Here is a 47,924-nt window from a genome sequence, read left to right as displayed (position 1 = left end):
ATCTTTTAAAACTGTATATCTTGATTAAAGAAAATCTTTTAAATTCGGGCGAACCCCATTCCAAATATAAAATGCTTCTATGGCTTGCCCAACCAACATCCCGAAGCCTTCTGAGCTTGGAATCTGGCGCGCTTTGGCTTGATCGATAAAGCTTGAAGGTTTGCCATAGGCCATTTCATAAGCATGGTGAAAGGTTAAAGTTTCAGGAAGAATCAGTGTATCACCCGTTAAGCTTGCCGAAGTCGCATTGATAACAAGATCAAATTGCCCATCTAATTCATCTAGGCTACAAGCGGAAAGTTCTGCTTCAGGAACAGCGCTTTGTAAATCTGCCACCAATTGTTCCGCACGTGAACGGGTACGGTTGGCAATCACAATCTTTTTAGCTCCCGCTTTTACCAGAGGGTAAACCACACCGCGAGTTGCACCGCCTGCACCAATAATCAAAATATCTGCGTTGTCTAAAGTCCAGTCTAGCGCTTTAATCGCATCGACTAAACCTTGTCCATCCGTATTGTCACCATGCAATACCCCGTTTTCCATCCAAAGCGTATTGACTGCCTTGGCGATTTTTGCACGTTCTGTCAGTTGTTGGCATAAGGCAAAAGCTTGTTCTTTAAATGGCACAGTAACATTCATACCTACACCATTGTGAGCAAAGAATTCAGTTACACTTGTGGTAAAGCCATCGAGTGGAGCAAGACGTTTTACATAGTTGAGATCAATACCAGTCTTTTCTGCAAAGGCATGGTGTAGTTCAGGTGAACGAGAGTGTTCAATCGGATTTCCAATGACTGCGAAAAGTTTACTCATGCCAAATGTCCAAGTATTGATTGTGTTGATTTTTAGAGAATGTCGACAATATACGTGAAAATGGATGACACAACCAAATTATATGCGGTTTAGCTTATGCTAAAATTTGAATAAATTGATGATTTAGAGCGTTTTTTTAATCGCGCTAAAGCTTGTTTTTAAGAGGAAGGTTTTGAGGGAAATGTTGTGCTTCAAAAATGATGCTTTATGGATTGCAAACTGACTCTAAGAAATCAAGAAAAATCATAGCAAAAACAACGAGAAAACCAGCAGATAAAACAACACTAGAAGTAATTGAGATACTGTCAGAAAGAAGGTCTTTGGAAATGATGGTGGTTGAAATGGAGCATGCTAATAAAAATAAAATACTGAATGAAAGACTAACCTTGTGATTTTCTAATAAATTCCTCATACCTACCTCTGGTTTCTACTGCTATAATATTCTTTAAACGCTAAGACTTTTTTCAAAAAAATTAAGGAAATTTTAAGGTTGGTATCTTAGCTCAAGTTTGAGCATATATTAAATTAAAAAAGTATTCTTATCGTGAATTATTCTCATTTTAATTGTGAGTAAATCTTTCAAGCGTTATTTTCTCAGAAGTATTCAGCGGTTTAAGTGAAAAAGCTATCTTGAATGAAAGATAGCTTTTTAAACGATGAAGCATAAATGGCGGGAGATTATTTTAATATCGACAACCAGTCTTTAGGCTTTAAATAATGATCAGTGAGGCATTTTTCTGGGCTATTTTCATCCCATTCTGGGCGATAAGACCAAGCTGCAAGCGGTGGCATGCTGACCAGAATAGATTCAATTCGACCACCAGTTTGTAAGCCAAATAAAGTCCCGCGATCATAAACCAAATTATATTCAACATAGCGACCACGACGATACAGTTGGAAGTCTCGTTGGGCTTGTGTAAATGATTTATCCTGATTTCTTTGGAAAATAGGCAAAATAGCATTTAAATAACCATTAGCGACCGCTTGGATATATTCAAAGCATTTTTCAAAATCCCATTGATTTAAATCATCAAAAAACAAACCCCCAATACCACGTTGTTCATCACGATGTTTTAAATAGAAATAATCATCACACCATTGTTTATGTTCCGCATAAATTTCTTCACCAAACGGTGCGCACAGATCAAATGCTGTTTGGTGCCAAGATAAAACGTCTTCATCATTTGGGTAAAAAGGCGTGAGGTCAAAACCACCACCAAACCACCAAATTGGTGCTTGTCCTTCAGGTTCTGCAACAAATAGCCGTACATTGGCGTGAGATGTTGGAACATTGGGATTTGTTGGATGAATGACCAAAGAAACACCCAAGGCTTGTGCTTTGGCTCCAGCAATTGCTGGATGTCGTTCTGTTGCTGAAGCTGGCAGTTTGGAAATGTTGATGTGAGAAAACATCACCCCGCCTTTTTCGATCACAGTACCATTCTGTAGAACACGTGAACGACCACCACCGCCTTCAGGGCGTTGCCAGTCATCAATTTCAAATGTTGCAGTGCCGTGGCCTAATTTTTCTTGTTGCTCTAGGGCAGAGCAGATTCGAGCTTGTAAATCTGTTAGGAAATCACGAACACGTTGAATATCTGCAGAAGTCGGGTTTTGCATGATCATCCTCAAAGGAGAATTGAAAAATTTTCTACATCAAAACATAAAACGCTAAAAAAACAAAACCAAGTCATCATAAAGGCATGTTTTGAACTTGGTGTGAATGAATCGAATGAGCCTAAAAAATCTTTGGATATCGCGGATACACGCTAGGCAATCCCGAGCAATTCGCTAGGTTGAAATCTATCTTTAAGCTCAGCACAATGTATTGAGGATAAATTCAATTTTTGGGTTTATTTCATTTTGAATGTTAATTGCGTATCGAGCAGTGAATATGAGTTGTTCCTTGATTCAAAAATACAATGTTGCTGGACCCCGTTATACCAGTTATCCAACGGTTCCATATTGGGAGGAGGCATCATTTTCGCTGCAACAATGGAAACAGACCTTAAAGCGCTCTTTTGATGAGTCTAATCACGTTGAAGGCATCAGTCTTTATATTCATTTACCATTTTGTGAAAGTCTATGTACATTTTGCGGATGCCATAAAAAAGTCACGAAACGGCATGATGTTGAACAACCCTATATTCAAGCCGTTTTAAAAGAATGGGATTTATATTGTCAGTTGTTAGCAGACAGACCCATCATTAAAGAAATCCATTTGGGTGGTGGAACACCAACATTTTTTTCAGTTAAGCATTTACAACAATTAATTCAGGGTATTTTAGCCAAAGCCAATATTGCGGCTGGTTATGAATTTAGTTTTGAAGGGCATCCTAATAATACCACGCGAGAACACTTACAAGCCTTGTATGAGCTCGGTTTTCGCCGTGTCAGCTATGGGGTGCAAGACTATAATGAGACTGTTCAGAAGGCCATTCATCGTGTCCAGCCCTTTGAAAATGTAGAAAGAGTGACGCAATGGGCACGTGACATTGGCTATACATCGATTTCCCATGATCTGGTTTTTGGTTTGCCATTTCAAAATTTAGCAGATGTGTTGCATACCATTGATTTGACTAATACGTTAATGCCAGATCGCTTGGCTTTTTATAGTTATGCGCATGTGCCTTGGATTAAGGGCAATGGACAGCGTGGGTTTAAAGATCATGATGTGCCCAAAGATGGAATGAAGCGAACCCTGTATGAAGAAGGGAAAAAGCAACTTTTAGCCCATGGTTATCATGAGATTGGAATGGATCATTTTGCTTTAGATCGAGATGAGATGTATCAAGCATTTCATGCAGGTACTTTGCATCGTAATTTTATGGGCTATACCTCATCAAAAACACAAGTCATGATCGGATTGGGCCTATCTTCAATCAGTGATAGTTGGTATAGCTTTGCACAGAATGAGAAAAATTTAGAAGCCTATTACAGCTCTCTTGAAAATGATGAAATTCCTGTGGTGAAAGGGCATGTGTTAAGTGTCGAAGATTTAAAGATTCGTCAGCATATTTTGAATTTGATGTGTACCTTTCAAACCTCTTGGTCAGATCAAACGATGGATTTTGCTGAGCGTGGTGATGTGATTCAACAGCTTGTTGAAATGCAGCATGATGGTTTATTGAACATTGAAGCGGATCGGATTGTGATCACGGAGCAAGGGAAGCCTTTTGTCCGTAATATTTGTATGGCGTTTGATTTGCATTTAAAGCGTAGAAAGCCTGAAACGCAAATTTTCTCGATGACGATTTGATATCAATTAATTAAGCTGATTTTGTATCAACTTGAGTCATACATGTTGGTTCTATCGAGGGGCGACAGGGATGTCGCCCCATTGTGTGTTGAACTAGGACTGAGCTCTCACTTCACCGAAGATCTGATCACTTGTATCTAAGCAAGACGTCTATGATTAAAAATCATCTTTCTCATACATATGTGACATACGATCATGTTTGGTTTTTAAATAATCTTCATTGAACTTATTTAAGCCCACTGTCAACGGTACACGGTCTAATACATCAATACCTAAATCTGTTAAAGCTTTTAATTTTAATGGATTGTTGGTAATTAGCCTGACTTGTTTAACCTGTAAATGATCGAGCATGATGCTACACATATCATATTTACGTGCATCAGCAGGTAGGTTTAACAATAAATTTGCATCAACGGTATCATGCCCTTGATCTTGCAAAGCATAAGCACGGATTTTATTGGTCAAACCAATACCACGACCTTCTTGGCGCAAATATAAAATCACACCTTGGCCTGCATCATTCATCATTTTCATGGTGTTGTGCAATTGAGGGCCACAGTCACATTTTAATGAACCAAAGGCATCGCCAGTTAAACATTCTGAATGAATACGAACTAAAACGGGGTTTGTAGGCGCGATTTCTAAACCCTTAGAAAGAGCAACATGCTCTTCACCTGTTTGTGGATCTTGAAATACAGAAATTTTAAAATCACCATAAGCAGTGGGTAATTTTGAAGTGGCAACAAACTCTATTGACACAGAATCTTCCATCTATTTGTTTAGAAATTGGCTAAAGTATAGCGTAATGCTTGGACATTGGTAGGTTTGTAAAGCATGTTTTTATAGATAACATTGCTATAAAAATTTCTTTTTTGTATAAAGCACACGATAATAGTTGATATATAGATAGATTATTCATGATAATTGACACCAAGAGCACACTTGCTGACTTGGAAGTTCCAATGACGCATCATTATAAATGTGGCTGATTGAATGTGATATCATTGGTTCTCACAATCATGCTAACCCGTTTACCTAGCTAGATTTGCCAGGCTTTAGAAGGCTTTGCCACATATGTTGTATACCGAAATACCTAGTCATCGTCCTGTTACGCCTTTGTTGAATGAAATTAATCATCCTCAACAATTACGTCAGTTTGAGCAAAGCCAATTGCCGCAGGTCGCAGACGAATTGCGTCAATTTATTTTGTATGCTGCTGGACAAAGTGGCGGGCATTTTGGTGCAAACCTTGGCGTTATAGAATTAACAGTCGCCTTACACTATTGTTTTGAAACTCCACGAGATCGTTTAGTTTGGGATGTGGGCCATCAGGCGTATCCACATAAAGTCCTTACAGGACGCCGTGAGCAATTGATGACCATCCGTTCTAAAGATGGATTGGCGGCTTTTCCAGCACGGGATGAATCTGAATTTGACACTTTTGGTGTAGGACATTCATCGACTGCAATTTCTGCTGGCTTGGGTATGGCTTTGGCACGTCGTTATCAAAAAGACCCTTGTGAAGTTGTTGCCATCGTTGGTGATGGTGCGATGACTGCTGGAATGGCATTTGAAGCCATGAATGATGCAGTGGCGCATAATGCTGATTTGATGGTGGTGCTCAATGACAATGATATGTCGATTTCATGTAGCACGGGTGGTTTTGCAAAGCATTTAGCTGCAATTTGGGAACAAGGGCAATTCATCAATATTGATGAAGAAGGGCAAGCTTTTGTACAGGATTGCCCTGAATGGAACTACAACTCTCGTTTACATCAATCTGCGACTGATGCTGCGGATAATCTATTTAAAGCGATTGGTTTTGATTATTTTGGCCCATTTGATGGTCATGATGTGGAGCAACTGGTACAAGTCTTTAATGCGCTGAAAAAGCGTAAAGGGCCACGCCTGATCCATGTCTATACCGTGAAAGGTAAGGGTTTTGCACCTGCTGAAGCGGATCAAATTAAGTATCATGCGATTGGCAAAATTAATGCATCAGCAATTAAAAATGTAGCGCCAAAATATTCAGATGTATTTGGGCAATGGCTTTGTGATGAAGCTGCACAAGACGACAGATTACTCGCAATTACGCCTGCCATGTGTGAAGGCTCAGGCATGGTACAGTTTGCTAAACAATTTCCAGAGCGCTACTTCGATGTTGCTATTGCAGAACAGCATGCAGTGACATTAGCTGCGGGTATGGCGTGTGAAGGATTGAAGCCAGTTGTGGCAATTTATTCAACCTTCTTACAACGCGGTTATGACCAGCTGATTCATGATGTTGCTTTACAAAATCTTGATGTGACCTTTGGTATTGATCGTGCAGGCTTAGTCGGCGAAGATGGTCCTACGCATGCTGGTGCGTATGACTATGCTTATATGCGTACTGTACCCAATATGGTGATCATGGCGCCAAAAGACGAAAACGAATGTCGCCAAATGTTGCATACAGCATATCTATACAAAGGCCCAACTGCAGTACGTTATCCACGCGGTAACGGTTTAGGTGTGGAAATTCAACAACAGTTGATTGAGCTGGAAATTGGTAAGGCTGAAGTATTGTTAGAACTCAATACTGAACACGAAGAAGGTATCACGATTTTGGCCTTTGGTAGTCGAGTTCAACCTGCGCTTGAATCAGCCAAACAACTGGCACCAAAGTTGGATATTGCAATTCGTGTGATCAATATGCGTTTTGTGAAACCATTGGATGAACAAATTATTCGTGATTTAGCAGACAAAACTCACTTATTTGTAACTGTTGAAGAACATGCTGTAATGGCGGGTGCAGGTAGTGCGGTCAATGAGTTCTTGGCACAGGCGCAAATTGTGAAGCCAATTTTAAACCTAGGTTTACCTGATGAATTCCTCGCACAAGCAAGCCATTCTGAAATGCTCCAAGACTGTGGTTTAGATGTAAAAGGTATTCAAAACTCGATTGAACAGGCTTGGTTAAAGCTGGTACAACACGTTTAACCTCATGTAAAAGTTAAAGTTGTAAAATTTTAGCAACAAAATTTCCCAAAAAGCGCCGATATTTGCTAAAATGTCGGCGCTTTTATGCATTATTCTTTATCAGTATCTTCAAATTTGTAGTGGGTGTTCAATGGAACCTATGGTGGTGATGGCTGCGCGTGCGGCTCAGTTAGTTGGTCAAGAGCTTTTAAAAGCGCATCAAAATCGTCATAAACTCGATCTACAAGTCGAAGAAAAAGGTATTGATGGTCCAGTAACTCGTGTAGATCGTTATATCGAGCAGTTGACTATTGATACGCTTCGTAAAAGTTATAAAAATCACAGCTTCCTTGGTGAAGAGTTTGGGCTACAAGAAGGTAAAGGTCACGATGCTGATTGGTGTTGGGTGATTGATCCTCTTGATGGTACTTTAAACTTTATCAATGCTTTCCCACATTTCTGTGTATCTATTGCAGTTCAACATAAAGGTGTAACTCAACACGGTGTTATCTATGACCCTGTGAAAGATGAGCTATTCTCTGCAAGCCGTGGTCGTGGCGCAATGTTGAATCAACGTCGTATTCGTGTGAATGTTAAAGACAGCCTTGAAAATACCTTTATGGGTGTAGGTCATGCTTACCGCGCTAAACGTAATGGTGAGATTGTTTCTTATGCGAAAAACCATTTTGAATCATTATTAAATGTAACTGAAGCTGGCGCACAATATCGTCGTGCAGGTTCTGCTGCATTGGACTTGGCTTATGTTGCGGCTGGTCGTTTAGATGGTTATTTTGAACTCGGTTTAAAACCTTGGGATATCGCAGCAGGCGAGCTTATGGTGAAAGAAGCGGGTGGTACAGTCGTTGATGCTCGTGGTGGTTCAGATTCTATGGAAAATGGTCAAGTGATTGCGTGTTCTATGAAAATGTTAAAACCATTGATGCAAGCTGTTGTTCCTGCTTGGGGTGAAGCTGCGAAGTAATTTATACTTGTGTAGATTGAGTTTTAAAAAGCCTTCATCTTTATGAGGGCTTTTTTATGGGTTGCGATTTAATGCGATACTATCAATAGTGAATGTCGTTGTTTAAACTTTCGTGATTGCAAGACTTAGCGAATAGTACTTATATAAAAATAATACAACTTATTGGGGGACGCTAAGAGTGCATATCATTGGCAATCCAATACGATTATTCTAGGCGAGTTTACCGTGGAGTGTTTAGCGGTAGCTGTAGCAGATATTTTTGAGGATGAAAGTTTAGCTGTAGATCAAGTTTTTTATTTAATTCCTGATGATAATGAATGACTTAATACAATACAGGAAAAAACAATAAAACTTCGTGACATTATTATAAATTCTGCTATACTCTGCGCACGCACTAAATTTCGTTCATTACCTGAACATTTCTCTTCTATATTGTGTATGCGCGTCCGGTCCAAAGAGAGGACAATATTTCGCGCCCCACCCAATCGCTTAAGCGATTCCTTCAGGTTGCGGCTGTTATCAAATGTGCGTTATACGCATCGTCGTTCTCGGATCGCCGCTGATTCTATATTTTCAGCGATTATTGCTGTGCCGCTTTTTGCCGATGTCCATCAGACCATATATTAATGGAGCACCCACATTAGGGTGAATATCTCTATGAGCAAAACTTTTGCTGAATTTTCATTAGACGAGTCGCTACAGAAAGCACTCGAGAGTCTTGGTTTTACTACGCCGACTCCTGTTCAAGAACTATCTATTCCAGCGGCTTTAGAAGGAAAAGACCTTCTAGTATCAAGCCAAACTGGTTCTGGTAAAACTGCTGCATTCTTACTCCCTACGTTAAACGCTTTAGCTGGTCAAGATACTTTTGTACCATTTAAAGATCGTATGAAAGCAGTAACTCAACCAAATATCTTGGTGATTTCACCTACTCGTGAACTTGCACAACAAGTATGTCAAGATGCGATTGCATTTGTACGCCATATGAAAGGTGTACGTGTTGCAGCAATCATGGGTGGTATGCCTTTTGGTAAGCAAATCCAACAATTAAAAGGTGCACAAGTTGTTGTTGCGACTCCAGGTCGTTTACTTGATCTTGTAAACCGTCGTCAAATTAAACTTGATTTAGTTGATGCTTTAATCGTCGATGAAGCTGACCGTATGCTTGACTTAGGTTTCTCTGAAGACCTAGAAGCAATCAGCGATTTAGCTTTAAATCGTAAACAAACATTAATGTTCTCTGCAACATTTGCACCACGTATCATTAATCTTGCTGAACGCATGATGAACGAACCTGAACGTATTGCAATTGAAACAGGTCATTCTACAAATACTGATATTACCCAAACTTTACATTGGACTGATGGCTTTGAGCATAAGAAAAAATTGCTTACGCATTGGTTAAATGAAGAAGACGTAGATCAAGCAGTTGTATTTGCTTCAACTCAAGAAGATACAGATATGCTTGCTGAAGAGCTTGCAGAAGCTGGTCTTTCAGTTGTTGCGCTTCATGGTGCTATGCCACAAACTGTACGTAACCGTCGTTTACGCAGTATCCGTGAAGGTCGTGCAAAAATTCTTGTTGCTACAGACGTAGCTGCTCGTGGTCTTGACGTACCAACAATCTCTCATGTAATTAACTTCGGTCTTCCAATGAAGAATGAAGATTATGTGCATCGTATTGGTCGTACAGGTCGTGCGGGTCGTACTGGTAAAGCAATCACTTTAGCAACTTACCGTGAACGCGGTAAGATCCGTGCTTTAGAAGATTATTTAGAAGCGCGTTTAAGTGTTTCTGAAATCGAAGGTTTAGAGCCATCTCCACCTCCAGCTCGCGGTAGTCGTGATGGTGGCGGTCGTGGTCGTAGTAACGGTGGCGGTCGTCGTGAAGGCGGTCGTGGCGGTTTCGGCGGTGGTCGTCGTTTTGAAGGTGAATCAAACTTCAAACGTCGTGAAGGCGGTGATGATCGTCCACGTCGTAGCTTCGATGACAAACCACGTGGTGATCGTCCATCTTATGGTGATGATCGTCCTAAGCGTGATTTTGGTGATCGTCCACCACGCCGTGAAGGTGGTTTCGGTGATCGTCCACAACGTTCATTCGGTGGTGAAGATCGTCCTAAGCGTGATTTTGGTGATCGTCCACCACGCCGTGAAGGTGGCTTCGGTGACCGTCCACAACGTTCATTCGGTGGCGAAGATCGTCCTAAGCGTGATTTCAACTCTGATCGTCCACGTCGTGAAGGCGGTTTTAACGATAAACCTCGTTTTAACTCGAATGATGACAACCGTGGCAACAGCGTAGATTACAAACCACGTCGTGAAGGCAGTTTTGCTGATCGTCCTAAGCGTGATTTTGGTGATCGTCCACCACGCCGTGAAGGTGGTTTCGGTGACCGTCCACAACGTTCTTTCGGTGATGATCGTCCTAAGCGTACATTCGGTGGTGAAGACCGTCCTAAGCGTGAATTTAATTCAGATCGTCCTAAACGTGCGTTTGGCGGTGAAGATCGTCCTAAGCGTGAATTTGGTGGTGAAGACCGTCCAAAGCGTGAATTCAATGCAGACCGTCCGCGTCGCAAATTCAACGATTAATTAGATATTTTTAATAAAAAACCAGCCTAAAGGCTGGTTTTTTATTGCAAGTTGAAAAGTATTTGGTAGAATAAAGTGTGACATAGTTCAATTTATTTAATAAAACAGTTAGACTTAACTTATGAAAAATTGAATCTAATAAAGTTGATGATTTCTTTGAGGTAATTATGTTATATATGTTCTCACTTTTATTGATCTCAAATGTTGGGTACTTTTTTTATAGCCTGCTTTTTAGATAATCTATTTGCTCATTAAATAAAATTTAAAAGTAAAAAACTAAAAAAATAGCCCAAGTAACCTTGTTTATAAAGATGAATATTCTTTATGATTTTTTATTATCTTTTAATTACAAAACATATAGATATTTAAGAGTATAGTATGTGGGCTGATAAATGCAGGAAAAAGTTCAGCTATGAATAAACACAGTCATTCCGAAGCTGAAGCTTTAATTGAAGTCAAAAATTTAAGTTTTAACCGAGGTGAACGCGTTATCTACGATAATGTGAGTTTGCAGATTCGTCGTGGGCAAATTACCGCAATCATGGGACCATCTGGAACGGGTAAAACAACCTTATTACGGCTCATTGGTGGTCAGCTTAGCCCAGATGCTGGTGAAGTACGACTTGATGGGAAAAACATTGCTTCGATGTCACGTAATGAGCTTTTTGCTGCACGTGCGCGTATGGGGATGTTATTTCAGAGTGGTGCGTTATTTACCGACATGACCGTCTATGAAAATGTTGCTTTTCCCATTCGCGCACATACAAAATTACCAGAAAATTTAATTGCTGAGTTGGTGGCGCTAAAATTAGAGTCGGTTGGTTTGCGTGGTGCTGAAAAGTTGATGCCCGCAGAACTTTCTGGCGGGATGAATCGACGCGTGGCGCTTGCTCGTGCGATTGCGCTTGACCCAGACTTGATTATGTATGACGAACCCTTTGCTGGGCAAGATCCGATTGTGATGGGGGTTTTGACCCGATTAATTCGATCATTACGTGACGCTTTAGATCTAACAACAATTATTGTTTCACATGATGTTGATGAAACATTATCAATTGCTGACTATATTTACGTTGTGGCTGAAGGTAAGGTGCAAGGCGAGGGGACACCTGAGCAATTGCAACAACACGCTTCTCCATTTGTACAGCAATTTTTAACAGGTTCAGTTGAAGGTCCTGTTGATTATCAATTTAGTCATCAAGCCTATTTAAGTAATGAGGTTAGTTCATGAATGCTATTGCCTTATTGGGTAGACGCGTTCTAGAACGTGTTCAGGGCATTGGTGTTGCAATGCTCATGTTGTTGCGCATTTTATTCTCTTTGCCAACAATACTTGGTGTAAAACTTTTCATTTATCAGATGTATCGAGTAGGCGTACTGTCTTTATTGATCATTGCTGTATCTGGTCTGTTCATCGGTGCAGTACTCGGTTTGCAGATGTATAACATCTTGGTCACTTTTGGTAGTGAAGCCATGTTGGGCGCGGCTGTGGCTTTAACCTTGTTACGTGAACTTGCGCCTGTTGTGGCAGCCTTGCTTTTTGCTGGTCGTGCTGGCTCTGCTTTGACTGCTGAAATTGGCCTAATGAAGGCAACTGAACAATTATCCAGTATGGAAATGATTGGTGTTGATCCGTTAAAGCGTGTGATTTCTCCACGTTTATGGGCAGGTATTGTCAGTTTACCGATGCTGTCTGTGATCTTTGCTGCGATTGGTATTATGGGTGGCAAAATGGTCGGTGTTGATTTTCTTGGCGCAGACGAAGGCTCATACTGGAGTGGTATTCTGAGTAGCACCCAGTTTATGAAAGATGTGTTTAACGGGACCATCATTAAAAGTTTAGTATTCGCTTTAATTTGTACTTGGATTGCGGTGTATCAAGGTTATGCTTGTGAACCAACATCTGAAGGTATCGCAACATCTACGACACGTACTGTTGTGTATTCATCGTTATGTGTTTTAGGTTTTGATTTCGTGTTGACTGCGGTCATGTTCGGAGGTGTTTAATGAAATCACGTGCTAGTGAGCTGACCGTCGGTATTTTTGTCATCATTTTTGGTCTTGCTCTATTCTTTTTAGCCATGAAAGTGAGTGGTTTGGTCGGTACAAACTTAAAAGACAGTTATGAAATGACTGCAACATTCGACAATGTGAATGGTTTAAAACCGCGTGCCAAAGTGACCATGAGCGGTGTTAAAATTGGACAAGTTGATGCGATTACACTTGATCCTGTGACCCGTCATGCAACGGTTAGATTCGATTTGGATGGTTCATTGACCACCTTCAATGCAGAACAGTTGAAAAAAGTAAAAGAAAATGCGCTAGGTGATTTACACTACAGTGCTGATTATCAGGCTGCGACACCTGAGAAACAAAAAGAAATGGAAACGCAACTGTTAGGTAACATGAAATCCATCACAAATATTGATGAAGATGCTTACATAATGGTCGCAACCAATGGTCTTTTAGGCGAAAAATATTTGAAAATCGTACCAGGCGGCGGCATTAACTACATTAAACGTGGTGAAAGCATTGAAAATACCCAAGGTACGATGGATCTAGAAGATTTGATTACCAAATTTATTACGGGTGGTGCAGGAAAATCATCAACAGGCGCATCGGAAGCTAAAGATGCATCTGCATCCACTGAAACAACTGATGCTCAAACTTCATTTGTTGAATAGGCATTAGAGGAGTTATTGAAAATGAACATGCTGTTAAAACAAACTTTTACTGCAACTATTTTGGCAACTATGGTGGCGACTGCGGCTCAAGCTGCTCCAGCAGAAGCACCACCGGCATTTGTTAAACGTGTTGCTGATGGCCTGATTTCGCGCTTAAAAGCAGATCAAGGTAAATTGCAAAACCCTGCTACTGTGAAAGCGATTGTTCGCCAAAACCTTGATCCTTATGTGGATGGTCAAGCGTTTACACGTATTGTGATGGGAACTTATGCAAATAGCAGTACCCCTGCTCAACGTGCGCAATTTGAACAAAACTTCCGTAATACTTTGATTGAGAATTATGGTAGCGCATTTGCGAAGTATTCAAATCAATCGTATTCAATGCGTCCGTATAAGGCAACCAACAGCAAGTTTCCTGTCGTTACTTTAGACTTCAATAACAATGGTGAAAAGATCCCTGTATCTTTCCAATTGTCTGATGCAGGTAGCCAATGGAAAGTACGTAATTTGAATGTGTCTGGTATCGATCTAGGTTTGCAATTCCGTAACCAATTTGCTGCGAACGTGCAACGTAATGGCGGCAATATTGATAAAGCAATTGCAACATTCAAGCCTGATGCAGACGCTGCTGTTAAGAAGTAAGCTCATAACATAGATAGGTGCAAGCGAGTGATTGAATTTAAAAATCAGGAATTATATGTTAGCGGTAAAATTGCTTACGAGAATGCTGAAAGCTATTATTTAAATGGTTTGAAAGTGATTCAAAATGAGAAAAATTTTCCAATAACTGTGAATCTATCACAGCTTGAACATGGCAGTACCCTTGCTTTATCTGTGTTTGTGCAGTGGTTACGTCAAACACCAAATCTTCAGGGACTGCAGTTTAAAGCAGTGCCTGAAAAGATGATGAAAATTATTCAAGCTTGCCATTTGCAAGATGACTTGAAATTAATTTAGCCTATGCAAGATTGATGTAAAAAAGCACCTAAAGGTGCTTTTTTATTAACTCATTTTTCTTTCTGCTTTGAGCAGTGCTAAATTTCAACTCAATCCAATAAGGGGAATGCAGTATTTAAATCCATTTCTTCCATCTAAAGTAAGCCAAAGGCCCCACAAAGAAAGCAATTAAGATGGTAATCACCACATAAAAGCTCCAGTGGCCATGGGCAAATGGCAGAATCTCAGTGTTCATCCCATAAATACTGGCAATCAACATCGGTGGAGCAAGCATGCTGGGTAAGATGGAGAAGCGACGAATGGTATCGTTCTGTTCAGTGTTAATAAATCCAGAGGTGGTATCAAGCAAGAATCGTACTTTTTGGAACAAGAACGCATCATGTTCTACAAGGGAACGTACATCCTCACTTAACTCTCGAATATCTGCATCATAGATATGGCTCCCCAATGCGCGAGGACGAGACAAAAAGGTTAAGACACGACGTAAGTCAATCAGACAAAGTTGCGCTTTTCCAAGCATATCTTCCTTTTGTGCTAAACGGGTAATCATGTCATCTAAATCTAAAATCATTTCACGATGACGTACGTTGAGGACTTCTGTGGAATATAACTCTAAGTCTTTGTGGATATCTTCTAAGATATCCGCAAGCTCATCTAGTTTTGCTTCTAATAAGCCTAAAAGAATCCATGTCGGATCTTTGTATTCAATTTCATAGTCATTACGGCGTGCACGTGCGCGAAAGGCACGAAAGGCAACCAGCTTTTCACCACGTAAGGTAAATAAGCGGTCTTTATGCAAAATGAATGCAACCGTTTGCACATTGGCAAGCATGTTTGAAGTATCTTCGGGATCGCCTTCAACTTGGTAATTTTTATTTTTTGTTAAAAAATAAGTACTGATATGTAGAATCCCATCATCATCACGGTAGAATCGTGCAGAGGATGAAATGTCTTCTAAAGATTTAAGAGTTGGTAAATTTTGCTGGTAAGCATCTAGAACCCATTCTTGTTCTTCTTGTGAAGGTGCAATGAGGTCAACCCATACCAATTCAGGATGTAGGTCGAATCCACCATTAATTGTTGCATCTTCTAAGCTACCGCGCTCAGTGGCGTAAAAGGCTTCAAGCATTATGTCTTTTCTCCCTTGCGCAGTGTGGTGTCGATTTGATGTGTGTATTTTAGACAAGGATTTTAGGAAAAACACTCATTACATTGCTGTTTTGTAAAAAAAATCTTGATTGGTCGTCTGCATTTTTAGCATGACAAAATTAAAGTTAGGTTAAATTTATGAATTCTATTGCTATTTTTTGTGGTTCATCATTAGGTACGGATCAAATTTTTGCTGATGTTGCAGAGCTGACTGGTGAAACAATCGCCAAGCAAGGGAAAACTTTGGTCTATGGTGGTGGCCGTTCAGGCTTAATGGGCATCGTCGCTGACAGTGCTTTGGCAGCAGGAGGCAAAGTGATTGGTGTGATCCCTCAGGGATTGGTCGATCGTGAATTGGCACATCCAGATTTGACCGAGCTGTATATTGTTAAAAATATGCATGAACGTAAAACAAAAATGTCTGAACTTTCCGATGGCTTTATTGCATTGCCTGGTGGTGCAGGAACCATTGAAGAAATTTTTGAGCAATGGACGTGGGCACAATTGGGAATTCATTTAAAACCTTGTGCATTTTTAAATGTTGAAGGTTTTTATGATGATTTATTGAAATTTATTCAACTCACGACAGACAAAGGTTTTTCTAAAGCGCGTTTTACAGATCAGTTGATTGATTCTGCCTCGATCGAAGAAATTCTAACCCAGTTTAGTCACTATCAAGCGCCAGAACCAAAATGGGGCGTAAAAGAACGTGAAGAATTGGTTAAATTAGATCAAGCAGATCGTACATTTGGTTAAAAACTAAAACACAATATATTGTTTTTAAATTTATTGCTGTCACAATATATTGTGTTTTTATTCTATTTTTAAATCTTATGAATGTAATTACTGTCGCGGCAGCTGTGATTTTGAATGATAAAAATCAATTGCTCTTGGTGAGAAAGCAAAATACACAATTTTTTATGCAGGTTGGTGGAAAGCTTGAGCCCAATGAACCACCAGAGCAGACCATGTTGCGTGAGATTTTAGAAGAAATTAGTGTTCAAGCAGAGATTACTCAGTTTATTGGTCGTTTTGAAACAAAAGCAGCCAATGAAGCAGACTTTCAATTGGTGAGTTATCTCTATCAAGTTGACCTAGAGCAAACACCAAAAATTAATGCAGAAATTGCTGAAATGAAATGGATTGATTTGGATGATGCGCAAACGCTTTTAGCACCATTGACCAAAGAGATCGTCATCCCATGGTGTAAAGCAAATTTAATCCATTCATAATTTTCGCTATGTTTGCTTCACAGTATTTGTATCGCTGAGCGATGATGAAAATTTATTGAGCTGCGGCAATACAGACACTATAAATCTGCTGGCAGCCTAAGTTTTCTAACGCATGGGTTAAAGCATGAATTGAACTGCCTGTGGTCACGACATCGTCAATAATCAGTACTTTTTTATATTTTCTTTTTTCTGTTTTGATCATTTTAAATTGATATTCAATATTTTCTAAGCGCTCAATTCTACTTAAACCTTTTTGTGAGTGTTGCGCCTCTCGAATCACGGGTTGCCATACCGGGATATTTAATTGCCTTGCCATGATTTTGGCAATAATCAGCATTTGATTGTAGCCGCGTTCTTTTAAACGAGCAGTAGAAATTGGCATAGGGACAATGGCTTGAATTTTAGGTAGGTTTAAATTTAATAAACTTTGTGCCAATAGTGTCTGATATTGCAGTTGTTTTTCATATTTATAGACTTGGATGATGCGATCAATTGGGAAGTCGTAACGGTGAGCACAAACAATCTGGTGTTGATGCCGTTCTATATGCTGCTTATACCAAGGAAGTCCGTTCCAACACGTGTTACAAAGGGAATGCTGTTGTTGTCGGTCTATTCCACAAAGGAGGCAAGGGGAGAGGCTTTGTACGCTTTTATGGAGAAGTTGATTGATAAATTGGAGCATGCTCTGTTCTATTTTTTATTTGTGATTAATTTCGCATAGTGTGCTGAATAGATCAATAGCAGATTTTTATTAAGCTTCATATCACCATGTTATGACAACCTCCATGTCATCCTTTGTGGGCATAGATTTTGATAAGCGTCGTTAGACTGAATGAATCAAACATCTGAGCTATGATGTCTATGCATGGATATTCTAAATACATGTTTAGACATAGGCATATCTCGGTGCTTCAGGTAACCAGCGTTTTAATAAAGCTTCAGCATTTTCTGGATCATCTTTTAGTACTTGACTGGCAACATAATGTGCTTGATTAAGTAAATGATCATCTCGTTCTAGCTTGGCGACACGGAAACCCAAATCTCCTGTTTGCTTGGTGCCCAGTAATTCACCTGGCCCTCGGATTTCTAAGTCTTTTTCTGCAATGATAAAACCGTCATTGGTTTCACGCATGATACGTAAACGTTCTTGGCCATTTTGTGATAAAGGATGTTTATAGAGTAGGGCGCAGAAACTTGCGGTTGCACCACGACCGACACGACCACGTAACTGATGCAACTGAGACAGGCCTAAGCGTTCAGCATTTTCAATCACCATAATGGAAGCGTTTGGAACATCGACCCCGACTTCAATCACTGTCGTTGCAATCAGCAGTTGCAATTCATTGTCTTTGAATTGTTGCATGACCAGTTGCTTCTCATCGGCTTTCATTTTTCCATGGACTAAGCCAATATTAATCTGTGGAAAGCGATCTTTAATCTCTTGATAGGTGGCTTCTGCGGCTTGAGCATCGAGAGTTTCTGATTGTTCGACCAGTGTACAGACCCAATACGCCTGTTTACCCTCAGCACAGTTGGTGGTGATACGATTCAGCACTTCTTCGCGTCTATCAAGTGGAATCGTGACTGTTTGAATGGGAGTACGTCCAGGAGGCAATTCATCAATCACTGAGGTATCTAGGTCACCATAGGCAGACATTGCCAGTGTGCGAGGGATTGGTGTTGCCGTCATGACCAGTTGGTGTGGCGTGGTGTTATCCACGCCTTTATTACGTAAAGCTAGGCGTTGATCTACCCCGAAACGATGTTGTTCATCAATAATCACGAGACCAAGTTTGGAAAATTCAACATTGTCCTGAAATAAAGCATGGGTACCCACCACAAGATTGGCAATTCCATCCTTAATGGTTTGTTCAGCCGCAGCGCGCGCCTTGCCTTTTTGTTTGCCTGAAAGCCATGACACATTTAAACCGAGTGGCTCGAACCATTTCTTAAAATTGATATAGTGTTGTTCAGCTAAAATTTCAGTCGGTGCCATCAGCGCCACTTGCCAACCTTCTTCCAAAATATGACAAGCCGCAACACCTGCAACCAATGTTTTACCTGCACCGACATCACCCTGAACCAATCGCAACATGGGTTTATTTTGTTTTAAATCTTTGGCAATTTCGTTTGATACACGTTTTTGTGCATTGGTCATTTCAAAAGGTAAGCTTGCCAATAAGGCTTTTGCAAACTTTTTACTGGTTGAAAATGCTGGCGCTGCAATTTGTTGAATATAAGCACGTCGGGTTAATAGGCTGATTTGATGTGCAACCAATTCTTCAAAAATTAAACGTTGTTGAGCAGGGTGAGAGCCTTGTGAAAGTTGTAGCATATTGGCATTTACAGGAGGGTGATGAATATACTCCAGCGCCTGTTTAAGCGCGTAACCATTGGTGAACTTTTCAGGTAATAACTCAGGTAAAGCATCGGCATGCTGGTTTAAAGCTTGCTTAACGTATTCACGTAATTTGGGTTGGGTTAAGCCTTCTGTGGCAGGGTAAATTGCTGTCAGTTGCGTTTTAGGGAGTGATGTATGTTCAGTAATTAACTGGATCTCAGGATGGTAAAGTTCAAGGCCACGAGCCCCTACACGGACTTCCCCAAAGATTCTTAAACGATTACCCGCTTTAGCACGATCTGTGAGCGCTTTATAGATATGATAAAAGCGTAAAGTAACCTTGCCAAAATCATCTTGCAATAAAATCGCCATCGATTTGCGTTTACCGGGTGGCATATCGATTGATCTGACCACGCCTTCCATGAGATAACTACGACCGACTTGTAATTGGTTCATGGGAATGATCGTGCTACGATCTTCATAATCACGTGGCAAATGAAACAGCAAATCATCTGTGGTGAAAATATTTAGTTTTTCAAGTAAAGCAGCGGCGGCATTGCCAACCCCTTGCAATTGATGGACGGCAGCCATGTCCCCTCAACTTAAGTTTGATTGATTTTGAAAATCGGTTTCGAAGAATAGGTCGTGTAATGCATATTCTATTTATTGGTTATGGTAAAACATCGCAACGTGTTGCTAAACAGTTATTTCAGCAAGATCACCAAATTACCACAGTTAGCCGCAGTGCGAAAGATGATGATTTCGCACAACATTTGATTCAAGACATTCAACAACTCGATTTAGCGCAAATTCAGCCTGTCGATGTGGTGTATGTATTGCTCGCACCATCTCGAAATTCTCCGCTATGTGCTATCGAAAATTATCAACAAACCTATGTCGGCTCGGTGCAGCCGATTGTGAAGGCTTTAAAAGACCATCCGCTCAAACGAATTATTGTGGTTTCATCGACACGTGTTTATGGGGAAAACCGTGGTGAACGTATTGATGATGAGTCAATGCCTATTCCAAGTGATCAACAGGGGCAGTTGTTATTGGCAATGGAGCAGCGATGGCAACAGGCTTATCCATCTAAATGTGTGATTGTGCGCCCAACTGGGATTTATGGCAGATCCGTTGCTCGTATGGTTAAGCTTGCAGAAACCACACCAAGCTATCCCAATATTCATTGGTCAAATCGAATCCATATAGATGACCTTGCAGATTTCTTAGCACATTTGCTTCACGTGGAACATCCAGAAAAATCATATATTTGTACAAATAATCAACCGCTACCATTGCATGAAATAATTTTATGGTTCCAACAACAGTTGAATTTATCGCACTTGGTTTTAGAAAGTTCCAATCAAACAGGAAAGCAGATTTTTGCGGAGAGGATGCTTGCAACAGGATTTAAGTGGGCACATCAAAATTGCTATCTTGATTATCAGAAGAATTTAAACCTTAAAATATACTAGGTATTTTCAAGGATCATTTTACGTTTTAGATAAGTTTGTAAATGAACTAAAAAATTGTTAGATATTAAAATGGGTTGGTTCAGTATTGTTTATTATAGAGGACTTGAGAAGTTCCCTCTCCTTGCAGGAGAGGGTTAGGGAGAGGTAATCATCCCAGCCTTCTCCCAAAGGAAAAAGGCACTTTAAAGCTTTTATTTTTTCTTCCGTTTTAAACGCTTCTTGGCTTGTTGAGCGGCTAAAGCATCTAGAGCTTCTTTTAACTCTTCATCTGTAAATGAGGTGATATGGTGAAGCATTTGCAAAGTTACATCATCAAGCACCAAATTGGCATATTGCGCAACATTTCTAAACTGCTCATCAAAAACAATGGCATGGTCTTCATTGGTTTTGATATAGCCTTGTTCAGTTAAGACTTTCATAAAACTTTGGAATAACGCTTTATCAAAGAACTCAGGTGAGTTGAACTCATACAATACAGATAAACGTTGTCCAACCAAGTGACTTAATTCTTCAACTTGGCGAATCGAGATATTTCCAGAGCCACGTTGAGTAATTAAAGCCAGCGTCATGTAATAACGTTCAAGACTTTGACGTACTGGCGCAGCTAAAACAGCCAATTGATTATGGTCTTCTGAGTTTGGCGCAGGGCTGAAAATAAAATCTTCATCATCGACAAAAATTAAATTCGCTTGAGCCAAAGCATCGACATATTCAGTCACTTGAGCCTTGATTTCACTATCTTTCCATTTTAAGAACAACTCTGCTTTTAAGAATGGATAAAGGGTACGAATCACATTAAGTAAATCAGACTTACTGATCTTGCCATTATGTTCGACCAATGCTGCGACCAGCGACGGTAAAACAAAGGCATGCAAAATGTTATTGCGGAAGTAAGTCAGTAAAATTGCTTGATTATCTTCAATGGCAATAATATCGCCAAGGACGTGCTGGACACGTTTAATCAATTTCAGTTTCATACCATAGGCAATGATTTCTTTACCTGATAATGGCGTGACCTGAGTGCGGCTGTCATAAGGATTTGCAGTTAATAACTTGCGATATGTATCAAGCTGTTTAATGCAGATTTCTTCATCAAGTGTGTGTTTTGGAGTTGCCAATAAAATCAGGGACAATAAAGAAACAGGGTTGATCACCACAGCACGGTTGATATTTTCCAGAATCGCATTTGCCGAACTGGTCACTGCATCTGAGACTTCTTGCGGAATTGGATCATCATTATGTTCAATGGTGATTTGATCAGCGCCATGTGCTTTAAGTAAGTCATCTAAGAAAACAGGTTCACCAAAATTGACATGCACTTTACCAAAAATACGCTCAATTTTTTTCAGGGTTTGCAAGATTCCCCAAATGGATTCAGCTTCTTTTGGCTTACCATTCATTTCGCCCACATAAGTTGCGCCTTCCATCAAGCGCTCATAACCGACATAGGTTGGGATAAAGACAATCGGTTTGGCACGGCCGCGCAAATGACCATGTACCGTCATTGCGAGCATGCCAGTTTTTGGGGGTAACAAACGTCCAGTTCGAGAACGACCACCTTCAATAAAGTATTCAAGAGGTGTGTTTCTAGACAGGATGCTAAATAAATATTCTTTAAATACCGATGTATAAAGTGCATTGCCGCGGAATGAACGACGGATAAAGAATGCACCGCCTCCACGCAGTAATTGACCGACAAATGGCATGTTAAGGTTATCGCCGGCAGCAATATACGGCACCATCAAACCACGTTTATAAATCACATAAGACAATAACAAGTAATCGATATGGCTACGGTGACAAGGCGTATAAATCACTTCATAGTCTTTGACTAACTCACGCACAGTATTGAAGTTATGTACTTCAACGCCGTCATAAAGTTGTGTCCATAGACGAGTCAAAGCCATATCTGCAAAGCGTACAGCCGATGCAGAATAGTCGGATGCAATTTCATTTACAAAACCAATTGCTTTATGTTCAGCATCAATCATGCTGATTTTTGAGCGAATACTTTCTTTACGAATTGCATCCTGTACATCAGGGGCTTTAATCAGTGATTGCATGACATTACGGCGATCAGATAAATCTGGACCGAGAATGACCTCACGCTGACGATCTAAGTAGTCATTTAATTGGTTGACAATATAAGTGGCTGGTGAAATATTGGGATGATCAATTTTCGCATGATCCACCAAAGCTCTAAGTGATTGCGCTTCATGGAATTCTAGGAACGACTGTCGACCATGTAAACCAATGTTCATCAACTGTTTAACTTTACTTGGCGTTGCCCAAGTGTCAGTAAATAACAGTTTAAACCAAGAGTCTTCTTTATCTGGTGAACGTCCCCACAGTACTGTAACAGGGATCAATTCAATATCTAAATCAGCATTTTGATCAAGTGATTCAATCAGTCTAACTAAACGCGGCGGATAAGCATGCGTAGGTGGATTAAAATAATTGTTTTCGTCTTGGTGTTGTAAAAATAAAATCGCAGCTTTTTCGCGACTATTGCCAATCATTAATGGGTCAAGTGCAGGAGGAAGCTGCAAACGACGTGTTTCACCATCAACAACTAAAGCATTACTTCGTGAGTAATTCTGTAGAACATAACAGACAACTTTTTGAGTTGTGGGCTGAATGAGTTCAGAATTTTCAGTTGAAGGGTCTAAAGGTTGAGCTTCTGTAGGAACCTCTCCAAGAACATGTGGTGTTACCACAAGGTCAAGTATTTTACTCGAAAGTCGACGATACATTTGACCAAAGCCACTCTTGGACATAAATACTCCTAGCCAATGGTGAATCACGCAATAAAGCGGATAAAAAATATTTTCTGTAATTAAAGCACAGAACAGTATGTCATTTTCTGACAAACTGCGGGTCGCTTGTCAGATTTTATCGTTAAAAAACGTATTTTAAACAATCCATCAGCACAAGAGAAGTGACAATACAGTTTATGAAAATTTAATGTTTCTCTCAGGACTTATGGCAAAATAGAGTTAAATCTCTAAAATATGGATACTTTGTTCTATCCATTGGAATAAAGTCAGTATTCAGTATATAGAAAGGTCACTTATGAATGCTTTAACCCAAGAGCTTGTAGAGCTTTTAACCCTTGAAAAACTTGAAGAACATATTTTTCGTGGTCAAAGTCGAAATTTAGTTGGTAAGCGTGTTTTTGGTGGGCAAGTTTTAGGACAAGCACTGCGGGCAGCATCATATACCGCTGATCGCCCCGTACATTCTTTACATGCATACTTCCTATATGGCGGTGATATCAATGCCCCAATCATTTATGAGGTTGATCGGTTACGTGATGGCAAAAGCTTCTTAAGTCGTCAAGTACGTGCAATCCAGCATGGGCGTACCATTTTTTCTGCAATGGTGTCATTTGCAACACCTGAAGAAGGCTTGAATTATCAAATTGCTGAGCCAGAATATCCAGCACCTGATGAATTAAAAGCTGAGCAAGAGCTTAAAGAAAATTTAATTAGTTTTATCCCGGAAAATATTCGCGCTGCATTTATGCGTCCACGTCAGGTAGAAATTCGTCCGATCAATGTGACCAACCCATTTCAACCACAACCTGAAGCGCCGTCTTATGCTCATTATTTGCGTACGCATGAGCCATTAGCTGCAGAACAGGGGGATGATATTTCCTTAAATCAGGCAATTGTTGCGTTTTATTCGGACTATACCTTGATGATGACTGCTTTGCGCCCGCATGGTCTCAATTACCTCTCGCCAAGTTTGCAATGTGCCAGTATTGATCATACGATCTATTTCCATAAACCAGTAAAAGCAGATGATTGGATGCTGTACGATATGGATGCAACAGTCAGTGCAAATTCACGCGGTCTGAATTTTGGTCGCATGTGGCAAAATGGCGAATTGGTTTGTAGTACGGTGCAAGAAGGCTTGATGCGGGTACGTGAAATCGAAAACCAATAAGACTTTATACTGATACTCAAATCTTAGAAATAAGCCATCATCTATGATGGCTTTTCTATTTTTTAGCAGAGCTTGTGACAAAAAAATGCTCGATTATAAATAACTTCAATGGCATAGTTCAACGTGTAAATATTTATAATAGTCAGCGAAGATGAGTTTAAACACCCAAATTTTTATTGCAGCCATTCTTGGTGTGGCATTTGGATTTTTATTAAATCAATTCCCTAATACTCAATTTTTAGATGCCAGCATTTATGGTTTGAGCATCGCCAGTAGTATTTTTATTGGTTTATTAAAAATGCTTTTGGTTCCACTTATTTTTAGTTCAATCTTGGTGGGTGTTTCAAACTTAGAAGCGGGCAGTCAACTCAGTCGAGTTTGGAAAATAACCTTGGCTTGTTGTGTGACCACAACGACATTGGCACTTATTCTCGGTTTAGCCTCAACACATCTATTCAATGTTGGACAAGGTGTGGATATTGCAATGTTCCAAGATGCAATGAATCAACATAAAAGCCCAGATTCACTGACACCCAGCTCATTTTTAACCAATTTTATTCAAAATACCCTCATCAATCCATTTAAAGCATTTAGTGACGGCAATGTTTTGGCAGTCGTACTGTTTGCTTTGTTATTGGGCTTGGCACTGGTACATGGTGGAGAGCGCTTTAATTCAATCAAACAACTGGCACGTCAGTTTTTTGACATCATGATGATGTTAGTGGGTTGGGTGATGAAAGTTGCGCCGATTGGTATTTTTGCGTTGATGGCAAAGCTGATTGCAACAGAAGACATCTCTATTTTAAGCCGTCTTGCTGAGTTTGCTATTGTTGTTACGGGAACCACCATATTTCATGGTGTCGTGGTTCTGCCATTGTTGTTATGGATCTTTGGAAAAATGGATCCGATTACCTTTTTTAAAGGAACGCGTGCAGCATTAATTACAGCATTTGCAACCAGTTCAAGTTCTGCAACCATGCCTTTGAGTTTAAAGTGTACTCAAGAAAATTTAGGTGTACGTCCACAAATTGCAGGCTTTGTGATTCCTTTCGGTTCTCAGTTGAACATGGATGGAACAGCACTTTATGAAGCAGCAGCAGCGCTTTTTATTGCCAATTTAATGGGTTTAGAGTTATCAATTACCCAACAAGTGATTGTCTGTCTGACTGCGATGATTGCTTCATTGGGCGCACCGGGTATTCCAAGTGCGGGCATGGTCACCATGATCATGGTGCTACAATCTGTGGGATTACCAGCAGAGGCAATTGCGATTCTTCTGCCAATTGATCGTATTCTCGATACTGTACGTACCGTAGTGAATGTACAAGGGGATATGATGATTAGTGTGGTTGTTGACCGAAACACCAAAGATATGGAAAGTCCAACTTAGTGTATGGTTAGAATCTTGTTCTAAAAGATTGACCCAAAAAAGCAGGACTAAATCCTGCTTTTTTTATTTGATTTCAGTATCACTATTCAATAGTTATTATGCTGCAACTCTAGGCAATGCACGTTTTGCTGCTGGGGATTGATCCAAATAAGCAATCGCATCTTCTGTTTTAGCTTCATGTACTGGATCATACCAAGGCATTAAATAGCCCAATTGCTGTGAAACCAACCATAATGGATGTGGCATTAAGCGATTATCTGATTGTGCGATACTTGCCCATTCACGCCAAATCCAAGGCTTATAGAAAGCAGGTTTTTTATCTGCATAACGTGGGTCTTGCCCCATGATATGTGCAGCACCATCAACCCATAAGCCTAATACAGCGGCAATCACGATAACACTTTGATAATAACGAGAAATATAACCACCACCTAAATGACGATACAGATCAAAAGCCACTGTACGGTGTTCAATCTCTTCGGCACCATGCCATTTGACTAAATCAAGCATATTTGGATCTGCACCCAATTCCGCCCATTTTTTATTATAAAGCGCATATTTACCCAACACACATGTCATATGTTCAACAGTGGCGACGATACCTAAACGGAACAAATCCCATTGATGATCAAGGACTTTGGGTACTTTAAAGCCGAGTGGTTGATCTGCGAGTAATTTGCCAAACAAGAAATCCATAATCTCAAGATTACGTTGAATATCAATATTACGCACAGTTAAGTATTCTTTATTTGCCGAAGCATGTGCTTGAGCATGCATCGCTTCTTGGCGGATAAAGGCACGAACATCTTCAGCTAATTTTTCATCTGTGATTTTGGGTAAAACACGATTGTATAAACGGCAAAACCAAAATTCACCTGCTGGAAGAATATTGTTAATTTCATTGATAAAGTAGCTGACAAATGGCTGATTTGGAATCCAATCGACAGGGGTATCTTGCCATTCAAATTTCACTTTACGTGGTTTGATGTGGTACTGAATAGACGATCCAATCCGACTGTTCTTTAATTTAGCGAGTAACTTCATCACAGTGTCCTAATTTTTCTTTGGTGATTTCACACTTTATTATTCAAGTATAAAAAAATGTCCTAAATAGTTATTAGCAATTTAGGACATTCCAGTATCAATATGTGATGAATTTTGTTAGACAAGACTTTTTTATTTATGCTTGTGGATTTTCATCTACATTTCCATCAATATTTTCACTATTGAATTCGGATTCTTGGTCTTGATCAATGAACTCATCATCCAAATCATCTTCAGTGGCTTCAGGAATTGCATCAATATCAAAATCTAAAGTTTTGTCTAAGGTGTAATTTAAGCGACCCGCCATAATTGACGCAAGTTCTTCTAGACCTTGTTTATTGAGTGATGAAAACAGTTGTATAGAAAAATTCAACTTCATTTTTTTCAATTGCTCTTGTACATCTAACAATACTTTACTGGCAGGACCACGGTTGAGTTTGTCGGATTTAGTTAACAGCACATGCACAAACAAGTGACGTGAATATGCCCATTCCAACATCATCACATCGAAGTGTTGTAAAGGGTGGCGAATATCCATGAGTAGAACAAGACCTTGTAAACTTTTTCGATGAATCAAATAATTCTCAAGTTCTTTTTGCCATACAATTTTCATTGCTTCAGGTACAGCCGCATAACCATAACCTGGCAAATCGACAAGGCGTTGATCTGGATTACCTAAACTAAAAAAGTTAATCATTTGCGTACGGCCCGGTCTTTTCGACGCGCGTGCCAATTGCTTTTGATTGGTCAATGCATTGATAGCACTTGATTTTCCTGCATTTGAACGGCCTGCAAAGGCAACTTCATAACCGGTATCTTCTACACAAAGATTCAGTTTAGGCGCACTCATTAGAAATTCAGCTTTACGCAACCAGTTCAAAGATGAAGTTGAGTATTCTGAAATCGCAGGATCAGCCTTTTTTTCATAACTGATTTTTTGTTTAGGGGCGCTTGAGGTCTTACTATTTTTAGACTTTCCACTGCTGCGATGCATATTTCAACTTCAATAAACGGATAAACAAAGTGCATTATAAAGGAAGTCGGAGGTTCAAGCGAATTTTGATCGTGTTAACTGAAATATTGGCTATTATGATGCTGGGCGATGAGCTTTTGTGACTTAAACATTGAGATTGGGAATAGGCGAGTTTACGATCTTTGGATGTTGTGGTGGCGCATTGAGAACATCGGCAATAGTATAGTGATCTAGGCTTTGATAAAACTGTTCAACGGCCTGATCTAAAATACCCTTTAAGCCGCAGCGTGGACGTAGCACACAAGGTGGCGTATTGCACTCTACAATTTGTGCATCACGTTGGAGAATTCGTACAATATATCCTAAGCGAAATTCTAAGATATCTGGGTTTAAGCGCAAACCACCGCCTTTACCTCGTGTGGTAATCAACCAACCTTGTTTTCCCATAAAATGCACAATTTTGACCAAGTGATTTTCTGAAACATGTAAATCTTCTGCAATTTCAGCAATCGTATAAGGCACATCTTTTGGAGGCGCGATGTACATTAAGATGCGCAGGGCATAGTCGGTAAATTTATTTAGTTGCATGTAGGCTGCTCATCTATGGGTAAAGATGTATCTCATCCTGAAATAAATAAGGCCAGTCTATCATAGACCAGCCTTATAAAGAACGGATGTAGATTTAGATACCTGCACCACCCGTACCAAACGCTTCACTATGAATTTGTTCAGGTTTAATACCACGAGCCACCAATGCTTGGTGTTGTTGTTGCATAAATGGTATTGGGCCACAAAGATAATAATCAGCATTGGCTGGGAGTAGTGCTGTATCAACCGTTGCCAAGTCTAAACGACCAGCCACATCATAGTCCTCACCTATAACATCACCGCTATGTGGGAACTCATAAGCTGTAAATGTACTGAGACGTGGGAATTTAGTTTTTTGCTCTTGAATATGTTGTTTCATCGCATGTACTTGGCTACTGCGACATGCATGAATAAAGCTAGCCGGTTGAGGCATGTCTAAAGTCACCAATTGGTTAAGCATTGCAATCATTGGGGTTAAACCTACACCCGCACTAATGAAGACATTACGTTTGCTACTATCAATCAGGTAGAAGTTACCTGTTGGAGCAGACACTTCAATTTCTGAACCTTCAGCTAAGCCATGTAAAGTATTTGATACCCAACCACTTGCCAAATCACCTTTTTCATCTTCACGTTTAACTGAAATACGTAAATAGTCTGTTTGTGGGCTTGTCGATAGCGTGTATTGACGTGGTTGTTTTAAGCCTAATGCTTCAACAAATACGCGCACTGAAATATATTGACCCGCTTCATATTTAGGTAATGCGCCACCATCGACTGGTGCAAGATAGAAAGAGGTAATTTCTTCACTTTCATTCACTTTTTTAGCGATTTTAAATTTACGCCAGCCTAACCAACTGCCTTGAGTTTGTTGGTGCTGCTCATAAATCGCTTTTTCAGTGCTGATAAATAGATCGGCCAATTGCCCATAAGCTGCAGCCCATGCATCAATCAATGGATCTTCCATCGAAATAGTTAATACTTCACTAATTGAATGTAATAGGTTTTCACCGACAATGTTGTAATCAGGTGCTTGAATATTCAGACTGACATGTTTATGGGCAATCAGTTCAACCACAGGCAAAAGTACTGAAGGATCTTCAATATTTTCAGCATATGCTAAAACAGCACCAGCCAAGGCTTGCGCCTGAGCACCACTGCGTTGATGCCCCATGTTAAAGGTTTCTTTTAATTCAGGATTATTGCCGAGCATGCGGTTATAAAAATAACCGGTAAGTGCTACACCATTTTCGCGAAGAACAGGAACTGTTGCTTTTACAAGGTCAATTTGCTGCGGAGTCATTGTTGATCTCTCTTGGCTGTCATTTATAAGATGTATTTAAAATATACCTTATAAAATGTATTTGCAATACACCTTTAAGAAAAACACATAAAATAATTATGGTTTATTTTGAACTTAAGCTTTATTGATTGAAATCATTGAACTTATTTTTAAGCTTTTTTAGATGAATTTTTTGATAAGTTTTTAGATATGTTTTTAGATATGTTTAGCGAGCTTGATAAGCGGGATAAGCAAATAAAAACATAAGCAAGAACATAAGCTATAAAATGAGGAATAAAAAAGGAGCGCTAACGCTCCTCATATTTGTGTTTAAAAGAATTAACGGCCACCAAATAATGAACCTAACAAACCGCGGACCAGTTTTTGCCCTGTAGGACCGCCTAAGGTTCTTGCGGCACTTTTAGCAAAAGTTCCGATCACATCTTGAGTCAGTTTGGCACGTGCAGCTGCAGCTTTTGCTTCCTCTTTCTCTATGCGTTCTTGCTCTTTGGCTTGTTGCTTATCGAGAGTCTGTTGTTGCTTTGTGAGCTCTTCTAATTGCTTGGCTTGTTGAGCCACTGCATCAAAAGCCACCTGCTGTTGTGAGCTATCAGAAACTTTACGCTGTAGCATTTCATAAGCGCTATCACGATCAACTTCATTGTCATAAACACCCGCAACAATACTTTGCGCCATCAATGCTTTTCGTTCATCTAAAGTAATTGGGCTAAATGATGAGTAGGGTGGCATCACCATCGCTCGTTCAACCACTTGAGGTGTACCTTGTTCATCTAAGCAACTAATAAGCGCTTCACCGACAGCCAGTTCTGTAATTGCTTGATCTACTTTAAACTCTGGATTAGCGCGGAAGGTATCAGCCGCAGTTTTTACTGCTTTTTGATCTTTAGGGGTAAAAGCGCGTAAAGCATGTTGTACACGGTTGCCTAGCTGTCCTAAAACATTTTCTGGGATATCTAATGGGCTTTGTGAGATGAAATAAATTCCGACACCTTTAGAGCGAATTAGACGGACCACTTGTTGAATTTTTTCTTGTAATGCTGGGCTGGCATTATCAAAGAGCAAATGCGCTTCATCAAAAAAGAACACCAATTTTGGCTTATCTAAGTCACCGACTTCAGGTAACTTTTCAAATAATTCTGAAAGCATCCAAAGCAGGAAGGTCGCATAGAGCTTTGGTGTGTTCATCAGCTTATCCGCAGCCAATAGGTTGATATAACCATGTCCATTGGCATCAGTTTGGATAAAATCCATAATATCAAGGCTTGGCTCACCAAAGAAACGTTGACCGCCCTGATCACCTAAGGCCAATAGATTGCGCTGAATAGCACCTAAACTTGCTGGTGAGAGATTGCCGTATTCTGCTTTTAAAGCCGTAGCATTTTCACTGACATAGGTCAGCATGGCTTTTAAATCTTTAAAATCAATTAACAGTAAGCCCTGATCATCTGCAACACGGAACACTGCTGAAAGCACACCTTCTTGAGTGTCATTTAAATTCAGCATTTGCGAAAGTAACAGTGGGCCAATTTCAGAGATTGTGGTACGGATCGGATGTCCTTGTTCACCAAATAAATCCCAAAAAATAGTCGGTGATGCAGCAAAAGGAACACTGTCTACTCCTAAGCTTTTAATGCGTTCTTCAAATTTAGGATTGGTTGAACCTGCTTTGGCTATACTGGAAACATCCCCTTTGGCATCGGCAAGAAATACGGGTACACCAATCCGTGAGAAACTTTCAGCAAGCACTTTAAGGGTAATGGTTTTACCTGTCCCTGTGGCACCTGCAATTAAACCATGGCGGTTAGCAAATTGTGAATGTAATACAATATCTTGTGTTGTATCTGAGGTTTTTTTTGCGATGACGATTGGTGTGCCCATTGTTATTCCTATAGCTTTAATTTGAGTTTGGATGTTCTTCATCTGACTCAATATTTATATCATTGTTGTTATACAAAATTGCATTAAATGATGATGTTGTAAATCTGTTTTTATTGTTGAATTTGAATGTAAGGTGGTGCGGATTGTTTCTTGAAATACAGAGAGAATAAGTGAAAGCTATATGTACTTTTTGCTGAATGATCTCTGCGCTTAATCGTGTTTAGAGGCGAGTATAGGGCCCTTGCTATCATTTGATATAGCCAAGACCCAGATATTATGTATTAAGCCTGCTGAGTTGAAATATTAAGCCTGGATGGCTTGAAGTGCATGTTGAATATCTTGGATTAAATCGTCTGGATGTTCTAAGCCAATACAGAAACGAACCAATAGACCTTGCTCTAGATGTGCACGTTCTAAATGGCGCATGTCAGCCAGATTATAAATCATGACTAAGCTGATAGGACCACCCCAACTAAAACCGAGTTTAAATAAAGATAAATGATCACAAAACTTTCGGATTTTGTTGATATCAAACTCAGGTTTAAAAATAACACTAACAAGACCAGCACTTTGTCCTGTTCGGCAGGTTTGGTTCCAATAGGTATGGCTTATATTGTCAGAATCCGCAGGGTGTAAAACTTGAGCAAACGCATTTTGATTCTTTAACCAATTTAAAATCTTTAAAGCACTTTGAGACTGATGCTCATAACGAATTTGCATTGAGGCCAAACTACGCTGTACTTGTGCGGCATCATCACCCGAAATCGCGATACCTTGGATGGCATGCATACGGAACAGCTTATGATGTAAAGCTTTATCTTGAGTGACCACAGATCCCATTAAAATATCGCCACCACCACTTGGGTATTTGGTTAAGGCGTGTACGCTGATATCTACACTTAAATGTTCATGACTAAAATCAAAGGCATTAAACGCTAGGCCAGCGCCCCAGGTATTGTCCACAGCCGTGAGGATATTTTTTGCTTTGGCTTTTTTGACTAAATTAACAAGATCAGGAAATTCAAGTGTGACTGAACCTGCGGCTTCTAACCAAATCAGTTTGGCATTTTCATTGGGTTGGAATGAGTCTGCATCGATAGGATTGTAAACTTGAACAATAATGCCGTAACTTTTTTCAAGATGACGTAGATGTTCCATGTTGGGACCATAGATATTGTCTGCAACCCAAACTTCATCTCCATGGCTTAAAAAACATGAATTGACTAGGTTAATTGCGGATAAACCACTAGGTGCAAGTAAACAATATTCACCACCTTCTATTTGGGCAATGTGATCGCCTAAGGTAAACGTTGTCGGTGTGCCATGTGTGCCGTAACTATAGTCATAACGATCTGTCCAATGGCGATTAAATAGTGCATCGGTATTTTCAAATATAATTGTTGACGCACGAAATAGGGGAGGCTGTATTGTATTTATATATTGTGGTGCTTTACGAGAAGAATGAATTAAAGCAGTAACTGGTTTTTGTTTCACAGGAATACTCAATTTTTGTTAATAGCTGGACTAAAGTAAGCAAAACATAATCGCTCAGTGACGAAAAGCAATAAATTGTGAAAAATAATAAATAAAATTGATATTGGCTTCATTTTTGCATTTATCCAACTATGTTTTGTGATTTGTAGCGTAATTGATACAACAAGAATAGGTGATAACATGAAAAAACTTAAAGTGCATTATTTTCAGCATATTGCAGGTGAAGGCTTTGGTAGCTGTTATGAGTATTTAAAAGCAATGGGCGCAGAAATTACTGCAACAGAATTTTTTGCTTTACCCACAGATTCACAATTAGAAATAGAAGCTTTGCCGCATGTCAATGATGTGGATTTACTCATCATTATGGGTGGGGAAATGAGTGTAAATGATGAAGCCAACTATCCTTGGTTAAAGGTCGAAAAACGATGGATTCGCCGTTATTTGGCTTCGGAAAAGCCCGCAATCGGGTTGTGTTTGGGTGGGCAGTTGATAGCCAATGCTCTAGGTGCCAATGTTCGGCGTAATACTGTGCAAGAGATTGGCTGGACCTTGGTCAATAAAAGCAACCATGTGCCAGAAGGTTATTTCCAATTGCCTGAGCGGGTCAATGTCATGCAATGGCATAGTGAGACCTTTGATATTCCTAAAGGCGCAATTCGTTTGGCGGAGAATCCAGCATGTCCCAACCAACTTTATCAAATTGGCAAAAATGTATTGGGGTTTCAGTTTCATCCAGAAATCACCCCGCATAGCTTAAAAATCTTCATTGAGCATGAAGAAGAAGATATGGTGTTTAGTGGAGTACACAGTCAATCATTATTGAAGCTAAAAAAATCGCAACAAACGGATTATGTGATTGGGAATCAGTTGCTCAATCATGCGATTGACTACGTTTTAAGGGTTTAAGCTGGTGTTTAAATAATAAGCGCTTTATTTATAATTAATTACTCAAAAAAAGGTAAAAATGTCCAAATAAGTTTGCTTAAGTGTTAAACAATCGTTATAATGAGCGACCCTCCGATATGGTGGGGTGAATGGCGAAGAAAGTCATTCAGATCGTTACAGTCGTGGCATCGATCACGACCTTAGTGATTTTCACTGCCTTTGACACTTACCTTATTTAGTGGGGTGAGATGCGTCAAGGGTGATTCTTTATATATTTGGCTTGGAGTTAACTGGTATGTCTAACCAGAGAATTCGTATCCGTCTTAAGTCTTTTGATCATCGTTTAATTGATCAATCTTCTCAAGAGATCGTAGAAACAGCAAAACGTACTGGCGCACAAGTGTGTGGTCCAATTCCGATGCCTACTCGCATCGAACGTTTTAACGTTTTAACATCACCACACGTGAACAAAGATGCGCGTGACCAATATGAAATCCGCACATATAAACGTTTGATCGACATCGTTCAACCTACAGATAAAACTGTAGATGCGTTGATGAAGTTGGATCTTGCAGCTGGTGTTGATGTTCAGATCGCATTGGGTTAAGGCTTTCGGTTAATTAACGCTCTATAAGTTAATTAGGCCGCTTTTTTAGAGGTTTATGCACATGGCTATTGGTTTAGTCGGTCGCAAGTGCGGTATGACACGTATCTTTACAGATGCTGGTGTTTCTGTGCCTGTAACAGTGATTGAGGTTGATCCTAACCGTATCACTCAAATCAAAACGCTTGAAACTGATGGTTATCAAGCGATTCAAATCACTACTGGTGAACGTCGCGAATCTCGCGTAACAAATGCTCAGAAAGGTCACTTCGCGAAAGCTGGTGTTGCTGCTGGTCGTTTAGTTAAAGAATTCCGCGTTGCAGAAGCTGATCTTGAAGGTCGTGAAGTTGGTGGCACTATCGGTGTTGATTTGTTCGCAGTAGGTCAAGTTGTTGACGTTACTGGTCAATCAAAAGGTAAAGGCTTCCAGGGTGGTGTTAAGCGTTGGAACTTCCGTACGCAAGATGCTACACATGGTAACTCAGTATCTCACCGTGTAATTGGTTCTACAGGTCAAAACCAGACTCCTGGTCGCGTGTTCAAAGGCAAAAAAATGCCTGGTCACTTAGGTGATGATCGCGTAACTGTACAAGGTCTTGAAATTGTATCTATCGACGCAGAACGTTCAGTTCTTGTTGTTAAAGGTGCGATTCCTGGTGCTACTGGTGGCGACGTTATCGTTCGTCCTACGATCAAGGCCTGAGGGGAAATAACGTGAATTTAAAAACTGTTTCCGGCTCTGCTGTTGAATTGTCTGAAGTTGCTTTCGGACGTGAATTTAATGAAGCTCTTGTACACCAAGTTGTTACAGCTTATTTAGCTGGTGGTCGTCAAGGCTCTAAAGCTCAGAAGTCACGTGCAGACGTTTCTGGCGGTGGTAAAAAACCATTCCGTCAAAAAGGTACTGGCCGCGCTCGTGCTGGTTCTATTCGTAGCCCAATCTGGGTTGGTGGTGGTAAAACTTTTGCTGCTCGTCCACAAGATTGGTCTCAAAAAGTAAACCGCAAAATGTACCGCGGTGCAATGCAATGTATCTTAGCTGAACTTGTTCGCCAAGATCGTCTTGTATTGGTTGAAGAGTTTGCAGTAGAAGCTCCAAAAACTAAAGAATTGCTTGCAAAACTAAACGGCTTGAACGCTACTCGCGCATTAATCGTTACTGAAGCTGTAGATGAAAATCTATATTTAGCTGCTCGTAACCTTCCACACGTTGATGTGGTTGATGCTGCTGGGATCGATCCTGTTGGCTTGATCGCGTTTGATAAAGTTGTTATGTCTGTTGCGGCTGCTAAGAAGATTGAGGTAGAACTCGGATGAACAACGAACGTATCTATCAAGTCCTAAAAGGGCCTGTTTTTTCAGAAAAAGCACAAGTTCTAGGCGAAACTGCTGGTGTTCAAGTTTTTAAAGTTGCTATCGATGCAAACAAACTTGAAATCAAAAAAGCAGTAGAGCAATTATTTGGTGTAGAAGTTGTTAAAGTTAACACGACTATCACTAAAGGTAAGACTAAACGCTTTGGTAAAACATTAGGACGTCGTTCTGATGTTAAAAAAGCATACGTCACCCTGAAAGCTGGCCAAGATGTTGAAATGGCTGACTTGGGCGATACCGCTGAAAGCACAGCGGAATAAGGACGAAAATTATGCCAATTCAAAAATGTAAGCCAACGTCTCCAGGACGTCGCTTTGTAGAGAAGGTGGTTCATAATCATCTTCACAAAGGCGCGCCTTATGCACCGTTGGTTGAAGCTAAAAAACGTACTGGTGGTCGTAATAATAACGGTCACATTACAACTCGTCACGTTGGTGGTGGTCATAAACAAAACTACCGTATCGTTGACTTCAAACGTAACAAAGACGGCATCCCTGCTGTAGTTGAACGTATTGAATACGATCCTAACCGTACATCACATATTGCTTTATTGAAATATGCTGACGGTGAGCGTCGTTATATTATTGCTGCTAAAGGCTTACGTGCTGGCGATAAAGTACAATCTGGTAACGATGCTCCAATTCGTCCAGGTAACTGCTTACCGCTTCGTAATATGCCTATCGGTTCTACATTACATAACATTGAGCTTAAAATCGGTAAAGGTGCACAATTAGTGCGTTCTGCTGGTACTTCTGCTCAGTTGTTGGGTCGTGACGGTTCTTACGCAATCATTCGTCTTCGTTCAGGCGAAATGCGTAAAGTACACGTTGAATGTCGCGCTGTGTTAGGTGAAGTATCTAACTCAGAAAGCAACCTTCGTTCACTTGGTAAAGCAGGTGCTGCACGCTGGCGTGGTGTTCGTCCTACCGTTCGTGGTATGGCGATGAACCCAGTTGACCATCCACATGGTGGTGGTGAAGGGCGTAACAAAGGTATTCAACCTGTAAGCCCATGGGGTCAAAAAGCTAAAGGGTACAAAACTCGTACCAATAAGCGTACGACTAAGATGATCATTCGCGACCGTCGCGTTAAGTAACAAGTAAAGGAATCTGACAATGCCTCGTTCTCTGAAAAAAGGCCCATTCGTCGATGCGCACTTGTTCGCTAAGGTTGAAGCGGCTATCGCGGCTAATAACCGTAAGCCGATCAAAACTTGGTCGCGTCGTTCGATGATCCTCCCGGATTTTGTTGGTTTAACAATTTCTGTACATAATGGTCGTAACCATGTTCCAGTGATCGTATCTGAACATATGGTTGGTCACAAACTCGGTGAATTCGCGCCAACTCGTACCTATCGTGGTCACGGTGTTGACAAGAAGTCTAAACGTTAAGGTGCTATGATGGAAGTTACTGCTAAATTACGCGGTGCCGCTATCTCGGCACAAAAAACTCGTTTGGTTGCAGACCTAATCCGTGGCAAATCTATTGCTCACGCGCTTAATATCTTAAACTTCAGCAACAAAAAAGCTGCAGTTGTAGTGAAAAAAGCATTGGAATCTGCAATTGCAAACGCTGAACACAATAACAGTTTAGATGTAGACGACCTTAAGGTTACTACGATTTACGTTGATGAAGGCACTAGCCTTAAACGTATTATGCCACGTGCTAAAGGCCGTGCAGATCGTATTACTAAGCGTACTTGTCACATTACCGTTAAGGTAGGGGTTTGATATGGGTCAGAAGGTTCATCCAATCGGTATCCGCCTTGGTGTTGTAAAACGTCATAACGCCAACTGGTATGCGAGTCCGAAACAATACGCTGAATACTTGCTTAAAGATCTTCAAGTTCGTGAGTTTTTAACTAAAAAACTTAAAAGCGCGATGATCAGCAATATTCTTATCGAACGTCCTACAGGCGCTGCTAAGGTAACAATTAGCACTGCTCGTCCAGGTATCGTTATCGGTAAAAAAGGCGAAGACATTGAGAAATTACAGCGTGAACTTACCAAGATTATGGGTGTTCCAGCGCAAGTAAGCATCAACGAAATCGATCGCCCAGACTTAGACGCTCGTTTAGTTGCTGAAGCAATTGCTTCACAATTAGAGAAACGTGTAATGTTCCGTCGTGCTATGAAGCGTGCGGTTCAAAACACTATGCGTGCTGGTGCTAAAGGTATCAAAGTTGAAGTTTCTGGTCGTTTAGGTGGTGCAGAAATTGCACGTACTGAATGGTATCGTGAAGGTCGTGTACCTTTACATACACTTCGTGCTGACATCGACTATGCAACTATGCGCGCTGAAACTACTTACGGTACGATTGGTGTTAAAGTTTGGATTTTCCGTGGCGAGATCTTAGGTGGCATGAAACAAGTCATGAACCCTGCTCCTGCTGAAGAACGTCCAGCTAAACGCGGTCGCGGTCGTGGTGAAGGTCAAGAGCGTCGTGGTCGTCGCAATGATCGTTCTGCTGAAAAAGGAGAATAATCCATGTTGCAACCTAAACGTACTAAATTCCGTAAGGTGCAAAAAGGCCGTAACACTGGTCTAGCGCATCGTGGTAGCACAGTATCTTTCGGTACAATCGCACTTAAATCTGTTGAGCGTGGTCAAATGACTGCTCGTCAAATCGAAGCTGCGCGTCGTACAATTAGCCGTCGTGTTAAACGTGGTGGTAAGATCTTTATCCGTGTTTTCCCAGACAAACCAATTACTGAAAAACCATTAGAAGTTCGTATGGGTAAAGGTAAAGGTTCTGTGGAATACTGGGTTTGCCAAATCAAACCAGGTAAGATCTTGTACGAAATGGATGGTGTTAGTGAAGAATTGGCACGCGAAGCGTTTACGCTTGCAGCTGCTAAGCTTCCATTTAAAACCACTATCGTTACTAAGACGGTGATGTAATGAAAACTAAAGATCTACGTGAAAAATCGGTAGAAGAGTTGGCAGCTTTGCTTGATGAGCAACAGCTTAACCAATTCCGTCTTCGTATGGCGAAAGCAACTGGTCAATTGGGTAAATCGCATGAAGTTGCGTTAACTCGTAAGACTATTGCTCGTATCAAGACCCTCCTTACCGAAAAACAGGGGAACGCACAATGAGTGAGCAAACAGTTCGCACGTTAACAGGCAAAGTAGTAAGTGACAAAATGGACAAGTCTATTGTTGTACTTATTGAACGCCGCGTTCAACACCCGTTGTATGGCAAATCAATCCGCCGTTCAACAAAATTACACGCTCATGATGAGAACAACACTGCTAAAACTGGCGATGTTGTAACCATTAAAGAAAGCCGCCCAATTTCAAAAACTAAAGCTTGGACTTTAGTGGAAGTTATTGAAGCAGCTGCTGAGTAATTAGACGTTCTTGTTGCATCATCGGTCAATTTCGAGTACTCTTTGAGCCTTTCGAAATTGCGACCGGTGATGCTCGGTTTTGGAGTAGGGCAATGATTCAGACCGAAAGTATGCTAGACGTAGCAGACAACAGTGGTGCTCGCCGCGTACAATGTATTAAAGTACTTGGTGGTTCACATCGTCGTTATGCTTCTGTTGGCGACATTATTAAAGTTACTGTAAAAGAAGCAATTCCGCGTGGCCGTGTTAAAAAAGGTGACGTGATGAATGCAGTTGTAGTTCGTACTAAATTCGGTATTCGTCGTCCAGACGGTTCTGTGATCCGTTTCGATGATAATGCTGCAGTTATCTTGAACAACAACAAGGCTCCGATTGCCACTCGTATTTTCGGACCAGTGACTCGTGAACTTCGTACTGAACAGTTCATGAAAATCATTTCATTGGCTCCTGAAGTTCTATAATAGAGGCAATCATGGCTAAGATTAGAAAAGGCGATCAAGTAATTGTGATCGCAGGTAAAGAAAAAGGCAAACAGGGTACTGTTTTGTCTGTTTCAAATGACCAAGTTAAGGTTGAAGGCCTTAATTTAGTTAAGAAGCATCAAAAGCCGAACCGTGCAACAGGTGCTGAAGGCGCTATTGTTACACAAGAAGCTTCGCTTCATATTTCAAACGTGGCAGTTTTTAATGCTGCAACCCAAAAGGCTGACCGTGTTGGTTACCAAGTGATTGAAGGCGTGAAAACTCGCGTTTACAAATCAAATGGTGAATCAGTGGCGGTAGCGAAGTAATAGGTTGAACTAGGCTATGGCCAGACTTAAAACACGTTATAACGACGAAATCCGAGCTAAGTTGAAAGAAGAACTTGGTTTGGGCAATGTGATGGAAATTCCTCGCATTACTAAAATCACCATCAACATGGGTGTTGGTGCGGCTTCAGCTGACAAGAAATTGTTAGATGGCGCTTTGGCGGATATGCAAGCTATTGCTGGTCAAAAACCAGTTCTTACATTAGCGCGCAAATCAATCGCTGGTTTTAAAATCCGTGATGGTTGGCCGATTGGTTGTAAAGTAACTTTACGCGGCGAACAAATGTACGAATTCTTAGACCGTTTGATCTCTATCGCTATCCCTCGTATTCGTGACTTCCGCGGTTTTTCTGCGAAATCATTCGATGGTCGTGGTAATTATTCAATGGGTCTCAAGGAACAAATTATGTTCCCTGAAATCGATTTTGATAAGATCGATCGTATTCGTGGTATGGATATTACTATCACTACGACTGCTCGTACTGATGACGAAGGCCGTGCGCTAATCCGTGCATTCGGCTTCCCGTTCAAATAAGAGGTCGATATGGCTAAGAAAAGTATGATTAATCGCGAATTGAAACGCGAAACTACAGTTGCTAAATACGCTGCAAAACGTGCTGAATTAAAAGCTACGATTGCAAACGTAAATGCATCTGATGAAGAACGTTTCGAAGCGATGATGAAGTTACAAGCATTACCACGTAATGCGTCTCCAGTACGTCTTCGTAACCGTTGTGGTTTAACTGGTCGTCCTCATGGTTACTTCCGTAAGTTCGGCTTAAGCCGTAACAAATTACGTGACACAGTAATGCAGGGTGATGTACCGGGCGTTGTTAAGGCAAGCTGGTAAGGAGCGACTATAAATGAGTATGCAAGATACCGTTGCCGACATGCTAACACGTGTTCGTAACGCACAAATGGCAAAGAAACAAACTGTTTCTATGCCTAATTCTAAGTTGAAAGTTGCAATTGCAAACGTACTTCAACAAGAAGGTTACATTTCAAATGTAGAAGTTGCTGATCTTGAAGGCAAAGCTACTTTGACAATTACTTTAAAATATTTTGAAGGCAAACCAGTTATCGAAACTGTGAAACGCGTAAGCCGTCCAGGTCTACGTCAGTATCGCGGTAAAGATGCACTTCCGAGCGTTAAGCAAGGTTTAGGTATTGCAATTGTTTCTACAAGCAAAGGCATCATGACTGATCGCGCTGCACGTGCTGCAGGCGTTGGTGGTGAAGTTATTGCTTTTGTTTCTTAATAGGTGATTCCTCATGTCTCGTGTGGCTAAAGCCCCAGTAACTGTACCTAACGGTGTAGCAGTTACTCAGAACGGCCGGCAGGTCGAAGTGAAAGGCAGCAAAGGTACGTTGTCTTTCAACCTGCATGCGCTGGTCGAGCTTAAACAGGAAGAAGGTCAACTTCATATTGCTCCAGTTAAAGAATCTCGCGATTCTTGGATGCAAGCTGGTACTGCTCGCGCTGTTCTTAATAACCTTGTAAAAGGTGTTAATGAAGGCTTCGAACGTAAGTTACAACTTATCGGTGTTGGTTATAAAGCTGCGGTTAAAGGTACAGTTGTGAACCTTAACCTTGGTTATTCTCACCCGATTGATTACGCTCTTCCTGAAGGTGTAACTGCTGAAACTCCGACTGCTACTGAAATCATTTTGAAATCAGCTAACAAGCAATTGTTAGGTCAAGTTGCTGCAGAAATCCGTGGTTATCGTCCACCAGAGCCGTATAAAGGTAAAGGTGTTCGCTATTCTGACGAAGTTGTTCTTCGTAAAGAAGCTAAGAAGAAATAAGGCGCGAGGTTCTTATGAACGAAAAGAAACAATCCCGTTTGCGTCGTGCGAAAAGCACACGCTTGCACATTCGTGCATTGGGTGCGACTCGCTTGTGTGTAAACCGCACGCCGCGTCACATCTATGCTCAAGTTATTTCTGCAGATGGTGGCAAAGTATTAGCGCAAGCTTCTACTTTGGATGCATCTTTACGTAGCGGAACTACAGGTAATGTAGATTCAGCAACTAAAGTAGGTGCTTTAATCGCAGAACGTGCAAAGGCTGCTGGTGTAACTAAAGTTGCATTTGACCGTTCTGGTTTTAAATATCATGGTCGTATCAAAGCCTTGGCTGATGCTGCTCGTGAAAACGGCTTGGAGTTCTAATCATGGCTAAAGTTGAACAAAACGAAGGTCTTGTTGAAAAGCTGGTTGCCGTTGATCGTGTAGCCAAAGTTGTTAAGGGTGGTCGTATCTTCTCTTTCACAGCATTAACTGTTGTGGGTGATGGTAATGGTCGTGTAGGTTTTGGTCGCGGTAAAGCGCGTGAAGTTCCAGCTGCTATTTCTAAAGCACTTGAAGCTGCACGCCGCAACATGATCACTGTTGATCTTGTTGATGGTACTGTACAACATCCTATTCATGCTCGTCATGGCGCTAGCCGTGTTTACATGCAACCTGCATCTGAAGGTACTGGCGTAATCGCTGGTGGTTCTATGCGCGCAGTTTTAGAAGCTGCTGGTGTACGTAACGTATTGACGAAATGTTATGGTTCTACTAACGCGGCTAACGTTGTAAATGCAACTTTTAATGGTTTACGTGATATGACGTCTCCTGAGAAAGTTGCTGCTAAACGTGGTCTTTCAGTAGAACAAATTTTAGGGTAATCAATCATGAAAACGATTAAAGTTACCCAGACTAAATCTTCTTCGCATCGTTTGAAAAATCACAAACTTTGCCTACAAGGTTTAGGTCTGCGTCGTATTGGTCATACAGTAGAAGTAATAGATACACCTTCTAACCGTGGTATGATCAACAAAGTCTACTATATGGTTAGTGTAGAGGAATAAGCCATGACTCTGCGTTTAAATGAGCTTGCACCTGCTGAAGGTGCAAAACGTGATAATCGTCGTTTAGGCCGTGGTATCGGTTCTGGTGTCGGTAAGACTGGTGGCCGTGGTGTCAAAGGTCAGAAATCACGTAAAAGTGGTGGCGTTCGTCCAGGCTTTGAAGGTGGTCAAACTGCGTTATATCGTCGTTTACCTAAATTCGGTTTCACAAGCCAATTGGCTTTGAAAACTGCTGAAGTACGTTTGTCTGAACTTGCTAAAGTTGAAGGTGATATTATTTCACTTGAAACTTTGAAAGCTGCGAATGTTGTACGTAAAGATATGTTGCGTGCTCGTGTTGTTCTTTCTGGTGAAATCACTCGTGCATTCACTGTTCAAGGTGTTGCATTGACTAAAGGCGCTAAAGCTGCTCTTGAAGCTGCTGGCGGTAAAGTCGAGGAGTAATCGCGAGTGACTATGTCTCCTAGTTCTTCAGGTCATGTTAACATGATGAAAGGTCAACCATTTCATGTGAAATATCGTGAAATTATTCGCCGATTAATGTTCTTGATTGGTGCATTGGTAGTCTTTCGACTAGGAGCGCATATTCCGCTGCCAGGTATTGATAATGTTGCTCTAGAACGTTTTTTCAAAGCTAATGAAGGTACTTTTTTAGGTTTGTTTAACATGTTCTCGGGTGGAGCATTAGAACGAATGTCCATTCTGGCGTTAGGTATCATGCCGTACATTTCTGCATCTATTATTGTGCAGTTGATGTCGACCGTGGTGCCTTCGTTAGAAGCATTGAAGAAAGAAGGCGAGCAAGGTAAGCGTAAGATTAATCAATATACGCGCTACGGCACCCTTTTACTTGCATTAGTCCAAGGTATCGGGATGTGTGCTGGTCTAATCAGTCAAGGTATTACTTTGACTTCAGGACTGGCTTTTTACATTCCAGCGCTAACATCGTTAGTTGCAGGTACCATGTTCTTAATGTGGTTAGGTGAGCAAATTACTGAACGTGGTGTTGGTAACGGTATCTCAATGATTATCTTTGCAGGTATTGTTGCTGGTTTACCAAACTTAGTGATCCAAGCATTTACTTCGGTAGATAATGGCCAATCAAGTTTAATTGGTTTGGCTATCTTTGGATTGCTATCAGTTGCTGTTTTAGCAGCGATTGTGTTTATTGAAAAAGCTCAACGTCGTATACCTGTGAACTATGCTCAAAAACAGCAAGGTCGTCGTGTATTCACTGCACAGCAAACGCATTTGCCATTGAAGATCAACATGGCAGGGGTTATTCCAGCAATTTTCGCAAGTTCGTTATTGTTGTTCCCTGCAAGTTTAGGTCAATGGTTAGGCAGTGCTGATCCAAATGCAGGAATTGTAAAACGTAGCCTACAAGATTTGGCATTGGTATTATCGCCTGGACAACCGTTGTATTTAGTGCTCTTCGGTGCGTTAATTATCTTTTTCTGTTATTTCTATACGGCGCTTGTTTTTAGCCCGAAAGAAGTATCAGAGAACTTGAAACGCAGTGGAGCTTATGTACCTGGTATTCGCCCAGGTGAGCAAACTGCTCGTTACTTAGATCATATTCTTAATCGTTTGACGTTTATTGGTGCAATCTACATTACAGTCATCTGTTTAATGCCGATGATTTTACAAAGTTCTTTTGGTATTCCATTCCATTTGGGTGGTACCTCATTACTTATCGTAGTTGTTGTTGTTATGGACTTTATGGCTCAGCTTCAAGCCCATTTGACATCACATCAGTATGACGATCAATCGTTAATGAGAAAAACGACTGCTCATCCTAAGGGATAAGCGCACTTAGAAGGTTTCATCATGAAAGTACAAGCTTCTGTAAAGAAAATTTGTGGTAGCTGTAAAGTTATCCGTCGTAATGGGGTTATTCGCGTAATTTGCAGCGCAGAACCTCGTCATAAGCAGCGTCAAGGTTAATTTAATTAAGACCTGTTGATTTCAGTAGGCTAATTAGGTTATTATCCGCCCCTCAAGATTTTTGTGGGGCGGTTGATTATCTCTACTGCCTTTTTGGAGAAATTTGAATGGCTCGTATTGCCGGTGTAAACATTCCGGATAACAAGCATGCTGTTATCTCTCTCACGTATATTTTTGGTATTGGCCGCCACACAGCTAAAAACATTTTAGCTGCTGCAGGTATTACGACTACTACTAAAATTCGTGAATTAGATGATGCTCAGCTTGATGCGATTCGTGCAGAAGTTGCTAAGGTTCCGACCGAAGGTGACTTACGTCGCGAAATTTCCATGAACATTAAACGTTTAATGGATTTAGGCTGCTACCGCGGTCTTCGTCATCGTCGCAGCTTGCCTGTTCGCGGACAACGCACCAAAACTAACGCACGTACCCGTAAAGGTCCGCGCAAACCTATTAAGAAATAAGATTTCTGGAAGCTAAAAGATGGCTAAAGATACTCGCACACGCAAGAAGGTCACTCGTACCGTCTCTGAAGGTGTTGCACACATTCACGCTTCTTTTAATAACACCATTGTTACGATTACTGATCGTCAAGGTAATGCATTGGCTTGGGCTACTTCAGGTGGACAAGGCTTCCGTGGATCACGTAAATCAACTCCGTTTGCTGCTCAGGTAGCTGCTGAAGTTGCTGGTAAAGCTGCTTTAGATTACGGTTTGAAAAACTTGGACGTCCTTGTAAAAGGTCCTGGTCCAGGTCGTGAATCTGCGGTTCGTGCATTAGGTGCAGTGGGTTATAAAATTAACAGCATTACCGATGTGACACCGATTCCGCACAACGGTTGCCGTCCACCTAAAAAACGTCGCGTGTAAGGAGAAACATTCATGGCTCGTTATATTGGTCCAAAATGCAAACTCTCTCGCCGCGAAGGGACAGACCTGCAATTAAAATCTGGCGTTAAACCATTTGACGTCAAAACAAAAAAATCTGCTAAAGCTCCTGGTCAACATGGCCAAAGCCGTGCTAAACAATCAGAGTATTCACTACAATTACGTGAAAAACAAAAAGTACGTCGCATGTACGGTGTTTTAGAGCGTCAATTTAGTAACTACTACAAAGAAGCTGCTCGTGTTAAAGGCGCAACAGGTGAAAACTTGTTGAAATTGCTTGAAAGCCGCCTCGATAACGTTGTTTATCGCATGGGTTTTGGTTCTACACGTGCAGAAGCTCGTCAGCTGGTATCTCACCGTTCAATCACTTTAAATGGTCGTCGTGTTAACATCGCGTCTATCCAAGTTAAAGCGGGCGACGTGATTGCAGTTCACGAAAGCGCTAAACAACAATTACGTATCAAAAACGCAATTGAATTAGCTGCTCAACGTGGAACAGCTGCTTGGATTGAAGTAGATCATTCAAAACTTGAAGGTACATTTAAAGCTGCACCAGATCGTTCTGATTTACCTGCTGAAATCAACGAAAGCTTGATTGTAGAATTGTATTCTAAATAATCCTTGAGGTAGCAATAATGACGCGTACTGCAAACGAGTTTCTAACTCCGCAAGCGATCAAGGTCGAAGCGGCAAGCGGGACCTCGGCAAAAGTGATTCTTGAACCATTAGAGCGTGGCTTTGGTCATACTCTTGGTAATGCTTTACGTCGCATCCTTTTGTCTTCTTTACCTGGCGCAGCCGTGGTTGAAGTAGAGATTGAGGGTGTCGAGCACGAGTACAGTACTTTAGAAGGCTTGCAGCAGGACATCGTCGAGCTCTTGCTGAACCTAAAAGGATTGTCTATTAAGCTGTTCGATCAAAACGAAGCATATTTGACATTGGAAAAACAAGGTCCTGGCGATGTAACTGCTGCTGACCTTCGTTTACCACATAATGTTGAAGTGGTTAACCCTGAACATCTGATTGGTACTTTAAGTGCTTCAGGCTCATTAAAAATGCGCTTGAAAGTTTCTCAAGGTCGTGGTTATGAAACTTCTGACTCTCGTTTCCCTGAAGGCGAAACGCGTCCTGTAGGTCGTCTACAGTTAGATGCTTCTTATAGCCCGATTAAACGTGTGTCTTACACAGTTGAAAATGCTCGTGTAGAACAACGTACTGACCTTGATAAGCTCGTCATTGATCTTGAAACGAATGGAACTGTAGATCCTGAAGAAGCTATCCGCAAAGCGGCAACAATCTTGCAACAACAAATTGCAATTTTTGTTGATCTTCAGAAAGATCAAGCTCCAGTTGCTCAAGAGCCACGTGAAGAAGTTGATCCAATCTTGCTTCGTCCAGTTGATGATCTAGAGCTTACTGTTCGTTCTGCTAACTGTTTGAAAGCAGAAAATATTTACTACATTGGTGATCTAGTACAGCGTACTGAGGTTGAGTTGCTTAAAACTCCTAACCTTGGTAAAAAATCGCTTACTGAGATCAAAGATGTTCTGGCTTCTAAGGGCTTACAGCTCGGCATGCGTTTAGAGAACTGGCCACCAGCTAGTCTCCGTATGGACGATCGTTTCGCCTATCGTAGCCGTTAATTAAGTAGGACTATCACCATGCGTCATCGTAATAGTGGTGTGAAATTAGGCCGTACCAGCAGCCATCGTAAAGCGATGTTTCAAAACATGGCTAATTCTTTGTTTGAGCATGAGTTAATTAAAACAACTGTGCCTAAAGCAAAAGAGTTACGTCGTGTAGCTGAGCCTTTAATCACTTTAGCTAAAAACGATACTGTAGCAAACCGTCGTTTGGCGTTTGCTCGTACTCGTTCAGCAGCAACAGTTGGTAAATTATTTACCGTTCTTGGCCCTCGTTACAAAGAACGTAACGGCGGTTATCTACGTGTTCTTAAAGCTGGTTTCCGTGCAGGTGATGCTGCACCGATGGCTTATGTAGAACTTGTGGATCGTGAAGTAAACTAATTACTCACGTCACAGAACAATCGGTTGTTCGAAAAAGGTCGGTGTTTCACCGGCCTTTTTTTATGCCTTTTTGTTGGACAATTTATGGTTTTGTCCCAAATTGACTTAAATTTCGTCAGAAA

General features: G+C 40.8%; 57 protein-coding genes and 1 pseudogene. 45 read left to right on the top strand and 13 right to left on the bottom strand.

Annotation, left to right across the window (positions count from 1 at the left end; translation table 11 throughout):
• Positions 1-24 precede the first annotated feature (24 nt).
• Positions 25-813: a shikimate dehydrogenase gene (aroE, locus tag GJV03_RS06215; RefSeq protein WP_154129682.1), complete on the bottom strand. Its 789-nt coding sequence runs from the start codon at positions 811-813 to the stop codon at positions 25-27.
• 197 nt (positions 814-1,010) lie between these two features.
• Here aroE and GJV03_RS21435 point away from each other — a divergent pair, with 197 nt between their 5' ends.
• Positions 1,011-1,205, top strand: a complete 195-nt coding sequence (locus tag GJV03_RS21435) for a hypothetical protein (protein ID WP_035371912.1) — start codon at positions 1,011-1,013, stop codon at positions 1,203-1,205.
• Positions 1,206-1,491: 286 nt separating this feature from the next.
• Here the strand turns inward: GJV03_RS21435 and hemF are convergent, their stop codons facing one another.
• On the bottom strand, positions 1,492-2,433 hold the full coding sequence (gene hemF / locus GJV03_RS06205; RefSeq protein ID WP_105714590.1) for an oxygen-dependent coproporphyrinogen oxidase: 942 nt from the start codon (positions 2,431-2,433) through the stop codon (positions 1,492-1,494).
• 274 nt (positions 2,434-2,707) lie between these two features.
• On the opposite strand from hemF, the gene hemN reads away from it, so the two are divergent.
• Entirely contained in the window at positions 2,708-4,072 is a 1,365-nt protein-coding gene (gene hemN / locus GJV03_RS06200; RefSeq protein WP_154129681.1) for an oxygen-independent coproporphyrinogen III oxidase, read from the top strand.
• A gap of 156 nt (positions 4,073-4,228) precedes the next feature.
• On the opposite strand, the gene ribA is transcribed toward hemN, so the two are convergent.
• Positions 4,229-4,831, bottom strand: coding sequence for a GTP cyclohydrolase II (gene ribA / locus GJV03_RS06195; protein WP_016539373.1), 603 nt, complete (start codon positions 4,829-4,831; stop codon positions 4,229-4,231).
• A gap of 315 nt (positions 4,832-5,146) precedes the next feature.
• Here ribA and dxs point away from each other — a divergent pair, with 315 nt between their 5' ends.
• The 9 genes from dxs (at position 5,147) to GJV03_RS06150 (ending at position 14,248) form a co-directional block, all read left to right on the top strand.
• The gene (gene dxs / locus GJV03_RS06190; RefSeq protein ID WP_154129680.1) at positions 5,147-7,051 is read left to right on the top strand and encodes a 1-deoxy-D-xylulose-5-phosphate synthase; all 1,905 of its coding nucleotides are present in this window, start codon (positions 5,147-5,149) and stop codon (positions 7,049-7,051) included.
• 130 nt (positions 7,052-7,181) lie between these two features.
• A complete protein-coding gene (locus GJV03_RS06185; RefSeq protein ID WP_004725624.1) occupies positions 7,182-8,012 on the top strand; it encodes an inositol monophosphatase family protein in 831 nt (276 codons plus the stop codon).
• Positions 8,013-8,174: 162 nt separating this feature from the next.
• The gene (locus tag GJV03_RS06180; protein ID WP_016539374.1) at positions 8,175-8,333 is read left to right on the top strand and encodes a hypothetical protein; all 159 of its coding nucleotides are present in this window, start codon (positions 8,175-8,177) and stop codon (positions 8,331-8,333) included.
• Positions 8,334-8,669: 336 nt separating this feature from the next.
• Positions 8,670-10,607, top strand: coding sequence for a DEAD/DEAH box helicase (locus tag GJV03_RS06175; protein ID WP_016539375.1), 1,938 nt, complete (start codon positions 8,670-8,672; stop codon positions 10,605-10,607).
• A gap of 412 nt (positions 10,608-11,019) precedes the next feature.
• A complete protein-coding gene (locus tag GJV03_RS06170; protein ID WP_004725631.1) occupies positions 11,020-11,838 on the top strand; it encodes an ABC transporter ATP-binding protein in 819 nt (272 codons plus the stop codon).
• A complete protein-coding gene (gene mlaE / locus GJV03_RS06165; protein ID WP_004725633.1) occupies positions 11,835-12,614 on the top strand; it encodes a lipid asymmetry maintenance ABC transporter permease subunit MlaE in 780 nt (259 codons plus the stop codon). Before GJV03_RS06170 ends, mlaE begins: the two co-directional genes overlap by 4 nt.
• On the top strand, positions 12,614-13,291 hold the full coding sequence (locus tag GJV03_RS06160) for an outer membrane lipid asymmetry maintenance protein MlaD (RefSeq protein ID WP_004725635.1): 678 nt from the start codon (positions 12,614-12,616) through the stop codon (positions 13,289-13,291). The genes mlaE and GJV03_RS06160 overlap by 1 nt, the downstream gene beginning before the upstream one ends.
• 21 nt (positions 13,292-13,312) lie before the next feature.
• Positions 13,313-13,933, top strand: coding sequence for an ABC transporter substrate-binding protein (locus tag GJV03_RS06155; protein ID WP_004725637.1), 621 nt, complete (start codon positions 13,313-13,315; stop codon positions 13,931-13,933).
• Between the two features lie 27 nt (positions 13,934-13,960).
• Positions 13,961-14,248, top strand: a complete 288-nt coding sequence (locus GJV03_RS06150; RefSeq protein ID WP_004725639.1) for an anti-sigma factor antagonist — start codon at positions 13,961-13,963, stop codon at positions 14,246-14,248.
• 115 nt (positions 14,249-14,363) lie between these two features.
• Here GJV03_RS06150 and GJV03_RS06145 read toward each other — a convergent pair whose 3' ends face one another.
• Complete coding sequence (locus GJV03_RS06145) at positions 14,364-15,377, bottom strand: magnesium and cobalt transport protein CorA (protein WP_004725641.1); 1,014 nt, start codon at positions 15,375-15,377, stop codon at positions 14,364-14,366.
• Positions 15,378-15,535: 158 nt separating this feature from the next.
• Between GJV03_RS06145 and GJV03_RS06140 the strand changes: the two genes are divergently transcribed.
• Together GJV03_RS06140 and GJV03_RS06135 are read left to right on the top strand one after the other, a co-directional pair.
• Positions 15,536-16,153 carry a TIGR00730 family Rossman fold protein gene (locus tag GJV03_RS06140; protein ID WP_004816846.1) on the top strand — a complete coding sequence of 206 codons (618 nt, stop codon included), beginning with the start codon at positions 15,536-15,538 and terminating at the stop codon, positions 16,151-16,153.
• A gap of 77 nt (positions 16,154-16,230) precedes the next feature.
• Positions 16,231-16,629: an NUDIX domain-containing protein gene (locus GJV03_RS06135; protein WP_035371913.1), complete on the top strand. Its 399-nt coding sequence runs from the start codon at positions 16,231-16,233 to the stop codon at positions 16,627-16,629.
• A 52-nt stretch (positions 16,630-16,681) separates the two neighbouring features.
• Here the strand turns inward: GJV03_RS06135 and GJV03_RS06130 are convergent, their stop codons facing one another.
• Together GJV03_RS06130 and recG are read right to left on the bottom strand one after the other, a co-directional pair.
• Positions 16,682-17,311, bottom strand: a complete 630-nt coding sequence (locus tag GJV03_RS06130; RefSeq protein ID WP_154129679.1) for a phosphoribosyltransferase family protein — start codon at positions 17,309-17,311, stop codon at positions 16,682-16,684.
• 204 nt (positions 17,312-17,515) lie between these two features.
• Complete coding sequence (gene recG, locus GJV03_RS06125) at positions 17,516-19,561, bottom strand: ATP-dependent DNA helicase RecG (RefSeq protein WP_154129678.1); 2,046 nt, start codon at positions 19,559-19,561, stop codon at positions 17,516-17,518.
• Between the two features lie 59 nt (positions 19,562-19,620).
• On the opposite strand from recG, the gene GJV03_RS06120 reads away from it, so the two are divergent.
• Entirely contained in the window at positions 19,621-20,445 is an 825-nt protein-coding gene (locus GJV03_RS06120) for an NAD(P)H-binding protein (RefSeq protein WP_154129677.1), read from the top strand.
• Between the two features lie 191 nt (positions 20,446-20,636).
• Here GJV03_RS06120 and plsB read toward each other — a convergent pair whose 3' ends face one another.
• Positions 20,637-23,222, bottom strand: a complete 2,586-nt coding sequence (gene plsB, locus GJV03_RS06115) for a glycerol-3-phosphate 1-O-acyltransferase PlsB (protein WP_004725655.1) — start codon at positions 23,220-23,222, stop codon at positions 20,637-20,639.
• A 295-nt stretch (positions 23,223-23,517) separates the two neighbouring features.
• Between plsB and GJV03_RS06110 the strand changes: the two genes are divergently transcribed.
• Positions 23,518-24,393 carry an acyl-CoA thioesterase II gene (locus GJV03_RS06110; RefSeq protein WP_154129676.1) on the top strand — a complete coding sequence of 292 codons (876 nt, stop codon included), beginning with the start codon at positions 23,518-23,520 and terminating at the stop codon, positions 24,391-24,393.
• Between the two features lie 151 nt (positions 24,394-24,544).
• A complete protein-coding gene (locus tag GJV03_RS06105) occupies positions 24,545-25,783 on the top strand; it encodes a dicarboxylate/amino acid:cation symporter (RefSeq protein ID WP_004725660.1) in 1,239 nt (412 codons plus the stop codon).
• A gap of 96 nt (positions 25,784-25,879) precedes the next feature.
• Here the strand turns inward: GJV03_RS06105 and GJV03_RS06100 are convergent, their stop codons facing one another.
• The 6 genes from GJV03_RS06100 to GJV03_RS06075 all read right to left on the bottom strand — a co-directional run bounded on the left by GJV03_RS06100 (position 25,880) and on the right by GJV03_RS06075 (position 33,063).
• Positions 25,880-26,827: a metal-dependent hydrolase gene (locus GJV03_RS06100; RefSeq protein ID WP_056512178.1), complete on the bottom strand. Its 948-nt coding sequence runs from the start codon at positions 26,825-26,827 to the stop codon at positions 25,880-25,882.
• A gap of 136 nt (positions 26,828-26,963) precedes the next feature.
• Positions 26,964-27,821 carry a ribosome biogenesis GTP-binding protein YihA/YsxC gene (gene yihA, locus GJV03_RS06095; protein WP_154129675.1) on the bottom strand — a complete coding sequence of 286 codons (858 nt, stop codon included), beginning with the start codon at positions 27,819-27,821 and terminating at the stop codon, positions 26,964-26,966.
• Between the two features lie 123 nt (positions 27,822-27,944).
• The gene (locus tag GJV03_RS06090; protein ID WP_105714582.1) at positions 27,945-28,388 is read right to left on the bottom strand and encodes an Rrf2 family transcriptional regulator; all 444 of its coding nucleotides are present in this window, start codon (positions 28,386-28,388) and stop codon (positions 27,945-27,947) included.
• Between the two features lie 94 nt (positions 28,389-28,482).
• Positions 28,483-29,691, bottom strand: a complete 1,209-nt coding sequence (gene hmpA / locus GJV03_RS06085; RefSeq protein WP_154129674.1) for an NO-inducible flavohemoprotein — start codon at positions 29,689-29,691, stop codon at positions 28,483-28,485.
• Positions 29,692-30,009: 318 nt separating this feature from the next.
• Positions 30,010-31,569 (bottom strand): helicase HerA-like domain-containing protein, encoded by a 1,560-nt coding sequence (locus tag GJV03_RS06080; protein WP_004725670.1) that lies wholly within the window; start codon positions 31,567-31,569, stop codon positions 30,010-30,012.
• A 303-nt stretch (positions 31,570-31,872) separates the two neighbouring features.
• Complete coding sequence (locus tag GJV03_RS06075; RefSeq protein ID WP_335955733.1) at positions 31,873-33,063, bottom strand: PLP-dependent transferase; 1,191 nt, start codon at positions 33,061-33,063, stop codon at positions 31,873-31,875.
• Between the two features lie 180 nt (positions 33,064-33,243).
• Between GJV03_RS06075 and GJV03_RS06070 the strand changes: the two genes are divergently transcribed.
• The 29 genes and pseudogenes from GJV03_RS06070 to rplQ all read left to right on the top strand — a co-directional run bounded on the left by GJV03_RS06070 (position 33,244) and on the right by rplQ (position 47,802).
• Complete coding sequence (locus GJV03_RS06070; protein ID WP_004725673.1) at positions 33,244-33,969, top strand: type 1 glutamine amidotransferase; 726 nt, start codon at positions 33,244-33,246, stop codon at positions 33,967-33,969.
• Between the two features lie 274 nt (positions 33,970-34,243).
• Positions 34,244-34,555 (top strand): 30S ribosomal protein S10, encoded by a 312-nt coding sequence (gene rpsJ, locus GJV03_RS06065; RefSeq protein ID WP_004725677.1) that lies wholly within the window; start codon positions 34,244-34,246, stop codon positions 34,553-34,555.
• A gap of 61 nt (positions 34,556-34,616) precedes the next feature.
• Positions 34,617-35,255 carry a 50S ribosomal protein L3 gene (gene rplC, locus GJV03_RS06060; RefSeq protein ID WP_004816868.1) on the top strand — a complete coding sequence of 213 codons (639 nt, stop codon included), beginning with the start codon at positions 34,617-34,619 and terminating at the stop codon, positions 35,253-35,255.
• Between the two features lie 11 nt (positions 35,256-35,266).
• Positions 35,267-35,869, top strand: a complete 603-nt coding sequence (rplD, locus tag GJV03_RS06055) for a 50S ribosomal protein L4 (RefSeq protein ID WP_004816870.1) — start codon at positions 35,267-35,269, stop codon at positions 35,867-35,869.
• Positions 35,866-36,186: a 50S ribosomal protein L23 gene (gene rplW / locus GJV03_RS06050; RefSeq protein WP_004725684.1), complete on the top strand. Its 321-nt coding sequence runs from the start codon at positions 35,866-35,868 to the stop codon at positions 36,184-36,186. The genes rplD and rplW overlap by 4 nt, the downstream gene beginning before the upstream one ends.
• An 11-nt stretch (positions 36,187-36,197) precedes the next feature.
• The gene (rplB, locus tag GJV03_RS06045) at positions 36,198-37,022 is read left to right on the top strand and encodes a 50S ribosomal protein L2 (protein WP_004725686.1); all 825 of its coding nucleotides are present in this window, start codon (positions 36,198-36,200) and stop codon (positions 37,020-37,022) included.
• 19 nt (positions 37,023-37,041) lie between these two features.
• Positions 37,042-37,317, top strand: a complete 276-nt coding sequence (gene rpsS / locus GJV03_RS06040; RefSeq protein ID WP_004281508.1) for a 30S ribosomal protein S19 — start codon at positions 37,042-37,044, stop codon at positions 37,315-37,317.
• A gap of 9 nt (positions 37,318-37,326) precedes the next feature.
• Positions 37,327-37,656 carry a 50S ribosomal protein L22 gene (rplV, locus tag GJV03_RS06035; RefSeq protein ID WP_004816873.1) on the top strand — a complete coding sequence of 110 codons (330 nt, stop codon included), beginning with the start codon at positions 37,327-37,329 and terminating at the stop codon, positions 37,654-37,656.
• Position 37,657: 1 nt separating this feature from the next.
• Positions 37,658-38,474, top strand: a pseudogene (gene rpsC / locus GJV03_RS06030) (30S ribosomal protein S3).
• Entirely contained in the window at positions 38,414-38,827 is a 414-nt protein-coding gene (gene rplP / locus GJV03_RS06025) for a 50S ribosomal protein L16 (protein ID WP_004725694.1), read from the top strand. Before rpsC ends, rplP begins: the two are co-directional and overlap by 61 nt.
• Positions 38,827-39,024, top strand: coding sequence for a 50S ribosomal protein L29 (gene rpmC, locus GJV03_RS06020; RefSeq protein ID WP_004725696.1), 198 nt, complete (start codon positions 38,827-38,829; stop codon positions 39,022-39,024). The genes rplP and rpmC overlap by 1 nt, the downstream gene beginning before the upstream one ends.
• Positions 39,021-39,278 carry a 30S ribosomal protein S17 gene (rpsQ, locus tag GJV03_RS06015; protein ID WP_004725698.1) on the top strand — a complete coding sequence of 86 codons (258 nt, stop codon included), beginning with the start codon at positions 39,021-39,023 and terminating at the stop codon, positions 39,276-39,278. The genes rpmC and rpsQ overlap by 4 nt, the downstream gene beginning before the upstream one ends.
• A 92-nt stretch (positions 39,279-39,370) precedes the next feature.
• Complete coding sequence (gene rplN / locus GJV03_RS06010) at positions 39,371-39,739, top strand: 50S ribosomal protein L14 (protein ID WP_004725701.1); 369 nt, start codon at positions 39,371-39,373, stop codon at positions 39,737-39,739.
• Positions 39,740-39,750: 11 nt separating this feature from the next.
• Positions 39,751-40,068: a 50S ribosomal protein L24 gene (gene rplX, locus GJV03_RS06005; protein WP_004725703.1), complete on the top strand. Its 318-nt coding sequence runs from the start codon at positions 39,751-39,753 to the stop codon at positions 40,066-40,068.
• A 16-nt stretch (positions 40,069-40,084) separates the two neighbouring features.
• Positions 40,085-40,621 (top strand): 50S ribosomal protein L5, encoded by a 537-nt coding sequence (gene rplE / locus GJV03_RS06000; RefSeq protein ID WP_004725705.1) that lies wholly within the window; start codon positions 40,085-40,087, stop codon positions 40,619-40,621.
• A gap of 9 nt (positions 40,622-40,630) precedes the next feature.
• Positions 40,631-40,936, top strand: a complete 306-nt coding sequence (gene rpsN, locus GJV03_RS05995) for a 30S ribosomal protein S14 (RefSeq protein WP_004725707.1) — start codon at positions 40,631-40,633, stop codon at positions 40,934-40,936.
• Between the two features lie 13 nt (positions 40,937-40,949).
• Positions 40,950-41,345, top strand: coding sequence for a 30S ribosomal protein S8 (gene rpsH / locus GJV03_RS05990; protein ID WP_004725709.1), 396 nt, complete (start codon positions 40,950-40,952; stop codon positions 41,343-41,345).
• A 13-nt stretch (positions 41,346-41,358) separates the two neighbouring features.
• Positions 41,359-41,892, top strand: a complete 534-nt coding sequence (gene rplF / locus GJV03_RS05985) for a 50S ribosomal protein L6 (RefSeq protein WP_004725711.1) — start codon at positions 41,359-41,361, stop codon at positions 41,890-41,892.
• 14 nt (positions 41,893-41,906) lie between these two features.
• Positions 41,907-42,257, top strand: a complete 351-nt coding sequence (gene rplR, locus GJV03_RS05980) for a 50S ribosomal protein L18 (RefSeq protein WP_004725713.1) — start codon at positions 41,907-41,909, stop codon at positions 42,255-42,257.
• Positions 42,258-42,259: 2 nt separating this feature from the next.
• The gene (gene rpsE, locus GJV03_RS05975) at positions 42,260-42,757 is read left to right on the top strand and encodes a 30S ribosomal protein S5 (protein WP_004725715.1); all 498 of its coding nucleotides are present in this window, start codon (positions 42,260-42,262) and stop codon (positions 42,755-42,757) included.
• Positions 42,758-42,763: 6 nt separating this feature from the next.
• Entirely contained in the window at positions 42,764-42,940 is a 177-nt protein-coding gene (gene rpmD / locus GJV03_RS05970; protein ID WP_004725717.1) for a 50S ribosomal protein L30, read from the top strand.
• A 3-nt stretch (positions 42,941-42,943) separates the two neighbouring features.
• Entirely contained in the window at positions 42,944-43,384 is a 441-nt protein-coding gene (gene rplO / locus GJV03_RS05965) for a 50S ribosomal protein L15 (protein ID WP_004725719.1), read from the top strand.
• Positions 43,385-43,429: 45 nt separating this feature from the next.
• A complete protein-coding gene (gene secY, locus GJV03_RS05960; protein ID WP_171066869.1) occupies positions 43,430-44,749 on the top strand; it encodes a preprotein translocase subunit SecY in 1,320 nt (439 codons plus the stop codon).
• A gap of 21 nt (positions 44,750-44,770) precedes the next feature.
• A complete protein-coding gene (gene rpmJ, locus GJV03_RS05955; RefSeq protein ID WP_000867907.1) occupies positions 44,771-44,887 on the top strand; it encodes a 50S ribosomal protein L36 in 117 nt (38 codons plus the stop codon).
• A gap of 107 nt (positions 44,888-44,994) precedes the next feature.
• On the top strand, positions 44,995-45,351 hold the full coding sequence (gene rpsM / locus GJV03_RS05950) for a 30S ribosomal protein S13 (RefSeq protein ID WP_004725722.1): 357 nt from the start codon (positions 44,995-44,997) through the stop codon (positions 45,349-45,351).
• A 19-nt stretch (positions 45,352-45,370) separates the two neighbouring features.
• Positions 45,371-45,757 (top strand): 30S ribosomal protein S11, encoded by a 387-nt coding sequence (gene rpsK / locus GJV03_RS05945; RefSeq protein WP_001040166.1) that lies wholly within the window; start codon positions 45,371-45,373, stop codon positions 45,755-45,757.
• A gap of 12 nt (positions 45,758-45,769) precedes the next feature.
• Positions 45,770-46,393, top strand: coding sequence for a 30S ribosomal protein S4 (gene rpsD / locus GJV03_RS05940; protein ID WP_004725725.1), 624 nt, complete (start codon positions 45,770-45,772; stop codon positions 46,391-46,393).
• A 17-nt stretch (positions 46,394-46,410) separates the two neighbouring features.
• Complete coding sequence (rpoA, locus tag GJV03_RS05935; RefSeq protein WP_004816876.1) at positions 46,411-47,418, top strand: DNA-directed RNA polymerase subunit alpha; 1,008 nt, start codon at positions 46,411-46,413, stop codon at positions 47,416-47,418.
• A gap of 18 nt (positions 47,419-47,436) precedes the next feature.
• Positions 47,437-47,802, top strand: a complete 366-nt coding sequence (rplQ, locus tag GJV03_RS05930; RefSeq protein ID WP_004281488.1) for a 50S ribosomal protein L17 — start codon at positions 47,437-47,439, stop codon at positions 47,800-47,802.
• The last annotated feature ends 122 nt before the right edge of the window (positions 47,803-47,924 follow it).

Origin of the sequence: Acinetobacter sp. RIT698, assembly GCF_009668065.1 — a bacterium.
Taxonomy (GTDB): Bacteria; Pseudomonadota; Gammaproteobacteria; order Pseudomonadales; family Moraxellaceae; genus Acinetobacter; species Acinetobacter guillouiae.
This window is presented reverse-complemented; position numbering and strand designations above follow the sequence as displayed.

Coding starts and splice junctions, on each gene's coding strand:
- rplX (WP_004725703.1), top strand. CDS start 39,751: ATGGCTAAGATTAGAAAAGGCGATCAAGTAATTGTGATCGCAGGTAAA.
- rplO (WP_004725719.1), top strand. CDS start 42,944: ATGACTCTGCGTTTAAATGAGCTTGCACCTGCTGAAGGTGCAAAACGT.
- GJV03_RS06120 (WP_154129677.1), top strand. CDS start 19,621: ATGCATATTCTATTTATTGGTTATGGTAAAACATCGCAACGTGTTGCT.
- plsB (WP_004725655.1), bottom strand. CDS start 23,222: ATGTCCAAGAGTGGCTTTGGTCAAATGTATCGTCGACTTTCGAGTAAA.
- rplE (WP_004725705.1), top strand. CDS start 40,085: ATGGCCAGACTTAAAACACGTTATAACGACGAAATCCGAGCTAAGTTG.
- rpsN (WP_004725707.1), top strand. CDS start 40,631: ATGGCTAAGAAAAGTATGATTAATCGCGAATTGAAACGCGAAACTACA.
- rpoA (WP_004816876.1), top strand. CDS start 46,411: ATGACGCGTACTGCAAACGAGTTTCTAACTCCGCAAGCGATCAAGGTC.
- hemN (WP_154129681.1), top strand. CDS start 2,708: ATGAGTTGTTCCTTGATTCAAAAATACAATGTTGCTGGACCCCGTTAT.
- GJV03_RS06170 (WP_004725631.1), top strand. CDS start 11,020: ATGAATAAACACAGTCATTCCGAAGCTGAAGCTTTAATTGAAGTCAAA.
- rpsJ (WP_004725677.1), top strand. CDS start 34,244: ATGTCTAACCAGAGAATTCGTATCCGTCTTAAGTCTTTTGATCATCGT.
- rpsS (WP_004281508.1), top strand. CDS start 37,042: ATGCCTCGTTCTCTGAAAAAAGGCCCATTCGTCGATGCGCACTTGTTC.
- rpsK (WP_001040166.1), top strand. CDS start 45,371: ATGGCTAAAGATACTCGCACACGCAAGAAGGTCACTCGTACCGTCTCT.
- GJV03_RS21435 (WP_035371912.1), top strand. CDS start 1,011: ATGATGCTTTATGGATTGCAAACTGACTCTAAGAAATCAAGAAAAATC.
- GJV03_RS06175 (WP_016539375.1), top strand. CDS start 8,670: ATGAGCAAAACTTTTGCTGAATTTTCATTAGACGAGTCGCTACAGAAA.
- dxs (WP_154129680.1), top strand. CDS start 5,147: ATGTTGTATACCGAAATACCTAGTCATCGTCCTGTTACGCCTTTGTTG.
- rpsE (WP_004725715.1), top strand. CDS start 42,260: ATGGCTAAAGTTGAACAAAACGAAGGTCTTGTTGAAAAGCTGGTTGCC.
- GJV03_RS06070 (WP_004725673.1), top strand. CDS start 33,244: ATGAAAAAACTTAAAGTGCATTATTTTCAGCATATTGCAGGTGAAGGC.
- rpsH (WP_004725709.1), top strand. CDS start 40,950: ATGAGTATGCAAGATACCGTTGCCGACATGCTAACACGTGTTCGTAAC.
- GJV03_RS06105 (WP_004725660.1), top strand. CDS start 24,545: ATGAGTTTAAACACCCAAATTTTTATTGCAGCCATTCTTGGTGTGGCA.
- rplN (WP_004725701.1), top strand. CDS start 39,371: ATGATTCAGACCGAAAGTATGCTAGACGTAGCAGACAACAGTGGTGCT.
- yihA (WP_154129675.1), bottom strand. CDS start 27,821: ATGCATCGCAGCAGTGGAAAGTCTAAAAATAGTAAGACCTCAAGCGCC.
- hmpA (WP_154129674.1), bottom strand. CDS start 29,691: ATGACTCCGCAGCAAATTGACCTTGTAAAAGCAACAGTTCCTGTTCTT.
- GJV03_RS06100 (WP_056512178.1), bottom strand. CDS start 26,827: ATGAAGTTACTCGCTAAATTAAAGAACAGTCGGATTGGATCGTCTATT.
- GJV03_RS06090 (WP_105714582.1), bottom strand. CDS start 28,388: ATGCAACTAAATAAATTTACCGACTATGCCCTGCGCATCTTAATGTAC.
- recG (WP_154129678.1), bottom strand. CDS start 19,561: ATGGCTGCCGTCCATCAATTGCAAGGGGTTGGCAATGCCGCCGCTGCT.
- GJV03_RS06155 (WP_004725637.1), top strand. CDS start 13,313: ATGAACATGCTGTTAAAACAAACTTTTACTGCAACTATTTTGGCAACT.
- rplV (WP_004816873.1), top strand. CDS start 37,327: ATGGAAGTTACTGCTAAATTACGCGGTGCCGCTATCTCGGCACAAAAA.
- rplR (WP_004725713.1), top strand. CDS start 41,907: ATGAACGAAAAGAAACAATCCCGTTTGCGTCGTGCGAAAAGCACACGC.
- rplQ (WP_004281488.1), top strand. CDS start 47,437: ATGCGTCATCGTAATAGTGGTGTGAAATTAGGCCGTACCAGCAGCCAT.
- rpsQ (WP_004725698.1), top strand. CDS start 39,021: ATGAGTGAGCAAACAGTTCGCACGTTAACAGGCAAAGTAGTAAGTGAC.
- rplW (WP_004725684.1), top strand. CDS start 35,866: ATGAACAACGAACGTATCTATCAAGTCCTAAAAGGGCCTGTTTTTTCA.
- GJV03_RS06080 (WP_004725670.1), bottom strand. CDS start 31,569: ATGGGCACACCAATCGTCATCGCAAAAAAAACCTCAGATACAACACAA.
- rpsD (WP_004725725.1), top strand. CDS start 45,770: ATGGCTCGTTATATTGGTCCAAAATGCAAACTCTCTCGCCGCGAAGGG.
- rpmC (WP_004725696.1), top strand. CDS start 38,827: ATGAAAACTAAAGATCTACGTGAAAAATCGGTAGAAGAGTTGGCAGCT.
- rpmD (WP_004725717.1), top strand. CDS start 42,764: ATGAAAACGATTAAAGTTACCCAGACTAAATCTTCTTCGCATCGTTTG.
- hemF (WP_105714590.1), bottom strand. CDS start 2,433: ATGCAAAACCCGACTTCTGCAGATATTCAACGTGTTCGTGATTTCCTA.
- rplP (WP_004725694.1), top strand. CDS start 38,414: ATGTTGCAACCTAAACGTACTAAATTCCGTAAGGTGCAAAAAGGCCGT.
- GJV03_RS06130 (WP_154129679.1), bottom strand. CDS start 17,311: ATGCTCCAATTTATCAATCAACTTCTCCATAAAAGCGTACAAAGCCTC.
- rplC (WP_004816868.1), top strand. CDS start 34,617: ATGGCTATTGGTTTAGTCGGTCGCAAGTGCGGTATGACACGTATCTTT.
- GJV03_RS06160 (WP_004725635.1), top strand. CDS start 12,614: ATGAAATCACGTGCTAGTGAGCTGACCGTCGGTATTTTTGTCATCATT.
- mlaE (WP_004725633.1), top strand. CDS start 11,835: ATGAATGCTATTGCCTTATTGGGTAGACGCGTTCTAGAACGTGTTCAG.
- GJV03_RS06140 (WP_004816846.1), top strand. CDS start 15,536: ATGAATTCTATTGCTATTTTTTGTGGTTCATCATTAGGTACGGATCAA.
- secY (WP_171066869.1), top strand. CDS start 43,430: ATGAAAGGTCAACCATTTCATGTGAAATATCGTGAAATTATTCGCCGA.
- aroE (WP_154129682.1), bottom strand. CDS start 813: ATGAGTAAACTTTTCGCAGTCATTGGAAATCCGATTGAACACTCTCGT.
- GJV03_RS06185 (WP_004725624.1), top strand. CDS start 7,182: ATGGAACCTATGGTGGTGATGGCTGCGCGTGCGGCTCAGTTAGTTGGT.
- GJV03_RS06135 (WP_035371913.1), top strand. CDS start 16,231: ATGAATGTAATTACTGTCGCGGCAGCTGTGATTTTGAATGATAAAAAT.
- rplF (WP_004725711.1), top strand. CDS start 41,359: ATGTCTCGTGTGGCTAAAGCCCCAGTAACTGTACCTAACGGTGTAGCA.
- GJV03_RS06110 (WP_154129676.1), top strand. CDS start 23,518: ATGAATGCTTTAACCCAAGAGCTTGTAGAGCTTTTAACCCTTGAAAAA.
- rplB (WP_004725686.1), top strand. CDS start 36,198: ATGCCAATTCAAAAATGTAAGCCAACGTCTCCAGGACGTCGCTTTGTA.
- rpsM (WP_004725722.1), top strand. CDS start 44,995: ATGGCTCGTATTGCCGGTGTAAACATTCCGGATAACAAGCATGCTGTT.
- GJV03_RS06145 (WP_004725641.1), bottom strand. CDS start 15,377: ATGCTTGAAGCCTTTTACGCCACTGAGCGCGGTAGCTTAGAAGATGCA.
- rpmJ (WP_000867907.1), top strand. CDS start 44,771: ATGAAAGTACAAGCTTCTGTAAAGAAAATTTGTGGTAGCTGTAAAGTT.